At 71.2% G+C, this 42,240-nt stretch carries 31 protein-coding genes; 8 read left to right on the plus strand and 23 right to left on the minus strand.

Going from position 1 to position 42,240, the window contains the following annotated elements; translation table 11 throughout:
- The 12 genes from AADR41_RS23900 to AADR41_RS23955 all read right to left on the minus strand — a co-directional run.
- Positions 1 to 490: UbiA family prenyltransferase (locus tag AADR41_RS23900; protein ID WP_342283435.1), on the minus strand; the 490-nt coding region annotated here is incomplete at its 3' end.
- Complete coding sequence (locus AADR41_RS23905; protein WP_342283436.1) at positions 487 to 1,605, minus strand: inositol-3-phosphate synthase; 1,119 nt, start codon at positions 1,603 to 1,605, stop codon at positions 487 to 489. The genes AADR41_RS23900 and AADR41_RS23905, both read right to left, overlap by 4 nt.
- A 134-nt stretch (positions 1,606 to 1,739) precedes the next feature.
- Positions 1,740 to 5,468 carry a ThuA domain-containing protein gene (locus tag AADR41_RS23910; protein WP_342283437.1) on the minus strand — a complete coding sequence of 1,243 codons (3,729 nt, stop codon included), beginning with the start codon at positions 5,466 to 5,468 and terminating at the stop codon, positions 1,740 to 1,742.
- Positions 5,469 to 5,770: 302 nt separating this feature from the next.
- Positions 5,771 to 6,775 carry a sugar phosphate isomerase/epimerase family protein gene (locus AADR41_RS23915; RefSeq protein ID WP_342283438.1) on the minus strand — a complete coding sequence of 335 codons (1,005 nt, stop codon included), beginning with the start codon at positions 6,773 to 6,775 and terminating at the stop codon, positions 5,771 to 5,773.
- 12 nt (positions 6,776 to 6,787) lie between these two features.
- Positions 6,788 to 8,026, minus strand: coding sequence for a Gfo/Idh/MocA family protein (locus tag AADR41_RS23920; RefSeq protein ID WP_342283439.1), 1,239 nt, complete (start codon positions 8,024 to 8,026; stop codon positions 6,788 to 6,790).
- Positions 8,027 to 8,094: 68 nt separating this feature from the next.
- Positions 8,095 to 9,138, minus strand: a complete 1,044-nt coding sequence (locus AADR41_RS23925) for a substrate-binding domain-containing protein (RefSeq protein ID WP_342283440.1) — start codon at positions 9,136 to 9,138, stop codon at positions 8,095 to 8,097.
- 71 nt (positions 9,139 to 9,209) lie between these two features.
- Positions 9,210 to 10,256, minus strand: coding sequence for an ABC transporter permease (locus tag AADR41_RS23930; protein ID WP_342283441.1), 1,047 nt, complete (start codon positions 10,254 to 10,256; stop codon positions 9,210 to 9,212).
- On the minus strand, positions 10,253 to 11,779 hold the full coding sequence (locus tag AADR41_RS23935) for a sugar ABC transporter ATP-binding protein (RefSeq protein WP_342283442.1): 1,527 nt from the start codon (positions 11,777 to 11,779) through the stop codon (positions 10,253 to 10,255). Before AADR41_RS23935 ends, AADR41_RS23930 begins: the two co-directional genes overlap by 4 nt.
- A 156-nt stretch (positions 11,780 to 11,935) precedes the next feature.
- A complete protein-coding gene (locus AADR41_RS23940; protein ID WP_342283443.1) occupies positions 11,936 to 13,117 on the minus strand; it encodes an ROK family transcriptional regulator in 1,182 nt (393 codons plus the stop codon).
- Positions 13,118 to 13,285: 168 nt separating this feature from the next.
- Positions 13,286 to 14,713: a VWA domain-containing protein gene (locus AADR41_RS23945; protein WP_342283444.1), complete on the minus strand. Its 1,428-nt coding sequence runs from the start codon at positions 14,711 to 14,713 to the stop codon at positions 13,286 to 13,288.
- A gap of 49 nt (positions 14,714 to 14,762) precedes the next feature.
- On the minus strand, positions 14,763 to 15,440 hold the full coding sequence (locus AADR41_RS23950) for a GntR family transcriptional regulator (protein ID WP_342283445.1): 678 nt from the start codon (positions 15,438 to 15,440) through the stop codon (positions 14,763 to 14,765).
- A gap of 68 nt (positions 15,441 to 15,508) precedes the next feature.
- A complete protein-coding gene (locus AADR41_RS23955; protein ID WP_342283446.1) occupies positions 15,509 to 16,459 on the minus strand; it encodes a beta-ketoacyl-ACP synthase III in 951 nt (316 codons plus the stop codon).
- Positions 16,460 to 16,761: 302 nt separating this feature from the next.
- Between AADR41_RS23955 and fdhD the strand changes: the two genes are divergently transcribed.
- Positions 16,762 to 17,610 carry a formate dehydrogenase accessory sulfurtransferase FdhD gene (gene fdhD, locus AADR41_RS23960; RefSeq protein WP_342283447.1) on the plus strand — a complete coding sequence of 283 codons (849 nt, stop codon included), beginning with the start codon at positions 16,762 to 16,764 and terminating at the stop codon, positions 17,608 to 17,610.
- A gap of 21 nt (positions 17,611 to 17,631) precedes the next feature.
- Here fdhD and AADR41_RS23965 read toward each other — a convergent pair whose 3' ends face one another.
- On the minus strand, positions 17,632 to 18,660 hold the full coding sequence (locus tag AADR41_RS23965; RefSeq protein ID WP_342283448.1) for a bile acid:sodium symporter family protein: 1,029 nt from the start codon (positions 18,658 to 18,660) through the stop codon (positions 17,632 to 17,634).
- 120 nt (positions 18,661 to 18,780) lie between these two features.
- Between AADR41_RS23965 and AADR41_RS23970 the strand changes: the two genes are divergently transcribed.
- Together AADR41_RS23970 and AADR41_RS23975 are read left to right on the plus strand one after the other, a co-directional pair.
- Positions 18,781 to 19,683 carry a LysR family transcriptional regulator gene (locus AADR41_RS23970; RefSeq protein WP_446751105.1) on the plus strand — a complete coding sequence of 301 codons (903 nt, stop codon included), beginning with the start codon at positions 18,781 to 18,783 and terminating at the stop codon, positions 19,681 to 19,683.
- A 336-nt stretch (positions 19,684 to 20,019) separates the two neighbouring features.
- On the plus strand, positions 20,020 to 21,819 hold the full coding sequence (locus AADR41_RS23975) for an AMP-dependent synthetase/ligase (RefSeq protein ID WP_342283449.1): 1,800 nt from the start codon (positions 20,020 to 20,022) through the stop codon (positions 21,817 to 21,819).
- A 43-nt stretch (positions 21,820 to 21,862) separates the two neighbouring features.
- Here AADR41_RS23975 and AADR41_RS23980 read toward each other — a convergent pair whose 3' ends face one another.
- The 4 genes from AADR41_RS23980 to AADR41_RS23995 form a co-directional block, all read right to left on the minus strand.
- Positions 21,863 to 23,929: a PQQ-dependent sugar dehydrogenase gene (locus AADR41_RS23980; RefSeq protein ID WP_342283450.1), complete on the minus strand. Its 2,067-nt coding sequence runs from the start codon at positions 23,927 to 23,929 to the stop codon at positions 21,863 to 21,865.
- Between the two features lie 11 nt (positions 23,930 to 23,940).
- Positions 23,941 to 25,584 carry a glycosyl hydrolase family 8 gene (locus AADR41_RS23985; RefSeq protein ID WP_342283451.1) on the minus strand — a complete coding sequence of 548 codons (1,644 nt, stop codon included), beginning with the start codon at positions 25,582 to 25,584 and terminating at the stop codon, positions 23,941 to 23,943.
- Positions 25,585 to 25,593: 9 nt separating this feature from the next.
- Entirely contained in the window at positions 25,594 to 26,673 is a 1,080-nt protein-coding gene (locus AADR41_RS23990; protein WP_342283452.1) for a chitinase, read from the minus strand.
- Between the two features lie 218 nt (positions 26,674 to 26,891).
- Positions 26,892 to 27,677, minus strand: a complete 786-nt coding sequence (locus AADR41_RS23995; protein WP_342283453.1) for a Tat pathway signal sequence domain protein — start codon at positions 27,675 to 27,677, stop codon at positions 26,892 to 26,894.
- A gap of 334 nt (positions 27,678 to 28,011) precedes the next feature.
- Between AADR41_RS23995 and AADR41_RS24000 the strand changes: the two genes are divergently transcribed.
- Together AADR41_RS24000 and AADR41_RS24005 are read left to right on the plus strand one after the other, a co-directional pair.
- Positions 28,012 to 28,848, plus strand: coding sequence for an aldo/keto reductase (locus AADR41_RS24000; RefSeq protein ID WP_342283454.1), 837 nt, complete (start codon positions 28,012 to 28,014; stop codon positions 28,846 to 28,848).
- A gap of 86 nt (positions 28,849 to 28,934) precedes the next feature.
- Positions 28,935 to 29,417: an RICIN domain-containing protein gene (locus AADR41_RS24005; RefSeq protein WP_342283455.1), complete on the plus strand. Its 483-nt coding sequence runs from the start codon at positions 28,935 to 28,937 to the stop codon at positions 29,415 to 29,417.
- Between the two features lie 471 nt (positions 29,418 to 29,888).
- On the opposite strand, the gene AADR41_RS24010 is transcribed toward AADR41_RS24005, so the two are convergent.
- The 3 genes from AADR41_RS24010 to AADR41_RS24020 form a co-directional block, all read right to left on the minus strand.
- Positions 29,889 to 30,431 (minus strand): hypothetical protein, encoded by a 543-nt coding sequence (locus AADR41_RS24010; RefSeq protein ID WP_342283456.1) that lies wholly within the window; start codon positions 30,429 to 30,431, stop codon positions 29,889 to 29,891.
- Between the two features lie 305 nt (positions 30,432 to 30,736).
- Complete coding sequence (locus tag AADR41_RS24015) at positions 30,737 to 31,978, minus strand: CaiB/BaiF CoA transferase family protein (protein ID WP_342283457.1); 1,242 nt, start codon at positions 31,976 to 31,978, stop codon at positions 30,737 to 30,739.
- Between the two features lie 160 nt (positions 31,979 to 32,138).
- Positions 32,139 to 33,068, minus strand: a complete 930-nt coding sequence (locus AADR41_RS24020) for a class I SAM-dependent methyltransferase (protein WP_342283458.1) — start codon at positions 33,066 to 33,068, stop codon at positions 32,139 to 32,141.
- Between the two features lie 343 nt (positions 33,069 to 33,411).
- On the opposite strand from AADR41_RS24020, the gene AADR41_RS24025 reads away from it, so the two are divergent.
- Together AADR41_RS24025 and AADR41_RS24030 are read left to right on the plus strand one after the other, a co-directional pair.
- Positions 33,412 to 36,360, plus strand: coding sequence for a hypothetical protein (locus AADR41_RS24025; protein WP_342283459.1), 2,949 nt, complete (start codon positions 33,412 to 33,414; stop codon positions 36,358 to 36,360).
- A gap of 114 nt (positions 36,361 to 36,474) precedes the next feature.
- A complete protein-coding gene (locus AADR41_RS24030; RefSeq protein ID WP_342283460.1) occupies positions 36,475 to 37,437 on the plus strand; it encodes a LysR family transcriptional regulator in 963 nt (320 codons plus the stop codon).
- 48 nt (positions 37,438 to 37,485) lie between these two features.
- On the opposite strand, the gene AADR41_RS24035 is transcribed toward AADR41_RS24030, so the two are convergent.
- Complete coding sequence (locus AADR41_RS24035; protein ID WP_342283461.1) at positions 37,486 to 37,791, minus strand: 4a-hydroxytetrahydrobiopterin dehydratase; 306 nt, start codon at positions 37,789 to 37,791, stop codon at positions 37,486 to 37,488.
- A gap of 63 nt (positions 37,792 to 37,854) precedes the next feature.
- Here AADR41_RS24035 and AADR41_RS24040 point away from each other — a divergent pair, with 63 nt between their 5' ends.
- On the plus strand, positions 37,855 to 38,658 hold the full coding sequence (locus AADR41_RS24040) for a helix-turn-helix domain-containing protein (protein WP_342283462.1): 804 nt from the start codon (positions 37,855 to 37,857) through the stop codon (positions 38,656 to 38,658).
- On the opposite strand, the gene AADR41_RS24045 is transcribed toward AADR41_RS24040, so the two are convergent.
- Positions 38,648 to 39,391, minus strand: coding sequence for a YoaK family protein (locus AADR41_RS24045; RefSeq protein ID WP_342283465.1), 744 nt, complete (start codon positions 39,389 to 39,391; stop codon positions 38,648 to 38,650). The genes AADR41_RS24040 and AADR41_RS24045 overlap by 11 nt on opposite strands.
- 287 nt (positions 39,392 to 39,678) lie before the next feature.
- Positions 39,679 to 42,063, minus strand: coding sequence for a protein translocase subunit SecD (secD, locus tag AADR41_RS24050; protein ID WP_342283463.1), 2,385 nt, complete (start codon positions 42,061 to 42,063; stop codon positions 39,679 to 39,681).
- Between the last annotated feature and the right edge of the window lie 177 nt (positions 42,064 to 42,240).

Raw genomic sequence — 42,240 nt, forward strand, 5'->3', positions numbered from 1 at the left:
GGGCCGGATCCGGCCCCGCCCCGGGCACCGTCGTCCGACCCGCCGCCCCGGTGGCGGTGGCTCCGAGCAGCAGGTCGAGCCCGCGGGCGGCGGCCATCGCCGCGGGCCCCGCCGGTGTGTGCTTCAGCCGCAGGTCGTACGCCCACACGGTGGCCGCCAGTCCGGTGGCCACCGCGAGGGCAGGGCGGCCGGCCCGGGCCGCGAGCCCGAGCCCGGCGGCGGTCAACGCGCCCGCCGCCGCCAGGGCCGCTCCGGGTGCGATCCGCCCCGAGGGAATCGGCCGGTGCGGGCGGTCGACGGCGTCCTCCGCGCGGTCGGCCCAGTCGTTGAGCGCCATGCCCGCCTCGTACAGGCAGAGCGAGGCGCCGACGGCGAGCGCGGTCGAGCCGTTGGGGCGCCGGCCGCTCGCCGCCGCCCCGGCCAGCGCGTCGCCGGGGACCGTGAACAGCGCCGACACCCGCAGCAGTTCCGCCCAGGCACGTGCCGTCATCGTTCCCCCCGCAGCGTCCCGGCGAAGGCGAGCAGTTCCTGGTACTGCTCGAAGAGCGCGGCCGGGCCGCCGTCCGGATCCTTGAAGTAGAAGCCGAGCCCCGGCAGCGGGCCGCTCAGTCCCCGCTCGTGGGCGCGGGCCACCAGCCTCGCCAGATCCAGTACCAGCGGCGCGGCCAGTGCCGAATCGCAACCCTGCCAGGTGGTCTGGAGCACCATCCGCGCGCCGAGGAACCCGTCGAACGCGATGTGGTCCCAGGCGGTCTTCCAGTCGCCGAGGGCCGGAACGTCGTCGATGTGGACCTCGCCCTCGGGCGCGGTGCCCAGGGTGTCGGCCAGTACCCGTTCCTTGCCCGCGTTCTTGGCGGCCGCCGCGCCCGGGTCGGCGAGCGCCGCTCCGTCGCCGCCGCCCAGCAGGTTGGTGCCGGACCAGGCCCGTACGGGCAGGGCGCGTTGCACGAACATCGGGGCGAGTACGGAGCGGAGCAGGGTCTGGCCGGTCTTGCCGTCGCGGCCCGCGTGAGGAAGTCCGCAGTCCGCGACGGTGTTCTGGAGGGCGGGGGTGCGCAGCCCGGTGGAGGGGGTGAAGTTGACGTAGGGGCAGCCGGCCCGCAGTGCGGCCGCCGCGTAGAGCGAGCTGGCGGGCAGCCGCTCCTCGCCCGGGTCCGGGAGGGGTTCGGTGGACGCCACGTTGACGACGACCGTTCTGGCCAGTTCGTTGCGGTGCGTGAAGTCGGTGAGGTCGGCGGCGAAGGCGGCGATGAGTTCCTCGTCGCTGCGGGTGTCGCCGGGCAGTGGCCCGCCGGGCCGGATCCCGGCGTCCGCGGCGGCGAGTTCGGCGTGCACCGCCGAAGGCAGTCCGTGCGGCAGCACTCCCCCGGCGGCCAGTGCCTCGGCCCGTTTCGGCAGTGGGCAGCCGGTGGTGTCGTGTCCGCCGAAGACGAGTGAGGTGAGCGCGGGCAGCCCGCTGTCGGCGAAGGGCGGGGTCTCGGTGACCATGCCTGCCGCCGGGTGGAGCCCTGCCGCGACCGCCGCGCGCCCCGCGGTGGCGGTGGTGGCGACGGAGCCGCGTGCTCCGATGAACCAGACTCCGGTACGAACGGCGGGTGCTGACACGGGCTGCCTCCCTGACTGGGGGTGCTGGCTGGGCAGAGCGAGTGGCGCTGTGCGATGAGGGAGTGGGAACCGGTCCGGGACGGCGGGCGGGGCTGTGGTGATCTCTCCCGCCCGCCGTCGCCGGGGTGGGAGCCCTACGCCGAGGGCAGTTCCTTCAGCTGGATGTTGCGGAAGGACACATGGTCGTCGGCACCGTGGTTCTGGATGCCGATGTAGCCGCTCTTCAGGCTCCGTACCGGATCGGTGTTGGTGAAGTCGTTGATCTTCACTCCGTTGAGGAAGACCTGGAGGCGTTCGCCCCTGACCTTGATCTCGTAGCTGTTCCACTGGCCGGGCGGCCGCAGGACCTGGTCACGGGCCTTGGCGTCGGCCGCCTTGAAGGTGTAGATCGAGCCCGTGGTGCGGTCGGGCGCGTCGGAGGCGTCGATCTGGACCTCGTAGCCGTTGTTCACCGCGGACCAGGGGTCGTCGGACTCCGGGAAGCCGACGAAGACACCGGAGTTGTCGTCGCCCTGCATCTTCCAGTCGAGCTTGAGCGAGTACGACCCCAGCTCCTTGGCCTGGTAGGTGAGCAGGCCCATGCCGCCCTCGGAGCGGAGTTCACCGTCGACGACGTCGAACTTCCCGGGGCCCGCCTGCTTCCAGCCTTCGAGCGTCTTGCCGTTGAAGATCGACCGGTAGCCGGTGTCCGGCTTGCAGTCGGCCTTCACCTGACCGGCCGCGTACCGCATGCCGCCGAGGAGCAGCTTGCGGAAGTCCGCTTCGGCGTAGGACTCCTTGGTGTGGCCGAGGCCGGTGTAGAAGGAGCGGCCGCCCTGGTAGGTCTGACACCAGGTGATGGGGTGGTCGCCCTTCATGGTGCCGCCGGTGTAGGTGGTCTCGTCGAGGGTGGCGAGGACCTTGGCCTGACCTCGTGGATTCGTGCGGTAGTTGTACCACTCGTCGGTGCGGCTCCACTCGTCGCCGAGATGTGCGGTGGCCGGGTGGTCGTGGTCCTCGACGCGGACGGTGGCGGGCTGGATGGCGGGGTGCGAGGAGAAGTACGCCCCGACGAGTCCGCCGTAGAACGCCCAGTCGTACTCGGTGTCCGCCGCCGCGTGGACGCCCATGTAGCCGCCGCCGGTGGCCACGTAGTTCTCGAACGCCTTCTGCTGGTCGGCGTTGAGCACGTCGCCGGTGGTGGAGAGGAAGACGACGGCGTCGTAGCGGGCCAGGTTGCTGGTGGTGAACTGACCGGCCGTCTCCGTGGCGTCGACGGTGATGTTGCTGTCCTTGCCGAGTTCCTTCAGCGCCGCGATGCCGTCCGCAATCGCGTCGTGCCGGAAGCCGGCCGTCTTCGAGAAGACCAGGATCCGCTTGGCGGTCCTGTCCGGGGCGCTGTTGGAGAGCTCGAAGTCGTCGATGTCGTAGAGCGCTCCGGCGCCGCCCTTGAAGACCAGGAACAGTTCGGTGGACTTCTTCGGGACGCCGCGCAGCGGTACGTCGATGTCCTGGAAGTTGTCCCAGGCACCGGTCACCGGGACGGGTGCGGAGCCGAGGATTTTGCCGGTCGGGGAGCCGGTCCGGACTTCGAGGAAGCCGCCGGCGCCGCCGGAGGAGATCCGTGCGGTCAGCTTGGTGGATCCGGTCAGGAGGTACGGCTTGAAGGAGATCCAGTCGTCGTTGTGGATGTCGCCGACGGTCTTGCCGCCGTGCGCGGTGGCCTTGTTCTGCGGGGCGACGCCGTGCGAGTCGCCGTAGTGCTCGGCCTGCCGGTGGCGGGGCTGGAGCTCGGACTGGTCGTGGCCGGACAGCGGTGCCTGGCCGCCTCCGCCGCCGTCCGTGTACGAGGCGTCGATGACGCCGAAGATGTTGGCGTTGGGGTCGTGTCCGCCGTCCATCTCCGTCTTGATGGTGCCGGAGCAGCCGTGCGCCGAGGTGATGGGGTGGCCGTGGCTGTCGTGGCCGAGGATGAAGCGGACCTCGATCTTGGAGCAGTCGACGGTTCCGTCCTCGGGGTCGGTGACGGTCACCTTGAACGGGATCTCGTCGCCGAAGGTGAACAGCTGCCCGTCACCGGGGAGTTCCAGGTTCACCTTGGGGGCGGTGTTGCCGACCGTCACATGGACGTTGGCCGAGCCGGTGCGTCCTGTGGCGTCGGTCGCGGTGACGGTGGCGGTGTAGGTGCCGTTCTTCTTGTACGTGTACGTCGGGTCGGCGGCGGTCGATGTGCCTCCGTCGCCGAAGTCCCAGCTGTAGCTGAGGGTGTCCCCGTCGGCGTCGGAGGTTCCGGCCGAGGAGAAGGCGACCTTGAGGGGTGCGGTCCCGGAGGTCTTGTCGGCGGTCGCCTCGGCGATGGGCGATCGTCCGCCGGTGGCGTTCTCGATGCGGTAGAGCGCCGAGTTCTGGTCGCCGCCGAAGTAGCCGGTGCCGTAGTCCAGGACGTACAGCGCGCCGTCGGGGCCGAACGTCATGTCCATCACCTGGGTTCCCGACCACGGGAAGGCGTTGATGGACCTGACCGTGCCCTCGGTGTCCTGGTCGATGCGCTTGATCCAGCGCCGGCCGAACTCACCGGCGAAGAAGTTGCCGTCGTACGCCTCGGGGAACTTCACCGGCGAGTCGAGGGCGGCGTCGTAGTGGTAGACGGGTCCGCCCATCGGGGACTCGGAGCCGGTGCCGAACTCGGGCACGGACGCGCCGTCGTACGGGATCCAGGCGGGCTGGGCCGGCGGCAGATCGACCAGCCCGGTGTTGTACCGGGAGGTGTTCTTGGGCGCCGCGCAGTCGAAGGCCGCACCGGAGGTCTTGGTCGCGAAGTCGTAGTCGATGAACGGGTCGTTCTTCCCGGTGCAGAACGGCCAGCCGAAGTTGCCGGCCTTGGTGACACGGGCGAACTCGACCTGTCCGGCCGGTCCGCGCTTCGGGTCGGCGGCGCCGGCGTCGGGTCCGTAGTCACCGACGTACACGATGCCGGTGGGCTTGTCGACGGTGAAGCGGAAGGGGTTGCGGAAGCCCATCGCGTAGATCTCGGGCCGGGTCTTGTCGGTGCCCGGGGCGAAGAGGTTGCCGTCGGGGACGGTGTAGGTGCCGTCGTCGGCGACCTTGATGCGGAGGATCTTGCCGCGCAGGTCGTTGGTGTTCCCGGCGCTGCGACGGGCGTCGAACACGGGGTTGCGGTCCGGCCGGTCGTCGATCGGGGTGTAGCCGTCGGAGGCGAACGGGTTGGAGTCGTCGCCGGTCGACAGGTACAGGTTGCCCTGCGCGTCGAAGTCGATGTCACCGCCGACGTGGCAGCAGATGCCGCGCGAGGCCGGGATGTCGAGGACCTTCTTCTCGCTGGCGGTGTCGAGCGTGCCGTCCTCCTTGAGGACGAAGCGCGAGAGCCGGTTCACACCGTCGAACTTGGCGAAGTCGGCGGCGGTGCCGTTCTCGGGGGCGTCGCCGGACGGGGTGTCCAGCGGGGGCGCGTAGTAGAGATAGATCGCCCGGTTCTTGCTGAAGTCCGGGTCGACGCCCACGCCCTGGAGGCCCTCCTCGTCGTGGGAGTAGACGGGCAGGACGCCGGCGAGGGTGGTGTCGCCGCCGCTGTCGGTGAGCCAGAGTTCGCCGCCGCGCGCGGTGTGCAGGACGCTGCGGTCGGGAAGCACCGCCAGCGTCATGGGCTCGCCGGTCTCGGCGACTCCCTTGGCGAGGGTGACCTGCTGGAACTCCTCGGCCGCCGCATCGGTGGCGGCCGGCGAGGACGGTCCCGTCGCGGCTGCTCCGGGCGTGGCGCCCAGGGCCAGGGTGGCCGCGGCGAGCAGACCGCCGGTGAACAGCGCGAGGGATTTGCGGACGCGGAGCCGTGTTCTGCTCCTGTTTCGGCTGGTGGTTCGGTGCACGAGTGTCCTCCGGGGTGTGCCGGTTGTACGGGCGAGGTGCTGCCGTGCCGTGCTGCGCGGGGACTGCCGCGCGGGTCGTCCGGGGTGCGTGGGGGACACCGGCGACCCGAGTCATGTCGTGTACACGTTGTGGACCGTAGACCTGTTCGTCCGGGACGGAAAGGCCTTGCGCAGCGATCCGGTTGAACTTTTTCCTGCGCCAGGACAAAGCGCGACGAGGGCAGGGGTGGGCGCGGGACGGCCCCGGAGCTTCCTCCTGGCACGTCCCGGCCCCGGGAACCACCGCCCCCGGCGGGAGTCGGTCAGTCGCCGCCCCCGAAGGCCGCGTCGAACGACGCCGCCGGCGGGTCGAAGTCGTACCGCTTCAGCGTGGCCAGCGCTTCCGGCGCGCCGGCCAGCCGGTCCATCCCGGCGTCCTCCCACTCCACGGAGACCGGCCCGTCGTAGTCGATGGACCGGAGCATCCGGAAGACGTCCTCCCAGGGCACATCACCGTGCCCGGCCGAGACGAAGTCCCAGCCGCGCCGGGGATCGCCCCAGGGCAGATGCGAGCCGAGCCGGCCGTTGCGGCCGTCGAGGCGCTTGCGTGCCTCCTTGCAGTCCACGTGGTAGATCCGGTCCCGGAAGTCGTACAGGAAGCCGACCGGGTCCAGGTCCTGCCAGACGAAGTGGCTGGGGTCGAAGTTCAGCCCGAACGCCGCACGGTGGCCGACGGCCTCCAGGGCGCGGTGCGTTGTCCAGTAGTCGTAGGCGATCTCGCTGGGGTGCACCTCGTGGGCGAACCGCACACCCTCCGCGTCGAAGACGTCCAGGATCGGGTTCCAGCGCTCGGCGAAGTCCTCGTACCCCCGCTCGATCATGTGCGGCGGAACGGGCGGAAACATCGCGACCAGGTGCCAGATCGACGAGCCGGTGAAGCCCACGACGGTACGCACCCCGAAGGCGGCGGCCGCCCGCGCGGTGTCCTTGATCTCCTCGGCGGCCCGGCGGCGGACCCCTTCGGGCTCGCCGTCGCCCCAGATGCGTGCGGGCAGGATCCCCCGGTGGCGCTCGTCGATCGGGTCGTCGCAGACGGCCTGGCCGACCAGGTGGTTGGAGATCGCCCAGCACTTCAGTCCGTACTTGTCGAGCAGTTGGCGCCGGCCTTCCAGATAGCCGGGGTCGGACAGCGCCTTGTCGACCTCGAAGTGATCGCCCCAGCAGGCGAGTTCGAGGCCGTCGTAGCCGAAGTCGCGGGCGTGCCGGCAGACCTCCTCCAGCGGCAGGTCGGCCCACTGGCCGGTGAAGAGCGTGAAGGGACGGGGCATGGGCAGGGCCTCCTAGAGAACCACGGGGGTGTGTACGGAGTTCTTCTCGGCGCTCTCCTCCACCGCTGCGAGCACCCGCTGCACCTGGAGTCCGTCGGCGAACGACGGTGCCGGGTCGCTCCCTTCGGCGATCGTCCGCACCAGGTCGCGGGCCTGGTGGACGAAGGTGTGCTCGTAGCCGAGGGCGTGGCCCGGCGGCCACCACGCCTCCAGGTAGGGGTGCTGGGGTTCGGTGACCAGGACGCGCCGGAATCCCGCCGTGGCGGCGGGTTCGGTGTGGTCGTGGAAGGACAGTTCGTTGAGCCGTTCCAGATCGAAGGCGAGGGAGCCGCGCTCCCCGTTGATCTCCAGCCGCAGTGCGTTCTTCCGTCCGGCCGCCATCCGGGTCGCCTCGAACGAGGCCAGCGCCCCGGAGGCGAGCCGGCCGGTGAACAGTGCCGCGTCGTCGACGCTCACCGCCCCTCGCGCACCGGCCTCCGCCGCTCCGGACAGCCCGGCCGACGGGCCCGCGAGCCGCGGCCGTTCGCGCACGAAGGTCTCGCTGACCGCCGACACCCCGACCAGTGGCTCCCCCGCCAGATACTGGGCCAGGTCGACGAGGTGCGCGCCCAGGTCGCCGAGCGCGCCCGAGCCGGCGCGTTCGCGCTCCAGCCGCCAGGTGAGCGGCGCCTCGGGGTCGACGAGCCAGTCCTGGAGGTAGGCGGCGCGTACGTGCCGCAGGGTGCCGAGCCGTCCCTCGGCGATCAGCTGCCGGGCGTAGGTGATCGCGGGCACCCGGCGGTAGTTGAAGCCCACCATGGCGACCTGGCCGCGGGCCGCCGCGCGCGCCGCGGCCTCGGTCATCGCCTCGGCCTCGGCGACCGTGTTGGCGAGCGGCTTCTCGCACAGCACGTGCTTGCCCGCCTCCAGGGCGGCGATGGCGATCTCGGCATGGCTGTCGCCGGGGGTGCAGATGTCGACGAGTTGCACATCGTCCCGGGCGATGAGCGCGCGCCAGTCGGTCTCGGCCGCGGCCCAGCCGAGGCGGGCGGCGGCCGCGTCGACCGCGGCCCGGTCGCGGCCGCAGACCGCGGCGAGCGCCGGTTTCATCGGCAGGTCGAAGACGTGTCCCGCGGTGCGCCAGCCCTGTGAGTGGGCGGCGCCCATGAACGCGTATCCGACCATGCCGACTCCGAGCACCGGCACACTCGTCGCCGGCCGCTGCGTCGGCGGCGCTGCGGCCTCCTGATCCGTCTCTTCCCTACGGGCCATCGGGGCTTCCTCCTCGTCGGTCGTTCGATGGGTGCGGCAGGAGGGTCAGCACCCTCCTGCGGGGCGGATCAGCTGAAGCCCGTCGGCAGGTACTGCTCGATGTTCTCCTTGGTGACGACCGCCGAGTAGAGGGTCAGGCTGGTCGGGATCTCCAGCTCCGCCAGGCCGCCGACGCCCTTGCCCTGGGCCAGCGCACGGGCCAGGTCGATGGCGGACGCGGCCATCGTCGGCGGGTAGAGCACGGTGGCCTTCAGGACGCTGTTGTCGGCCTTGATGGCGTCCATCGCGGACTTGGCCCCGGCGCCGCCGACCATCAGGAACTCGTCCCGGCCCGCCTGCTGGATGGCCCGCAGCGCGCCCACGCCCTGGTCGTCGTCGTGGTTCCACAGCGCGTCGATCCTCTTCTGCGCCTGGAGGAGCTGGGCCATCTTCGCCTGGCCGGACTCGACGGTGAAGTCGGCGGCCTGACGGGCCACCAGTTTGATGTTGGGGTAGTTCTTCAGCGCGTCGGCGAAGCCCTGGCTGCGCTGCTTGGTGAGCTCCAGGTTGTCGATCCCCGCCAGCTCGACGACCTTGGCGTCCGCCTTGTCCTTGAGCTGTTCGCCGATGTACGTGCCGGCGTTGAGACCCATGCCGTAGTTGTCGCCGCCGACCCAGCAGCGGTAGGCCTGCGGGGAGGCGAAGATCCGGTCGAGGTTGACGACGGGGATGCCCGCCCGCATGGCTTCCAGGCCGACCTGGGTGAGCGCCTTGCCGTCGGCCGGGAGGACGACCAGGACGTCGACCTTCTTGTTGATGAGGGTCTTGACCTGGCCGATCTGGGCGGCGGTGTCGTTGGATCCCTCGGTGGACTCCAGTGTCACCTCGGAGTACTTGGCCGCCCGGGACTTGGCGTTCTCGTTGATCGCGTTGAGCCAGCCGTGGTCGGCCTGCGGACCCGCGAAGCCGATGGTGACGGGCTTGCCCGGCTTGTCGTCGGCGGCGGGGCCGGCGGTCTTGGCGGTGTCGGTGTCCTCGGGCTTGGGGTCGTTGCTGGTGCAGGCGGTGAGCAGGGCGCCCGCGGAGACGGCTGCGGTGCCGAAGAGCAGTCGTCTGCGGCTGGTTTCTGGCATGGCTGTCAAACCCTTCATCCGTTGCGTGGCATGTCGCGTGGGGCGGGAGGCGCGGTGGGTGAGGCGGTGGGTCAGGTCTCGCCGTGCGCCGATGTGCGGCGCTGGACCAGGACGGCGGCGACGATGATCGCGCCCTTGGCGATCTGCTGGACGTCGCTCTGCAGATTGTTGAGCGCGAAGATGTTGGTGATGGTGGTGAAGACCAGCACACCGAGCACGGAGCCGACGATGGTGCCGCGCCCGCCGCTGAGCAGGGTGCCGCCGATGATCACGGCCGCGATGGCGTCCAGCTCGTACAGATTGCCGTTGGTGTTCTGCCCCGAGCCGGACAGGATGATCAGCATGAAGGCGGCGATGCCGCAGCACAGTCCGGAGAGCAGGTAGAGGTACAGCCGCTGGCGCCGTACGTCGATGCCGGCCAGCCGGGCGGCCTCCGCGTTGCCGCCGACGGCGACCGTGCGCCGTCCGAAGGTCGTACGGTTCAGCACCAGCCAGCCGACGACGGTCACCGCGGCGAACATCATCACCAGCGGCGGGATGCCGAGGAAGTAGGAACCGGGCAGGCCCAGGTCGAGGACCGACTTGACGGTGACGATCTGGGTCCTGCCGTCGGTGATCTGGAGCGCGAGCCCACGGGCCGAGGCGAGCATGGCCAGCGTCGCGATGAACGGCACCATCCGCCCGTACGCGATGAGCAGCCCGTTCACCAGCCCGGCACCGACTCCGACGATCACCGCGGTGAACAGGATCCCCGCGAAGCCGTACTCCTGGGTGGCGACCGTGGTCGCCCATACCGAGGCGAGCGCGACCATCGCGCCGACCGACAGATCGATGCCGCCGCTGGTGATGACGAAGGTCATCCCGACGGTGACGACCCCGATGACGGACGACTGGGTGAGGATCAGCTGAAGGTTCCCGGTGTCCAGGAAGGCGTCGGGCTCGGTGAATCCGCCGACGACGACCAGCGCGGCGAGGACGCCGAGGAGCGACAGGTTGCGGACGTCCAGGCGCAGGCCGCCGCCGCGCGCGGGTCCGTCCTTCTTCCGGGGTCCGGGGACCGGGGCGGCGGCCCCCTTGTCCGGCCTGCCCTGCTGCGTCGGGGAAACGGGCTGCGTCATGACGTAGGGCTCCCTTCCATCACTAGGTCGAGTACGCGGTGCTCGTCGAGCTCCCGGGCGTCGGCCGTGTGCACGACGCGGCCCTCCCGGAGCACCAGCACCCGGTCGGCGAGGCCCAGCACTTCGGGCACCTCGCTGGAGACGAGCAGGACGGCGAGGCCTTCGTCGGCCAGCCGGCGGATCACGGCGTACAGCTCGGCGCGGGCTCCCACGTCGACGCCGCGGGTCGGTTCGTCGAGCAGCAGGACCCGGCAGCCGCGCAGCAGCCAGCGGGCCAGGACCGCCTTCTGCTGGTTGCCGCCGGAGAGCGTACGGACGGGGGTGTCCGGGTTGTCGGGGCGCAGCGAGAGCTCACGGGTGGCCTCGCGGGCCGCCCGGCGTTCGGCCCCGCGGTCGATCCAGCCCGCCCTGGCGAAGCGGGACATCGAGGAGACGGAGACATTGCGGGTGACGGATTCGAGCATCAGCAGGGCCTGCGCCTTGCGTTCCTCGGGGGCGAGGCCGATTCCGGCGGCGACGGCGGCGCGGACGCTGCCGGGCCGCAGCGGCTTCCCGGCCACGGTCACCCGCCCGGCGCTCGGCCTGCGGGCGCCGTAGACGGTCTCCAGGATCTCGGAGCGTCCCGAGCCGACGAGTCCGGCCAGGCCCACGATCTCGCCGGGCCTCAACTCCAGGTCCACCGGTTCGAATTCGCCCTTCCTGGCCAGTCCTTCGACCTTCAGGACGGGCTCCGTCCCGGCCTCTGCCGCGCGGTCGGCGGTGCGCGGCGGGAAGACGTACTCGACGTTGCGGCCGGTCATCATGGCAACGATGTCGTGTGTCGGGGTGGACTCGGCGGGCAGCCCGACGGCCACGGCGCGGCCGTCCTTGAGCACGGTCACCCGGTCGCCGATCCGGCGGATCTCCTCCAGGCGGTGCGAGATGTAGACGACGGCGACGCCGTCGGCGGTGAGCGAGGCGACGGTACGGAAGAGGTTGTCGACCTCGTCCGGGTCGAGTGCGGCGGACGGCTCGTCCATGACGATGAGCCGTACGTCGTGCGAGAGCGCCCTCGCCATGGAGACGATCTGCTGCTGGGCGGCGGACAGTCCGCCGACCGGTCGGGCGGGATCGATCTCCGGGTGGCCGAGCCGCTTCAGCAGCGCGGCGGCGGCCGTGCGGCCCTCACGGGTACGGACGACGAAGCGGGCGGTGGTGGGTTCATGGCCGAGAAAGACGTTCTCGGCGACGGACAGGCCCTCGACCAGGTCGAGTTCCTGGTAGATGGTGGCGATGCCCAGCCGCATGGCGGCGATGGGCGACTTCAGCGCGACCGGTTCGCCGCGCCAGCTGATCTCGCCGCCGTCGGGCTGGTGGGCCCCGGCGAGCACCTTGATGAGGGTGGATTTCCCGGCGCCGTTCTGCCCGAGGAGACAGTGGACTTCGCCGGCCTGGACCTCCAGGTCCACACCGTCGAGGGCGCGCACTCCGGGGAACGACTTGGTGATGCCGGACATGGTGAGCAGGGGTGGTTCTGGTGCCATGACGAATCCCCTCGGCAAATGGGGTCTCCCCTGCTCGAACGCAGCCGAGTGCTGGGGGAAGGCCGATGAGCGGGCAGGGCTGTACCAGGTGCGGTGGTGCGGGTGTTCCCGGCGCCCCCGGTGGTGCGGGCGCGCCCCTGTGCTGCCGGCCCGGGGTCAGGCCGGTGAGAAGAGGTGGTCGCTGATGAGCCGGGCGGCGCCGATGACTCCGGCGGCGGGCCCCAACTCGCCCAGCACGATGGGGAGGTTGCCGGTGGCCAGCGGCAGCGACTGCCGGTAGACCTGGGTCCGGACACTGGCGAGGAGGGTGTGGCCGAGGCCGGTCACACCGCCGCCGATCACCACCAGACCGGGGTTGAAGAAGCTGACGAGTCCCGCGATGACCTGGCCGACCCGGTTGCCGCCTTCGCGGATCAGGTCGAGCGAGGTGGCATCACCGGCGGCCGCGGCGGCCGCCACATCGGCGGCGGTGAGTCTCCCGGCCGCTTCGAGCCGGCCGGCCAGCTCCGCCGACCGCCCGGTGCGGGCCGCGTCCTCGGCGTCGCGGGCGAGCGCGGCACCACTGAAGTGGGCCTCCAGGCAGCCCCGGTTGCCGCAGGCGCAGGCGCGCCCCTCGGGTTCCACCTGGATGTGGCCGATGTCCCCGGCGCTGCCCGTCGTACCGCGGTGGACGTCGCCGCCGACGACGATGCCGCAGCCTATGCCGGTGCCTATCTTGACGCAGAGGAAGTCGCCCACGGAGCGGGCGACGCCCGCGTGCTGCTCCCCCATCGCCATCAGGTTCACATCGTTGTCGACCATGACGGGGCAGCCCAGCTCCTGGCTGAGCGCCTCGCGGACCGGGAAGCCGTCCCAGCCGGGCATGATCGGCGGTGCGACCGGTACGCCCTCGGGGAAGCGCACCGGACCGGGTACGCCGATGCCCGCGCCGTCGAAACCCTCGGCGAGACCCGAGGTCCGGAGCTTGGCCGCCATGGCCAGCACCTGTTCGAAGATGGCGACGGGCCCCTCACGCACGTCCATCGGGTGGTTGAGGTGGCCAAGTACCTCCAGCTCGGCGTTGGTGACGGCCACATCGATGGATGTGGCACCGATGTCGACGCCGAGGAAGCGCAGTTGCGGTGCGAGCCGGATGTTGTGCGAGCGGCGCCCGCCGCGGGATGCGGCGAGTCCGTCGGCGACGACGAGTCCGGTCTCCAGCAGTCTGTCGACCTCGACGGCGAGCTTGGAGCGGGAGAGATCCACCTGATCCCCCAGCTGTGCCCGGGAGTTGGGCCCGCCGTCGCGCAACAGCCGCAGCAGTCGCGCCTGATGCGCATTCGCGGGTCGTGCAGTCATACGTCTCACGCGCCCCTCCCCGCCACATCGGCCTGTACGTCGGGCTTTCGAGTGGAACGTAGCAGCGGTTGCCGGGAGTGGGAAGAAGTTGCGCAGGAATCCACCACAACTTTCTCCACACCGAGGACAAAGCCGGTCGGCGGGGCCGGGCCCCGCCGACCGGCCGGCTCAGCGCAGGATCCCGGCCTGCCGGGCGGCCCGCACCCAGGACGGGAACTCCGACAGGACCCTGTCGTACAGCTCCTGGTCGGAGACCCTCTCGATGTCGTCGACCGCGAAGAAGCCGACGTTGTCGACCCGGCGGCCCGGCATGGTGTCGAACCGTTCCAGCACGCCGTACTGGGAGCTGCCGAGCCCCACGAACTGCCAGAACACCGGTTCCTCGGCGGCCGCCCGCAGTTCCTGCTCGATCTCCCGGTTGCGGTGCACACCGCCGTCCGAGAAGAACAGCACCAGTGTCGGATCGGGCGCCGGGTGGGCCCGTACGAAGGCCCGCACCTCGGCGATGACCTTCTGTTCCTCGTTCTGGATCCCGACCGTGCGCATGTCGATCTGGCCGGGGACCAGCCCCTTGGGCGGCTTCCTGCGGCCGAAGCCGAAGATCTGGCCGACGCGTACGTGCAGGGCGAGCCACTGGGGCAGGTCGCCGACGGCGAGGTCGGGCAGCCGGGCGGGGTTGGTGGCGAACGTCCAGGCCTGCATCTCGCCGTCGTCGTCGAGCTGTGCCGCGACGGCGACCATCCGCTCGGCGACGCCCGCGACCGTGCCGCGCCGGTAGAGGGTGCTCATCGAACCCGAGGCGTCGAGTACGAGGACGACGCGGGCACGCAGCTCCGGTACGCCGTGCTTGCCCAGGCTGACCAGGACCTGTTGCTTGCGCAGCGACAGGCGTTTGCGCATGTCCACCGGCAGCCGCTCCTCGCCCTTGGTGGGCCGGGGGCCCGGACCGCCGCCCCCGGCGCGCTCCGGTGCGGGCCACGAAGGCGGCGCGGGCGGCACAGGAGGGGGGAACGACGGCGCGGGGACGGGAGCGGGGGCCGGAGTCGTCACGGGCTGCGGGCCGGGCCCGGCCGCGGGCGGTTCCTCGTCGACGCCGATTCCGAAGTCGGTCGCCAGCCCGGCCAGTCCGCTCGCGTATCCCTGGCCGACCGCGCGGAACTTCCAGCCGCCGTCACGGCGGTAGAGCTCGCCGCCGACCAGCGCCGTCTCCGTACCGGCGGCGATGTCGAAGCGCGCCAGTTCGGCGCCGGAGGCCGCGTCGAGCAGCCGCAGACACAGCCCCGGCACCTGACCGAACGTGCCGCCGTCGGCGGAGGCGCAGAGCGCGACGCGTTCGACGTCCGGCCCCAGCGCGCCCAGCCGGACGTCCAGCGATTCGCTGCCGGGCTGTTTGCCGAGGTGGCTCACGGTGCCCGAGGCGTGGAGCGGCTGGTTGTAGAAGACGAAGTCGTCGTCGGAGCGCACCCGCCCGCCGCGGGTCAGCAGCAGGGCCGAAGCATCCACGTCCGGGACTCCGGGCCCCGCCGACCAGTCGAGTACGGCCCGGACCGCGGAGGCCGGGACCGGCACGTTGGCGCCTTTGCTCAGTGTCGTCACACCGGCAAGTGTGCCTGCCGCCCGGCGCACACCCCCGAGGGGACCGCCCTCAGACCTCGTCGCGCCGGTGGTACGTCCGGCGGGTGTGTTCCGTGTGGGAGCGCATGATCTCCGCGGCCCGCTGTTCGTCGCGCGAGGAGATCGCCGCGACGAGCGAGCGGTGCTCGGTCCAGGACCCGGCGCCGCGCTGCCGCGCCGCCGGGGTGCAGTACCAGCGGACCCGGCGGTCCACCCGGCCCGCGAGTTCGGCGAGGACGACGTTGCCCGCCAGTTCCATGACCTTGGCGTGGAAGTCCGCGTCGGCGGCGACCGCGAGGTCGACGTCGTCGTCGGCGACGGCCTGCTCGCCCCTGGCGCAGAGCTCCTCCAGGGCCTCGGTGCCAGCCGGGGAGGAGTTGGCCGCGGCGAGGCGCGCGGCCTCGGCCTCCAGGAGGGTGCGGACCGAGAGCAGCTGGTCCGCCTCCGCCTTTGTGGGCTCGTGCACGAACGCGCCCTGGGCGGGCCGGAGATCGACCCAGCCCTCGGTGTTCAGCCGCTGCAGGGCCTCGCGCACCGGCTGGCGGGACACCCCGAGATGGCCCGCCAGCTCGCTCTCGACCAGGTGCCGGCCCGGGCTGAGGACTCGCGTCGTGATGAGTTCGAGCAGGGTCTCATACACGCGTTCGCGCAGCGGACCGGGCCGCTCCAGCTTCGGCACGGCCCCCTGCGGCAGCCCTGTGGACAACATGGCGGTCCCCCTCCGGCCCGACGAGCACCCGCTGCTTGTCGTCCACAGCCTACCGAGCAGTACGCCCCTCAGGGGCAGCGGATCACCTGACCCGCGTACGAGAGGTTCCCGCCGAAGCCGAAGAGCAGGACCGGGGCATCGCTGTGGACCTCGCCGCGCTCCACCAGCTTGGACAGGGCCATCGGGATCGAGGCCGCGGACGTGTTGCCGGAGTCCACCACGTCCCTGGCGACGACCGCGTTGACCGCGCCGATCTTCCTGGCGACCGGTTCGATGATCCTCAGGTTGGCCTGGTGCAGCACCACCGCGCCCAGGTCCTCAGGCGCCACGCCGGCCTTCTCGCACACCTTGCGGGCGATGGGCGGGAGCTGCGTGGTGGCCCAGCGGTAGACGGACTGCCCCTCCTGGGCGAACCTCGGCGGGGTGCCCTCGATCCGTACCGCATTCCCCATCTCCGGCACCGATCCCCACAGCACCGGACCGATCCCGGGCCGGCCGTCCCCGGCCGGCTCCGCGACGACGACCGCCGCACCGGCCCCGTCACCGAGCAGCACGCAGGTGCTCCGGTCGGTCCAGTCGGCGATGTCGGCCATCTTGTCGGCACCGATGACCAGGACGCGCTCGGCGGCCCCGGCCCGGATCGCGTGGTCGGCGGTGGCGAGGGCGTGGGTGAAGCCGGAGCAGACCACGTTGATGTCCATCACCGCGGGCGAGCCCATCCCGAGCCGTGCGGCGACGCGCGCCGACATGCTCGGCGAGCGGTCGATCGCGGTGGAGGTGGCGACCAGGACCAGATCGACCTCGGCCGGCTGGAGCCCCGCCGCGGCCAGCGCCTTGGCGCCCGCGTGCGCGGCCATCTCGTCCACCGGCTCGTCCGGGCCACCGACGTGACGGGTCTTGATGCCGACGCGACTGGTGATCCACTCGTCGCTGGTGTCGACCAGGGCCGCCAGATCGTCGTTGGTTAGCACCTTGGCGGGCTGATAGTGGCCGAGCGCCACGACACGTGAGCCGGTCATGTACGGGTTCCCCTCGCTACGGATGGCAGGAACCATCCAGTCTTGGTCGCTACCGCCCGGTACACGTGCACGTGTTCCCACAGGAATAGCGCCCGGCCGTTGGAGGCTTGACAACAGCCCCGGCCCTTCGAAAGGCATATTGCAGACAATATGCTGTCCGATGACGGTGCGGGCATGCAGCGGTTCCCCCCGCACATGCCGCGGCGCCGGCCGCGATGTCACACTCCAGGTGCAGGACCAGGGCCGGTTCGGCTTCCCGCGCGTTCCGGCCTCCACCACGTACAGAATCGGGTTCAACCGCCATGGGACGGGTCACCGAGCGTCGCCGCACCATCCGCATCCGGGACGGGGCCGTCTCCACCCGCCCCGACACCCTCGTCGCCGAGGAGCCCCTGGAGATCCGGCTGAACGGCAGACCGCTCGCCATCACGATGCGCACCCCGGGAGACGACTTCGCGCTGGCGGCGGGGTTCCTGGTGAGCGAGGGCGTCATCGGTGACGGCTCCGAGGTGCAGTCGATCGTCTACTGCGCCGGCGCGACGGCGGACGGCGTGAACACGTACAACGTGGTGGACGTGAAGCTCGCCCCCGGAGTCGCGGTCCCCGACATCACGCTCGAACGCAATGTGTACACCACCTCGTCCTGCGGGCTGTGCGGCAAGGCGAGCCTGGACGCGGTGCGCACCACCACCCGGCACCCGGTCGCCGACACTCCCCCGCTGCGGGTCGGGCCCGCCCTCCTCTCCGCCCTTCCCGACCGGCTGCGCGCCGCGCAGCGGGTCTTCGACCGGACCGGCGGGCTGCACGCGGCGGCGCTGTTCTCCGAGGCGGGCGAACTGCTCGACGTCCGGGAGGACGTCGGCCGGCACAACGCGGTCGACAAACTGGTCGGCCGGGCCCTGACCGACCACCGGCTGCCGCTGTCCCGGGCGATTCTGCTGGTGTCGGGGCGGGCCTCGTTCGAGCTGGCCCAGAAGGCGGTGATGGCCGGCATCCCCGTGCTCGCGGCGGTCTCGGCGCCGTCGTCGCTCGCCGTCGATCTGGCGGCCGAGACCGGACTGACCCTGGTCGGCTTCCTGCGGGGCCCGTCGATGAACGTGTACGCGGGCGAGCACCGCATCGCCCTGGACGCGGCGGCCGCCCGGGAGTGAGGCGGCCGGCCCGCCCCGTCCTCAGCTCGCGACGGCGGGCCGGGGCGACACCTGCCCGTTCACCGGCTGCTCCTCCCGAGCGTCGCGCGAGCGGCGTTTCGCGATCACCGCGCACACCATCAGCTGCATCTGGTGGAAGAGCATCAGCGGCAGCACGGCCAGGGACGCCTGCGCCCCGAACAGCACGCTCGCCATCGGCAGCCCCGAGGCCAGACTCTTCTTCGAACCGGCGAACTGGATCGCGATCCGGTCCTCCCGGTCGAAACCGAGCCGCTTCGCCCCGTACCAGGTGAGCGCGAGCATCAGCGCGAGCAGCAGCACCTCGGCGCCGAGCAGCGCCCCGAGGCGGGCCGGGGTGACCTGGTGCCAGATGCCCGCGACCATGCCCTCGCTGAAGGCCGTGTAGACGACGAGCAGGATCGAGCCGCGGTCGACGTGGCCGAGGACCTTCTTGTGGCGGGTGATGAAGCCCCCGATCCAGCGGCGCAGCAGCTGCCCGGCGACGAACGGCAGCAGCAGCTGGACCCCAATCCGCAGCAGCGCGTCCGCCGAGAACCCGCCGCCGTCGTTGCCGAGCAGGGCGGCCGCGAGCAGCGGGGTGAGGAAGATCCCGGCGATCGAGGAGAAGGAGCCCGCGCAGATCGCCGCGGGCACGTTGCCGCGGGCGATGGAGGTGAAGGCGATCGACGACTGGATGGTCGACGGGACGAGACAGAGGAAGAGGAAGCCGCTGTACAGCTGCGGCGTCAGGACGTACGGCACCAGTCCCCGGCCGGCCAGCCCGAGCAGCGGGAAGGCCACGAAGGTACAGATCAGCACGGTGAGGTGGAGCCGCCAGTGCCTGAGTCCGTCCAGTGCCTCGGCGGTGGAGAGCCGGGCTCCGTAGAGGAAGAAGAGGAAGGCGACGGCTCCGGTCGAGGCACCGCCCGCCGCCTTCGCGGCGCTCCCCGACGCGGGCAGTATCGCCGCGAGCACCACGGTGCCGATCAGCGCCAGGATGTACGGGTCGAGCGGCAGCCAGGACGGCGGCCTCAGGGTGCGGCGGCTCATGTGCTCCACGGGTTCTCTTGGTTCTGGTCGTGCCGTCCCCCATGCTGCTCCCGATCCAGGCGATCGGGAATCCCGCACACCGCTCTCACTGTCATCACGTTGCGCGATAGCCTGGGGCTCATGTACGAACCCGCGCAGCTCCGTACCTTCCTCGCCGTCGCCCAGACGCTGAGCTTCACCCGGGCCGCCCGCCGGCTGGGGGTACGGCAGTCCACGGTGAGCCAGCACGTGCGGCGCCTGGAGGACGCGACGGGGCGGCAGTTGTTCACCCGGGACACCCACCGGGTCGATCTCACCGTGGACGGCGAGGCGATGCTCGGCTTCGCCCGGACGATACTCGCGGCCCATGAGCGGGCCGCGGCCTTCTTCACCGGCACCCGGCTGCGCGGGCGGCTGCGGTTCGGGGCCTCCGAGGACTTCGTGCAGACCCGGCTGCCGGAGATCCTGGAGTCGTTCCGCCACGACCACCCGGAGGTCGAGCTGGAGCTGACGGTGGAGCTCTCCGGGACACTCCATCAGCGGCTCGCGGCCGGGCGGCTCGATCTGGTTCTCGCCAAACGGCGCGCCGGCGACACGCACGGCGAGCTGGTCTGGCAGGACGCGCTGACCTGGATCGGCGCCCCGCAGCTGCGGATCGACCCGGACGGCCCGGTTCCGCTGGTCCTCTTCCCGCCACCGGGCATCACCCGGGCCCGCGCCCTGGAGGTCCTGGAGGAGCACGGCCGGTCCTGGCGGATCGCCTGTACGAGCACCAGCCTGAGCGGGCTGGTCGCGGCCGCCCACGCGGGGCTGGGCGTGATGGCCCACAGCCGGGGGCTGATCCCCCCGGGCCTGGCGCCGGTGCCGTCCAGGGCGGGGCTGCCGGAGCTGGGCGGGGTGGACTTCGTACTGTCGCACGGCCGTCGTGCCGACGGTGCGCACGAGGCGGCGGACGCCCTGGCGGCGGCGATCCTGGCGGGCGGCGACCGGCTGATCCGGGGCGTCGGCCCGATGGGTCCGGTCAACGGCCGGGACGGCGCATGACCGCCCGCGCGCACGGGAAGGATTGAACGGCGGAGGCCGGGGAACCGACCCACCCGATCCAGGACGGACGGGGGCAGAACACCGCGCATGCGTCCGGAACGGGGGTGGCAGCGGCGTACAGATTCGGTGGAGATTCCGGCGCCGACCGCTCACTCTACGGTCCAGGCCACGCCCGAGCCTTGCCCATCTGGCCGGATTTCGGTGACTGACCTGTGCATATGCCCGGTTGCCCACCGACCCGGGGCCCTCCCGCCGCGCCGCCCGGTGGGGTAGCGTCACGGCGCTGTGCGGAGCGCCTCAAGGAGCAGGTCATTGCGCGAGTTCACCGTCCCACCCATGGCGGCCGCGCCCCTCGTGGGCGGCCTGGCCGATGTGGTGTTCGACCATGCCGAGGAGGACCCGGACCGGGTCGCGCTCGGTCGGAAAGACGCGAGCGGACAATGGCGGGATGTCACTGCTGCGGAGTTCCGCGACGAGGTGCTGGCGCTGGCCAAGGGGCTGATCGCGCACGGGGTCAGATTCGGCGACCGGGTGGCCCTGATGTCGCGCACGCGCTACGAGTGGACGCTCTTCGACCTCGCGCTGTGGGCGGTGGGCGCCCAGTCCGTACCGGTCTATCCGACGTCCTCGGCCGAGCAGGTGCTGTGGATGCTGCACGACGCCGAGGTGTCGGCAGTGATGGTCGAGCACGAGGACCACGCCATGACGATCGCCTCGGTGATCGACCGGCTGCCCGGTGTCAAGCGGCTCTGGCAGCTGGACGCCGGCGCGGTGTCCGAGCTGGTCGACGCGGGTGGCGATGTCGAGGACGAGGTGGTGCACCGGCACCGCCGCGCGGTGACGCCCGAGTCGGTGGCGACGGTCATCTACACCTCGGGGACGACGGGCCGGCCCAAGGGCTGTGTGCTCACGCACGCCAATTTCATGTTCGAGACGGACACCATGGTCGCCCGCTGGCGGTCGGTCTTCCGCTCCAAGCCGGGTGACGAGGCGGCGACCCTGCTCTTCCTTCCGCTGGCCCATGTCTTCGGCCGGATGGTCGAGATCGCGGCGATCCGGGGCCGGGTGAAGCTCGGCCACCAGCCGGAGCTGTCGGCCAGGGCGCTGATGCCGGACCTGGTGTCGTTCCGGCCGACGTTCATCCTGGCGGTTCCGTACATCTTCGAGAAGGTCTTCGACGCCGCCCGCCGCAGGGCCGAGGCGGAGGGCCGCATCGGGCCGTTCGACAAGGCCGTGGACATCGCGGTGAAGTACGCGGAGGCGCTGGAGGCGCGGGCGTTCGGGACCGGTCCGGGGCCGTCCGCCGGGCTGCGGATGCAGCACCAGTTCTTCGACAAGGTCGTGTACAAGAAGGTGCGCGACGCGATGGGCGGCCGGATCCGGCACGCCATGTCCGGCGGTTCGGGGATGGAGCGGCAGCTCGGACTGTTCTTCGGGGGCGCCGGTGTCACGGTGTACGAGGGCTACGGGCTGACCGAGTCGACCGCGGCGGCCACGGCCAACCCGCCGGAGCGCACCAGGTACGGCACGGTCGGGCTGCCGATCCCGGGGACGACCGTGCACATCGCCGAGGACGGCGAGGTGTGGGTGCACGGCGGCAATGTGTTCGGGGGCTATCTCGGCGATCCGAAGGCCACCGACGCGGTGCTGCGCGAGGGGTGGCTGGCCACCGGGGATCTCGGTTCGCTCGACGAGGACGGCTATCTGACGATCACCGGGCGGAAGAAGGAGATCCTGGTGACGTCGGGCGGCAAGAGCGTGTCGCCGACCGGTCTGGAGGAGCGGGTGCGGGCGCATCCGCTGGTCGCGCAGTGTCTCGTGGTCGGCAACGACCGGCCGTACATCGCGGCTCTGGTCACGGTCGACCAGGAGTCGGTGGACCACTGGCTCGCGATGCAGGGGCGGGCGCCGCTGAAGCCGGAGGAGCTGGTGCGCGATCCGGACCTGGAGATGGAGGTCCGGCGGGCCGTGGTGGCCGCCAACACGGCGGTCTCGCAGGCCGAGTCGATCCGTACGTTCCGGATCCTGGCGCATCCCTTCAGCGAGGAGCACGGTCTGCTCACCCCGTCGCTGAAGCTGAAGCGCAGGGCGATCGAGACGGCGTACGCGGCGGAGGTCGACGCGCTGTACCGCTGAGCCCCGACAGGCCCCGGCGGTACAGCGCGTACGGCGCCTGCCGCTAGCCGATCGAGACCCGGAACAGCTTGTCCGAGCCGTCGGGTTCGTTGCCCTTGTTGTCGCAGTTGGTGGTGGAGAGCCAGAGCTGGTCCTGGCCGGGCACCTTGGTGACGGTGCGCAGCCTGCCGTACGCACCGACGTAGTACGCGCTCGGTGTGCCCAGGTTCTCGGTGTCACCGGTGATCGGCACCCGCCACAGCCGTTCGCCCTTCAGGGCGGCCATGTAGATGACATTGCGGACGATGGCGATCCCGCTGGGCGAGGCCTCGGAGATGTTCCAGGTCTTCTTCGGGTTGGTCATGCCGGTGGTGGTGCAGCTGCCCTCGCAGACGGGCCAGCCGTAGTTCTTGCCCGGCTTGATGAGGTTGAGCTCGTCCTTCTTGCTGTCACCGAACTCCGCCTCCCACAGACGGCCGTTGCGGTCGAAGGCGAGCCCCTGCGGGTTGCGGTGTCCGTAGCTGTAGACGTAGTTGCCGAACGGGTTGCCGGGGGCGGCCTTGCCGTCCGTCGTCATCCGCAGGATCTTGCCGTTCAGCGAGTTCTTGTCCTGGGCCAGGTCGGGGGACTGCGCCTCGCCGGTCGACGCGTACAGATGGCCGTCGGGGCCGAAGGCGAGCCGCCCGCCGTTGTGGTAGCGGCTCTTCTTGATTCCCTGGAGCAGGACCTTGTACCCGCTGAGCGAGCTGCCGTCGTAGGTCATCCGGGCGATCCGGTTGCCCTCGGACGCGGTGTGCATGAAGTACACGTAGTGGTTGCTGGACCACTTCGGGTCGACGGCGACGCCGAGCAGGCCGCCCTCGCCGTCGGTCGTGACGGCGTCGGGTACCGTGCCGACCTGGGTGCGGGTGCCGTCGGGGGTGGCCCTGAGGACCTTGAAGCTGTCCCGTTCGGTCACCAGCGCGGTCTTGCCGTCGGGCATCCAGTAGGTGCCCCAGGGGATGGACCAGCCGCTGGAGACGGTGGCGATGCCGGAGGGCACTCCGCCGTCGGTGGCGCAGTCCGGGGTGGTGAAGGTGACCGCGTTGCTGGGCGGCGAGGCGTTGCCCGCCGCGTCCTCGGCGACGACGTCCAGGGTGTACGGGCTGGCGCAGGCGAGCCCGGTGAGTGTGGTCGTGGTGGCGGGCGGGGTGCCGGTCACGGTCTTGTAGACGGTGCTGCCGCTGCGCACCTCGTAGGCGGTCACGGCCTTGTCGTCCGTCGACGCCCCCCAGCTCAGGGCGACGCTGTTCGCGGTGAGGCCCGAGGTGGACAGGGTGCCGGGTGCCGTGGGTGCGGTGGTGTCGGAGCTGCGCAGGGTGGTGCAGTCCACGATGGGGCTGACCGATGACACGTTGCCGGCCGCGTCACGCGCGAACAGGGTGAGGTTGTACGTGGTACCGGGGGTGAGCCCGGTCAGGTTCTTCGTGGTGACGGTGCCCGGTGCCTCGCCGAACTTGTTGCCGTGTTCGTAGATGTCGTACGCGACGACGCCCACGTCGTCGGTGGCGGCGCCCCAGCTGAGTGTGAGGCTGTTCTCGGTGATGTCCGAGCAGCCGGGCGCCGTGGGTGCGGTGGGTGCCTGGGTGTCCGACGGGGCGGTGACGGTGACGTCGAGGTAGTCGAGGTTGGGCAGCCCGTTGGCCGTCGTGGACGTGAGCCGGATCTTGTTGCTGCCCGCCTTGACCGGGGTGGTCAGGGTGGAGGTGGCCCAGGTGTTCCAGTCGGTGGTGGCGTTGAAGGCGCGGGCGGCCGAGACGACCGTGCCGCCCACGGCGACGTCGGCGGGCCGGGCGTCGGCCGTGCCGTTGGAGTACCGGATGGCGATCTTCCCGGTGCCGGCGGCAGCCGCATCGACGGTGAACTCCACGTAGCTGCCAACGACGTTGTCACCGTTGACGAATCCGGTGCCCGAGTAGCCGGAGTGGTTGGACTCGGCGGCGCCCTCCACTATCGTCGCGGACTCCGCCTCGTACCGGGTGGCGGCTGCGGAGGCCGGCTGCGGGACCGCCTGCACCAGTGCGGTACAGAGCAGCACGGCCGTGAGGGCCGCCACCCTTCCTCGTACCGTGGTGAGTGTTCTGGCCTGCATCTGAACCTCCGTCAGGGAACCCAGTAGTTGCCGGATGCGACGATCATCGACTGGAGCTGGACGCTCCCGCCGTAGTAGAGATCCGGGTCGATCGACGTGGTGGCGAGCTTGTTCCAGAGCGCGTCGAGCCACGCCTGGGAGCCCGGGTCGGTCAGCGCGGTCACGACGAACGGGGCGGTGAACGCCATGTCGTTGCCGCTGTCGAACACCGAGCCGTTCAGGTGGTAGCCGCTGGCGATCTTGTCCGGGTCCCCGCCGGTCCTGCTCTTGATCCAGGTGTTGAGCTTGCGGGCCGAGGCGAGCGAGGCGCTGTCCCCGCTGGTGACGGCGTCGGCGCCGATGCGCCACGGGTCGCGGCAGGCGTTCCAGGAGTAGTCGCCGTCGTTGGGGCTCTCCAGCACTTCGCCCGGGGCGGGCTTGGCGGTGCCGTTGGTGTTGACGACGAAGTCCGCCAGCAGACCTGTCGCGGAGGCGTACTTGGACTGCTGGGAGGTGATCAGGTTCTGGTGCGCGGTGCGCACGGTGTCCCAGGTGCTGTCACCGGTGGCGGCCCTGAAGGCGCGGAAGTGGTCGATCATCCAGTCCGAGGAGCGGGTCATCCAGTAGTGGGATTCGCCGGAGTCCGACCAGTCGCCGAACAGCATCAGGTGCGTGGTCGGGTTGACCTCGCTCTTCTTGATGGCGTTGATGTGCTTGACCGCGAGGTCCTTGTAGTCGTACGTGCCGGTGGAGCCCCACTGCTTGTCGGCGAGGAGCAGCCCGAAGGCGACGTCGAGGTCCCCGTCGGTCGCCGAGTCGGAGCCGTCGACGCTCTTGCAGGAGGCGTCCTGTTCGGCGGCGAGCAGGTTGGAGTTGTTCACCGAGGGATGCGCGAGCATGTACTTGACCATGCCGTCGAAGACGGTCTTCGCGTCGGGGTCGGCCCCCGCCATGGTCGCGGTGACGACCATCCCGTAGCCCTGGGCCTCGGCGACGTAGGGGTGGTCGGCGTCCGGCGAGATCACCTCGTACCAGCCATTGCCGCAGTTCTTCCTGACGAACGCGGACTTCCAGGCGTTGTACGTCTTGATCACGGCCTGGTCGACTGCCGACTGGGTTCCCGAGGGCTTCAGCATCCCGGTGGCGTAGGGAAGTCGATGGCTACCGAAGGGCACCGCGGGGCCATCGGCCGCCGGGGCCGCGGTGTCGAGGCGGTCGAGGTTGGGGCCGCCGTTCGCCGTGGTGGCGGTGGCCCGGACGGTGTTGGTCCCAGCGGCGAGCTTCGCGCCGATGGTCTTCGTCTTCCAGGTGTCCCAGGATCCGGTCCCGGGGAAGGAGACGCCGGAGGCGACGACCGTTCCGTTCACACTGATGTCCAGCGGCCGGTCGGTGGTGGTGCCGTTGGCGTAGCGGACGGCCAGCGAGTCGCTGCCGGCCGCGGTGTCCACCGTGAACTCCACAAAGGACCCGGCCACGTTGGTGTAGTCGACGAAGCCGGTACCCGAGTAGCCGGTGTGGTTCGTCGCCACGGCCGCCTGGGCGAGTGCGGCGTTCTCCGCCTCGTAGCGGGTTTCCGCCGCCGCGGCGGCCGACGGCGCGCCGAGCAGGGGCAGCAGCAGCGCGGTGGCGGCGAGTGCCGCTCCGCCGAGGGGCAGTCTGCTCCGGGTGGTACGCATGGGATCTCCTCAGCCCTTGTACTGGACTACGATCTTGGTGAAGTCGTACGGGGACTGGGACACCCCGCTGCAGGCGTCCCCGTCGCTGCCGGAGCCGCAGGCGCGGTCCCGGTTGACGGACCAGAAGGCGAAGCGCGCGATGTGGTGCTGCTGCGCGTAGCCGAGGATCGTCCGGAAGTCGGTGGTGGTGACGGTCTCGCCCGGCTCGTCCGTCCTCCCGTTCATCGAGGAGACCCCGATGTGCCGGTGGGCGGCGTCGTCGTCGTAGCCGTAGGCGCTCTTCACGGCGGTCTTCAGTCCGTCGAGGGCGCCGACCGTGGCGGCGCCCATCGTGCCGCTGTGCCCGCCGAAGTCGAAGGGCATGACGACCCAGCCGTCGTTGTCGAGACCCGCGGCGGCGCCCCGCTTGACGAGGTCCTTGCCGGTGGCGTCGGGGCCGGTCGGGGTGGTCCCCATGGTCACGTACGTCACGATGCCCGGATTGGCGTTCTTGACGATCTTCAGGGCGTCGACCACCCGTTGCCGCACGGTGGCCCTGGAGAACTCGGTGTCCTCGATGTCGATGTCCAGCGCCTTGAGTCGGTAGGCGTCGATCACCTTCTGGTACGCCCCGGCCAGCGCGGTGGCACTGGTGCACTTCTCGCCGAGCTTGTCGCCGCTCCAGCCGCCCACCGAGACGACGACGTCGCCTCCGGCCGCCCGGATGGAGTCGATGGCCTTCTGGTCCGATCCGCCGGTCAGCGGCCGGTCCCCGTCCCACTTCGGGTTGCAGGTGCCGTCCGAGAGGACGAACGCGAGCGTGAACCACTTCACGCCGGTCGCCGCCATCACGTCGGTCGGCTTCTGCGGGCTTCCCCAGCCGAGGTACTCGTACGGTGCCGCGGCCATGGCGCCGGGGCCCGCGGCCCTGATGACGGAGGCCGGGGGGCCGGGGCGGCCGTCCGCCGTGGTGGCGGTGGAGTCGGTGCGGGCCCCGGACGCGTTCTCGGTGGCGGAGGCCTTCGGGAGGTGGCCCAGCAGGGGCAGGAACAGACAGCTGAGGCCCGCGACGACGGCCACCGAGCGGCGTGGGGGTGCGGCAGGGTGCACGGATGATCCCTTCCGGTTGCGGTGTTAGGAAAGGTTCCTAACCGACACTGCATAGGATTCCCTGCGGAGCCTTCTGTCAATGCCCCGCGTGGGCCCAAATCTCGTACGGGGCAGTCGGGTTGGCCGGCGTGCGGGCAGCCCTGCGGGGCGGCGGGGACTCACCCCGCCGCCCCGGGCGCGCCGGTTCGTGTCACCTCCTGCCGGACGGTTCGGGCCGGTCAGACCAGTTGGTGGCCACGCATGCCGGTGAGCAGGAGATGGGTGTCCCGCAGCGACCCCGAAGTGTCGCCGAGCGACCGGTAGATGCCCCACTTGGGCCGGACCCGGTCGGCGAGGAGCGTGTCGACACCGGACTTCGACCTGTCGACGACGGTGCTCGTCCCGTCCTTCAGGATCCAGCGGACCGAGCCGGACGTCCCGTCACCGATCGTGATCCGGAAGTCGACGTCGATCCACTTGTTCTGCAGCGGTTCGAGGTCGGTGCGGCCGACGAGGATGTCGGCGACGGGCAGCTTGAGTTCGATGGTCTGCACACCGCTCACCCGGCGCAGGGACTGGACGACGATCGGCGAGGTGCCGTTGCCCGGCTGCTTCATCTGCATGATGTGGGTGAAGCTGGTGGTCGCCCTCAGCGAGTCGGGGATGTACATGCGGTACGTGACCCGCCAGGTCTCCCCGGGCAGCCACTTGAGGTACGAGCCGCTGCCGGTGCGCAGCCCGGTCACCTCCTGGCGCTGACGGTCCGTCGCGGTGTCCCGGTCGACGGTGTGCATGTTGAACCGGAAGTTGTCGCTCTCCACGAAGATGTGCGGCCGGCCCGCCGGATGGGAGCCGGCCCGGTCGTCCTCGACGGTCTCGAAGGCGCCGAGCCCGTCGCCGCTCGCCGAGGGCGACCAGCGCAGTTTCCAGCTCGCCGCGTGGGCGGTGGCGGGGAGCCCGGCGGTTGCGGCGACGGCGCCGCCGACGGCCGCACCGAGCAGTGCTCGCCTGGAAGGGTTCGTCACTTCGACCTCGCTCGGAGTCGTTCGTTCGGGATATCGGGAGTCGTCGCGCCGCGCCACGGGAGTCCTCGCACCGTTTTCGCGCCGCCGCCGTGCCGTTGCTGCGCAGTTCCTGCCCGTGCGCGTTCACAAGGGTGTCCGTTGTTCAGTGACGTGCTCAAGCGTTGCGTGCTGACGTGTCTCGGTCAATGGCCCGGACGGAAGAGGCCGGAGCAATGACGGCACGTCCGGGGGCGACGGCGCGAGCTCCCGGAACATCGGGCGGCAGGGGAATGTCCGGCGGCCGGTGATCGTTCACCATGGGAGTACCAACCGACGACGTAAGGATCGACCGCTCGTGAGCCAGGTCCCCTCCATCACTCTCAACAATGGCGTCGAGATGCCGCAGCTCGGTTTCGGCGTCTGGCAGGTGCCGGACGACGAGGCCGCGAAGGCGGTCGCCACGGCCGTCGAGTCCGGGTACCGGAGCATCGACACCGCCGCGATATACGAGAACGAGCAGGGCACCGGCCGGGCGATCGCGGCCTCCGGCGTCCCGCGCGAAGAGCTGTTCGTCACCACGAAGCTGTGGAACAGCGAGCAGGGCTACGACTCGACGCTGCGCGCCTTCGACGCCTCGCTCGACAAGCTGGGCCTGGACTACGTGGACCTGTACCTGATCCACTGGCCGGTGCCGGCCAAGGGCGCGTACGTCGACACGTACAGGGCGTTCGAGAAGATCCACGCCGACGGCCGCGCGAAGGCCATCGGTGTGTCGAACTTCCTCCCCGAACACCTGGAGCGGCTGCTCGGGGAGACCTCCGTGGTCCCGGCGGTCAACCAGATCGAGCTCCACCCGCAGCTCCAGCAGGCCGAGTCGCGCGCCTTCCACGCCAAGCACGCCATCGCGACCGAGGCGTGGTCGCCGCTGGGCCAGGGCAAGGGCCTCCTGGAGGTCCCGACGGTCGTCGCGATCGCCCGCAAGCACGAACGCACGGCCGCCCAGGTGGTGCTCCGCTGGCACCTCCAGCTCGGCAATGTGGTGATCCCGAAGTCCGTGACACCGTCCCGGATCGCGGAGAACCTCGATGTGTTCGGCTTCGAGCTGGACACCGACGACCTGGCCGCGCTCGCCGCGCTGGACGAGGGCAAGCGCCTCGGCCCGGACCCGGCCGATTTCAACGTCGGCGCCTGAGTCACGACGAGACGGTCCGCCGCCCGGCTGTTCGAGCCGGGCGGCGGACCGCCGCTGGACAGCCCTGGGGCTGAAGGGACCGGACCATGAGCGGGGACACCGCACCCGTCGTCGCCGCGGGCTGCTATCAGCTGCGCAATGTGGCCAGCGGACTGCTGCTGGAGGTGTACGGCTCCGCCAAGGGCGGCGGCGCCCCGGTGCAGCAGGGCCCGGAGACCGGATCGGCCGCCCAGCACTGGCAGCTCTCGCCCGTGCACGAGGGTGCGGCGCTCCACTACCTGGTCAATGTCCACAGCGGGAAGCGCCTGGACGTCGCCAACGCCTCGACCGAGAACGGCGCCGTGATCCAGCAGTGGCGGGCCAACAACTTCGGCGCCCAGGAGTGGCTGATAGAGCGGCACCTGGAGACGCCGGGAGTGGTGACCCTGGTCAGCTTCATCAGCGGACTTGTCCTTGAGGTCGCCGACGGCAGCACGGCGGACGGCGCCCGTGTCCAGCAGTGGGAGGACACCGACTCCCCCGGCCAGTGGTGGCGGCTGGAACCGGTGCCGGACACCACCCGGGCATAGGCCGGGGACAGGCCCGCACGGGGAATGCGTGCGGATGTGCGGATGCTGCGGACCGGCATTCGGGGCGCCCCTTCGGGGCCGTCCCGCCCGGGCCGTCACCCGCCTGGGCCAAGACGGCCCACCGGCCTCCTGGCAGCCGGGACATGGGCGGCGTCTGCCGCGCCGACGCCACGTTCCGCCGCCCGGTCGCCGGGCCCCGCCGAGCGCCGCGTACCGAGAACGAATCCGGAAGCCGAATCCCCGAGCCGGAATGGAACCGGAACCGAACCCGGTAGCCGCGTGCGGCACAGCCGTTCCGGTCGGCTGGCAATAGCTCACCGCCCGGCCTTAGCATGGCCTGGCAGGTGTTGAACCTGTGATTCGTCATTCAGGTGCGGCTGTCCGACCGGGTTTCGCCCCCGGTCGGATAGCCTCAGTGGAGCCCCGGCCCGATTACGGCGGGCCGGGGTTCTATGTCACCCGACTGACTGGTCACCAGTTCCGGCCACCCTCGTCGTCGAAGTGGCGCTCGATGACACGGAAGCTGCCGACCACGCCGTTCTCGACGTGCACACCACCACGGACGTGGCCCGGACGCACCCCGTTGCTGGTGCTGTGCGGCCCGACGGTCGCGATGGGGGCGCCGTTGTCACAGGTGACCCCGCGGAAGACCTCGATGGTCCGGCGGCTGTCGTTACGGATGTTGAGGGTCCTGGAGCCGAGGCCGCTGACCACGGTCACACAGCCGCCCGCGTCATCCGTGTACGTCCGCTCGTTGATGTGGACGCGACCCTCGTAGTGGCCACGGCCGCCCTCGTCGTGGCCACCTCGCTCATTGCCGCCTCCCTTGCCGCCCTCATTGCCCTTGCCGACGTCGCCGCCACCGAGAGCCGAAGCAGGAGCGGCCTGCTGGATGGCCGGGGCCGCCGCGCTGGCCGGCTCGGAGGTGGCAGCCGAGGCGTAGGTGATGCCGGTGGCCGCCAGGGCCGCGGCAGCCGCGACGGCAGCCGTAACGATGGTGGAACGCGTAATCATTTCGCTTCTCCTGTCTGAGAGAGACCGACCGTGCGGTCGACCTGTGGATGAAATTACAGACAATCCGAATATGTGTCATATCAGACACATAAAAGTCCGACACGAGAGCTCCGATCGAGCTAACCGAAATACACTAAATGCTATTTACACACCATCACACGGGGGGTCAATTGCCTCTGTTCACTGGCGAATTGACTTGGCATTAGGCCGCCCAGGGGGCTTCTGACGCCCACTCACTCGGCTGGCAGCATGTCCGCCCTCGACACGGTCCCGGGTCGGGCGGCGAACGGTGCCATGACTAGCGGTCAGCCGTTCAGCCAGCGCCTGAGATCCTCGGTGTGCTCACCGAGGCGCGGCGGCCGCCGCTCGTACCGCGGCGGGGTACGGGACAGCCCGATGGGGTTGGCCACCAGGCGCATGGGGTCGCCGGGGCCCGCGTCGGCCGGCGTGACCCGCGGGGACAGGCCCAGGCGCTCGGCGAGATCGAAGGCGCCCGCGAGGTCGTTGACCGGGCCGCAGGGCACCCCGAGCGGGGTGAGCAGGTCGAACCACTCGGCCGCGGTGCGCGGGGCGAGCCGCGTGGAGATCTCCTCGGCCAGCGCGTCGACGTGCGCGACCCGGTCCGTGTTCGAAACGAACCGGGGGTCGACGGCCAGTTCCTCGGCGCCCAGGCCCCGGCACAGGGCGCGGAACTGCCGGTCGTTGCCGACGGCGACGACCAGCGGCCGGTCCGCCGCCCGGTAGACCTCGTACGGGGCGATGGAGGGGTGACGGTTGCCGAGGATGCCCGGCACCCGACCGGCCAGGGTGTAGCCACCCGCCTGGTTCACCATGCTCGACAGCAGCGAGGACAGCAGATCGACCTCGACGTGCTGGCCCTCACCGGTCGCTTCGCGGTGGCGCAGCGCCGCCATGACGCCCACGGCCGCGTGCAGTCCGGTGAGCACGTCGACGAGCGCCACACCCGTCTTGACCGGCTGCCCCGGTGCGGGCCCGGTGACACTCATCAGCCCGCCGACCGCTTGCAGCAGCAAGTCGTAGCCGGGCAGCGCGGCGCCCTCGCCGGATCCGAATCCGGTCACCGAGCAGTAGACGATGCCGGGGTTGAGCGCCTCGGCCTGCGCGTAGGAGAGTCCGTGCCGGTCCATCGTGCCGGGGCGGAAGTTCTCGAAGAGCACATCGGCCCGGCGCACCAGTTCATGGGCGTCGCGGCGCCCTTCCGGTGTGCCGAGATCCACGGCGAAGGACCGCTTGTTGCGGTTCACGGACAGGAAGTACGTCGACTCCCCATGGGCGTGCGGCGGCCCCCAGGCCCGGGTGTCGTCACCCGCGCCGGGCCGCTCCACCTTGATGACGTCGGCGCCCAGGTCCGCCAGGAGCATCGTGGCGTACGGCGCGGCCAGTACCCGTCCGAAGTCGGCGACCACGACACCCGAAAGAGGGCCGGGAACGGGGCTCTCTCCCGGACGCCCGTCGGCAATTCCCCGCCGCGGCGGGGAAGTCGACGCGCTCTGCCGGGCGGACGGGGTGGCTGGGGTGTGCTGCATTCGGCTCCCTCTCGGTGCGGCCTCTCGTGCGCCGGGCCACTGATGACCGCGCTCGCGAAGCCCCATCCTGGGCATGCCGCACACCCCGTGCCAGTGGACGGGATGTCCTGTTCGGACACCAGGTACCACTCCGATCCGTCGATGGGCCGCCGGGGCGGGCTCAGTCCCGGCGGCCCAGGTGCACGGTGCGCACCGACAGCAGGAAGAGATCCGGACGCCGGCGCAGTCCGGCCGGGTCCTCGGGGTCGAGCAGCCGGTCGAGTACGGCGACGTCCTCGGCCGAGAGGTCGTCGGTGAACATCTCACGGCGGCGGCTGAGCTCGGCGACGACATGGTCACGGGCCTGGTCGGGGAGCGGAGCCGGAAGGTCGAGCAGGAAGCTGCTGGTGCCCTGCGGCTCCAGCCCCACCGCGGTGAACAGGGCGCTCCAGTCCTCCGTCTCCCGCTTGGCGCCGGGCAGCGCGGCCCGCATGTTCTCGAACCGTTCCGCGTTGATCGCTTCGAGCCTGGCCTCCAGACCGGGCCGCCCCATGCCGATGTCGCGCGGGAGACGGCGCGGCTGCAGACCGCCCTCGGCCAGGGCCACCGTTCCGCCGGGGCGCAGCAGTGCGGCGAACCCGGCGAGGACGGCACGCTGGTCGCCCATGTGGTGCAGGGCGTTGCCCGCCCAGATGAGGTCCGCCTCCCCCAGCCCTTCGAGGCCGTCGGGGATGTCGGCGTGCCGGGTGCGGACCCGGTCGCCGAGGCCGAGCTTTTCGGCGCGGGCGCGGGTGCGCTCCAGCAGGGCCGGGGTGCCGTCGACGGCGACGACCTCCGCCTCGGGGAACACCTCGGCGAGCAGGCAGGAGATCACCCCCGGTCCGCTGCCGATGTCGAGGACCCTGCGCACCTTCGGTGCCGTGGGGAGCCCGGCGATCCAGCGGGCGGCTTCCTCGTACTGCGGCCGGCTGACTTCGGCCTCCTGCTCCAGCATCGGCCCCATGACGTCCCAGTCGAGGTCGCCGTCGTCGTGGTGATGCCCCTGGGGAGCGCCGTGGTGGTGGCCGTGGGAGGTCTGCCGGTGATGACCGTGGTCGGTTCGCTGACTCATGGAGCCAGCCTCACTGCGCACCGACCCCATGGCAAGTTTTGTTGCCGGTTCGGCAACCCGCGCACTTAATGCGTCTTGCCTCTTCATCCGGCGAGCCATTCACGCATCAAGCACTGCCGGATCAGGAACACCTCCGGGGCAGGGCGGCACACCCACCCCCGAGGCGTTTCCCCAGGTGGGTGAGGCAGGCAGGCGGCCGGCACCGGGAGCGCCACCCCCACACCACTCTTAACGCATCAACTCATCGCCCAACAAGCTTGTGCGGCAACACCGTTGACGCGTTATGGCCGAGCCCGTACGGTGCACTCGCCCGCCCCCATCGAACCGACGCCGGAGCGTACTCATGAAGCGCCGCACCTTCCTTGCCGGAACCGCCGCCGTGTCCGCGCCGGCCGTCGCCCTGTCCGCGGCGGCACCCGCCGTCGCCGCGCCCTCCCCCGGTGACGACGCCACCGCCGCCGCCGAGACCGTGCGCCTCGTCATCGACGGCACACCGCACGATCTGCCGCCGACCACACTGCACAACACCACCCTCGCGGCCACCGGCACCGCCGGACAGGCGCGGGTCACCATGACCGGGACGTACAGCGAGTTCTCGGTGGCCTTCCCGAGCCCGTACGTGCCCGGCCTCGCCCGGGTGTCGGTGTGGCTCACCGGCGTCACGCCGAAGAAGGGCAACCTCTGGCTGAAGCTCTTCGACGGGGACAGCGAGGAGTGGGGGACGCTCGCCAGCAGGGTCGACCCGGCCGGATTCGACGGGCGGACCCGGGTCACGTTCGAGCCGCAGCGGCTGGCCCGGATGACATGGAGCGGAAAGGGCGACGGCCGGCTCACCCACCCGCTGCGCCGGCTGGTGCTGGTGTTCTTCCCCGACGACAAGCAGTCGGCCGATCCGCTCGTGCTGGACGTGGACTCCGTGGAGGTGGTCGGAGACGGCGGGCCGGTGGCCGGCTGGAGCCGGGCCGGCGCGCTGGAACTGACCAGCGGCGCGGACCGGGTCCTCATCGACGATCGCGGCCGGCTGCTCGACTGGACGTCCGGCGGCCGGGTCCAGTCCCCCGGCGTACTGCCACTCTCCGTGTACTACGACAACGGCACCGGCGTCTTCTCCGACGAGGCCACGGTCGACGTCACCCGGGTCGCCGCCGACGAGGCCAGGGTCGGCCTCACCGTGCCCGGGTTCTTCGCCGCCGAACTGACGGTACGGCTCCGTGCGGGCCGTCTCGAACTGCGCCCCACCGCCGTCCGGAACCTCTGGTCCCGGCCCATCCTCAGGATCACCTGCCCCGAGGTGGCGTACCGGGTGATCCCCGCCGACGGCACCATGCTCGGCATCGCGCCGAAGTGGGGCGGGATCGCCCACACCCGGTCGGTGCTCGCCGGCGGCTTCTACGCGAATTACGGCATGCCCACCGCCACCCACGACCTGATCCTGTTCGAGGAGGACGACTCCGCGCTCGGCGTGTACTCCGTACAGCCCGCGAGCGCGAAGCCCTACCGCCCGACGCAGTTCGGCTTCGTGGGCGCCCGGGCCCGCGAGGAGTCCCTCACCGGGCTGATGCACCGGCTGGACGCCTGGATCGCACCCGGCGGGTCCGGGGGGCTGCCCGCGACCCGGCTGGTGGCCGGGGGCACCGCGTTCGACCTGTTCGCGGCCTACCGGGCGGACAACGGGATGGACTCCTGGCGCGGGCTGCCGGACAAGCTCGGCCCTCGACTGCGCGCGGGGCTGCCCGACGCGGTGCACCTCAAGGTGGACCTGTGGCAGCCGACCGGCGGCACCTGGGCGACTGGCCGGCCCGAGGCGGCCCTCGAATACCTGCGTGCCGTGCCCGGTGGGCCGTACAGCGTCGAGCTGGCCAGCTACTACTCCGACGGGCAGCACGACCACCACTACCCGGACTTCCTCACCTTCGACTACCTCGGCGGGCCCGCGGAGTTCCAGCGGCTCATCGACACCATCCACGACGGCGGGCACTACGCCAGCGCGTACACCAACCCGACGTGGTGGCACCCGGACAGCCGGGCAGTGGCGGAGCTCGGCGGCGTAGAGCGGATCGGGATACGCGACGGGCACGGCAAGCTGGTCACCAAGACCCACACCGACAACCTCGGATATCTCATCGGCGGCTGGCGCAAGGCACCCCGGGCACTGATCCTCGACCAGCTCCGCACGTTCCGCGACACCTACGGGCTGGACATGATGTTCCAGGACGAGATCGCGCGCCGGGAGTACGACTACTCGGCCGACTTCTGCGCACCGCCGTACGCGTACGGCGAAGAGCTGGTGGAGCAGACCGCACAGTCGGCCGCGATCCTGCCGATCGGCACCGAGGGGGTCGGCGGGGACCGGATCTTCCAGACCCTGGCATCGAGCCTCGGCTTCTACCTCAACACCATGCAGGGCGACCGGGCCAACACGTACGACGGCCCCAACCGCAACGGCACCGTGGTGCAGCAGTGGCCGTTGGGCACCGGCGTCATGCACGACAAGGTCGCGTTCTACCCGCACAACCTCGACCGGGGCGTCGACACCACCGAGAACCTGAGCTGGGCGCTGGCCTTCGGCCTCAATCTGCACTACCAGGCGCAGCACATGGAGAGGGACTTCAGGGCGGGGCGCGGATTCGAGATGCTCAAGGGCCTCTCGCTGGTCCAGCGGCGGGTCGCCGGCCGGTACTTCGGGCGGCGGATGACCGGGTTCCGGTACCTCACCGAGGACCTGAAGGTGTCGCGGACGGTGTTCGACGGGGGCGTGGAGATCGTCGCCAGTCACGACATCCGTCCCCGGGCGCTGCCGCTGCCCGGCACCCTGGGCACGGTGACCGTCGCGCCGCACGGCTTCGTCGCCTCCGAGCACGGAGCCCCCACGTACGCGCTGATCGACGACGCGCACCACCGGCCCGGCCACCTCGCGCGCTGGGCGGGCGGCCGGTTCGTTCCCGAGCTCGCGTGGTACCCGGCGGATCTGGCGGGCTACCGGACCGACACGATCACCGCCGACCTGCGGCTCACCGCCACGCCGGCCGAGCTCCCCGCCGCCGGCATCACCCGGGCGGCACTGGCCATCGCCGCCTGGGACGGTGCACCGGTCGACCTGAGCGGCGCGGACATCGAGTGGGAGGTCGAGGGCCGGCCGATCGCACATCTGGTCACCGACGCCGACGGCAGTGTGTGGCTCGCCCCGGACCCGGGCGGCGCCACGGGCTGGGTCACGGTCCGCGCCGTCGTCACCCGGGACGGGATACCGGCCTACAGCGGCGTCGAGTTGGTCAAGCTCATCGACGGGTGAGCGGACGCGGACGGGGTCCGGGGCGTTCGAAGGCACGTCGTCGTTCCGGACACACCGCAACCGATTGGACACCGGCATATTGCCGGTAGGCCTCCGGGCCCATAACTTGCGTTTATGGAGCTGGAGTTGCGCCATCTGCGAACCGTACGTGCCATCGCCGACACCGGGAGCCTGACCAAGGCGGCCGCGGCCCTCGGGCTTGCCCAGCCCGCCCTGAGCGCGCAGTTGCGGAGGATCGAGAAGGCGCTCGGCGGCCCGCTGTTCGACCGGGACCACACCGGAGCCCGGCCCACGCTCCTAGGCGAGCTGGTGCTGGAACGGGCCCGGGTGGTGCTGCCCGCCGTGAGCGAACTCCAGGAGGAGGCGGTGCGGTTCGCCAATGCCTGGGGGACCATGGAGCGCTTCCGGCTGGGCGGCACGCACGGGCCGCTGCTGGGCGGCCTGGTGGACCGGCTGGTCACCGCGCATCCGGCCGCTCCGGTGACCACGTACACCTCCTGGTCGGTCGGTGAGATCGCCGCCCAACTGGTCGACGGCAGACTCGACTTCGCGCTCATCGGCGCGTGCGGTCAGAGCCCGCCTCCCGCAAGCGACCGGTTGACCTGGCAGGTGATCGGCATCGACCCGGTCTTCGTGATGCTGCCGGATTCCCATCCGCTGGCCGGTGCGGAGGAGCTCAGCCTCTCCGCCCTGGCCGACGAGTGCTGGGCGGACGTGCCGGGCGAGGGCTGCTTCGCCGACTGCTTCGTCGGCGCCTGCGCACGGGCCGGGTTCAGCCCGGTCTCGGTGTACGAGACGGACACGGCGTCGGTCGTCCATCTCGTACAGGTGGGCCGGGCCGTCGGGCTGTGCCGGGCCACGTTCCCGCCGACACCCGGGGTGGTGACACGGCCGATCACCGGTGCACCGCTCAGCTGGCGCCATCTGCTGGGCTGGCATCCGCGGTCGGCGGCGGCCGGTGCGGCGGCGGGCGCGGTGAGCGGGCACGCCAGGGCCGCGTACGCGGAGGCGGCGGAGCGCAGCGAGACCTACACGCGCTGGCTCGCCGCGCATCCACGGTTCGGGGCGGCGATGTGACATGTGACGGGCAGGGCGTCACCGGCCGCGTACCGTGTGCGGCCCCGGCTACCGCACCCCGTGTCCGTCGGCGATCGCCGCCACCCGCGCGGCCAGCCTCAGGTCGTTCTCGGTGACCACGTCGCCCGCGTCGTGCGTGTTCACGGAGAGGGAGACGGTGTTGTAGCCGAGGGTCAGGTCGGAGTGGTGGTTCAGCTCGTCCTGGATCGCGGCGACGTGCGCGGTCAGCCCCAGGGCGGCGAAGTGGCTGTGAAGCCGGTAGGTGCAGGTGATCCGGTTCCCCTCCAGCGTCCAGCCGGGCAGATCGCCCAGACGGTCCTCGATCTCCTGCTGCGACAGCGGTGCGGCGGGCATACGGTGACTCCCTCATCGGCGAACGGTGCCGGTCGGCGGTGCCGGTGACGTTACGGTCTGGGTATGACGACTGCCGCGATTGACACGGGGGTAGGGCCGCTGCTGCGCAGCTGGCGGGAGCAGCGCCGGATCAGCCAGCTGGAACTGGCGCTCCGTGCCGATTCCTCGGCCCGGCACATCTCCTTCATCGAGACGGGCCGCTCCCGGCCCAGCGAGGAGATGATCCTGCGGCTGGCCGAGCACCTGGAGGTCCCGGTCAGGGAGCGCAACGCCCTTCTGGTGGTGGCAGGTTACGCCCCGCACTTCGCGCAGACCTCGCTCGACGACCCCGCGCTGGACGCACTGCGGGAGGGGGTGGAACGGCTGCTCCAGGCGTACGACCCGTATCCGGCGATCGTCGTCGACGGTACGTACGACGTGGTGGCGGCCAATCGGGGCATGGCGCTGCTGACGGACCAGGTGGCCGAGCACCTGCTCGCCCCGCCGCTGAACGCCATGCGGCTCACTCTGCACCCGGACGGCCTCGCCCCGCGCATCCGCAACCTGCGGGAGTGGCGGGCCGATCTGCTGGCCCAGATGGAGCGTCAGATCGCCCTGGCCCGTTCGGCGGAGCTGCGTGCGGTGTACGAGGAGGTCGCGGCCTATCCCGTACCGGAGAGCAGCGGATCCTGCGGCGCCGGGCCCGCTCCGTCGCTGCCTTTCGCGCTGCCGCTGCTGATCGAGCACGACGGAACGGTGCTCTCCTTCGTCTGCTCCATCGCCACGTTCAACACCCCGATGGATGTGACGGTGGCCGAGCTGGCGATCGAGACGTTCCTGCCCGCCGACCGGGCCACCGCCGACCATCTGCGTTCGCTCACTTCCTGACGACCGGAGCGGCCCACGGCGCCCGGGAGCGCGCCAGGGCCGCCGCCGCGACGGTCACACCGGCCAGCACGGCCACGGCGATCAGCAGCGGAAGCCTGGGATGCCCGTGCAGTACGGCCATGGCGCCGACGATCGCGCCCAGCATCATCGCGGCGGCCGAGAGCACCCGTCGTCCGGCCCGGCTGCCGCCTCCGCCGGCGAACCGGCTGTCGGAGAGGATGCCGGTGATGGTCAGGGTCAGCACGGTGGTGGTGAGATCGGGAACCGCCAGCGCCCGGGACACGGCGTTCTGCACACCGAGCCCCAGGCCGAGGAGCACGATGAGGGCGAAGCGGACCCCGCCGGTGAACGGGTGGCCGGAGGCCGCGGTGACGATCAGCGCGGCCAGGACGCAGGCGGTCTCCACGAGGAGCGCGTAGAGCAGCATCCGGCCGCGGTGGGCCGCGGTGCGGTGCACGATCAGGCCAGCGAGCAGCGCCCCGACCGCGAACGCGGCGAGCGCGACGAGTGACGCGGCGAGCGAGAACCCCGGGGCTCCGGCGACGGCGAAGCCGGAGAAGACCACGTTGCCGGTCATGTTCGCCACGAACACCCGGCCCAGTTCCAGATAGCTGACGGCGTCGACCAGCCCGGTGACGACGGTCAGGGCGAGCATCAGGGGCGGCAGCGGCCCATGACGGTCCGCCAGGTCCGGAACGACGGTGGACCAGGCCTCACGCAGCGGGACGGGCATGGGCACGGGCACACTCCGATCACGGGGGGCGACTGCTCGGAATTGTGCGCCCCGGACCCGCGGATCACCATGACCGACCCACGGTGCCCCTCCCGTCCCGCCACGCCGGGAGGAGCACCGGTCGCCGGCGCCCGTCCGGCGGATCAGGGCCGGCCCCCGCCCTGGGGCCTCTCGCCCGGATCACGCCGGGCTCGCGGGCCCCCGGCGCCTGATCCGGCGTGGTCAGCCCTGATCCGGCCCCGTCCGCCCTGATCCGTACCGATCTGTTCTGATCCGAATGAAGGACCCTAGACGCGTGCCCCGTTGTCGAGCGGGTCGCGGCGCGCCGTTCTCGTGCCGGAGCGGCGGCCGGGCGCCCGCTTGCGGGCAGGTGGCGGGGCCTTGCTGCTCCGTTCCAGGACGAGGGCGGCCGGGACCGCGGTCATCACCGAGGAGTACGTGCCGACACAGATGCCGATCAGCAGGGCCAGCGCGAAGTCCGCGAGCGAGTCACCCCCCAGCACGGCGAGTGCGGTGAGGATGAAGAGGGCTCCCATTCCGGTGTTGAGCGTTCTCGGGACGGTCTGCAGGACGGCCCGGTTGGCGACTTCGGCGACGGGCTGACGGCGGGCCTTCGCCCACAGTTCCCGCACCCGGTCGAAGACCACCACCGAGTCGTTGACGGAGTATCCGATGACGGTGAGGAGCGCGGCCAGGAAGATGCCGTCGACGGTGCGTCCCAGCCAGGCGAAGGCGCCGACCAGGACGATGACGTCGTGGACGAGCGCCCCGACCGAGGCCACCGCGAACGTCCAGCGGAACCTGACGGCCAGATAGGCCAGCTGGACGAGGACGGCGATGCCGAGCGCGATCAGGGCGTTGCGCCGCAGTTCGTCGCCGAGGCTGGGGCCGATGAGTTCGTCGCGGACCTTGGTGGTCTTGCCGCCCTCCTCCGCGAGGGCGGCGCGCAGGGCATGTTCGCCGTCGTTGTCGAGCTTCCCGGTCCGTACGGAGAGGTCGCCCGCGCCCGCCGTGGTGACCTCGGCGTCGCCGAAGCCCGCACCGGCCAGGGCGGTCCGGGCCCGTTCCACGTCGACGGGGCGGCTGGTCGAGTACTCGACGAGCCGGCCGCCGGTGAATTCGACTCCCAGGTTGACGCCGCGTACGAGGATGCCGAGGACGGCGACGGCGACCAGTGCCGAGGAGATCAGCAGCCAGCGGCGCGGGGACCGCATCAGCTGGGGGTTCCGGCGAGTCAGCCAGGTGCGTACCCGGCCCGGGCCGGAGATGCCGTTGATGCCCCGGTAGTCGCTGACGAACCGGGAGCCCGCGGCGATCTCGGTGAGTGCGCGGGCGATGACGAGCGCGGAGAACATGGAGGCCAGCACGCCGATGGCGAGGGTGACCCCGAAGCCCTTCACCGGTCCCGAACCGAGGAAGAAGAGCAGCCCGGCCGCGATCAGCGTCGTCACGTTGGAGTCGGCGACGGCGCTCCAGGCGCCGCGGAACCCGGCGGTCAGCGAGGAGCGCAGCGACCTGCCGGGATGCTGGGTGTGCTCCTCCCGGGCCCGTTCGAAGACCAGCACGTTGGCGTCGACCGCCATCCCGATGGCCAGGACGAATCCGGCGAGGCCCGGAAGGGTGAGGGTGACGCCGAGGGCGACCAGGGCCGCATAGGAGATCAGTCCGTAGGCGGCGAGCGCGACGGCGGCCAGTGCGCCGAAGAGCCGGTACACGACGGTGATGAAGAGCGCGGTGGCGGCGGCGCCGATGAGGGCGGCCCGGGCGCTGGCGTCGATGGCGGCGGCGCCGAGCGTCGGGCCGACGGTCCGCTGCTCGACGATCTCGACGGGGAGCGGCAGGGCGCCGCCCTTGATCAGCAGGGCCAGCTCGCGGGCCTCGTCCGCGCTGAAGGATCCGGTGATCTGGGTGGAACCGGAGGGCAGGCCGGCGTTGCAGCCGACGGAGGGCGAGACCTGCGGCGAGGAGATGATCTGCTGGTCGAGGACGATGGCGACGCGGCGCCGGTCGTCCTGGACCGGGTGGCAGGCGGCTTCCCCGGTCAGCCGGGTCCAGTCCCGGCCCGCCGCCTTGTGGAAGTCGAGGGAGACGGTCCAGCCGGCGCCCTGCTGGGCGTCGAACGCGGCGGTGGCGTCCTTGACGCCGGCGCCGGAGAGCCTGGCCGGGCCGAGGTCGAGGGCGCGGCCCTGTTCATCGGGGAGCGTCGGCCCGGCGCCGGAGCTTCGGCCGGGATCGGGTTCGGTGCCGGGCTCGGATCCGGGCTTGGATCCGGGCTTGGATCCGGACTTGGTGTCCGCTCCGTCGTCGTTCGGGGTGGCGGCGGGGCCCTGGACCGCGTGGAAGCTGAGCTGGGCGGTTCTGCCGATGACCTCGGCGGCCTTGCGCGGGTCCTGGACGTCCGGGAGTTCGACGATGATCCGGTCCTCGCCGGAGCGGGTCAGCGTGGGTTCGGCGACGCCGAGGGAGTCGATGCGCTGGCGGAGCACCTCCAGGGTGCGGTCGGTGCTGTCCCGGTCCGCCTTCGCGGTGTCCGAGTCCTTGGCCTGGAGCACCATTCTGGTGCCGCCCTGAAGATCGAGGCCGAGTCTGGGTGACATGGTCAGCGTGATGAGCACGGAGACGAGCAGCACGGCCGCAGCCAGAACCGCTCGCACCGTGGTGGCGCGAGTCATGGGTTTCCTCCGAGGGGGCGCCGGGCGCCCTCACCTCGGCGAGGACGGGACGGCGGTTCAGCGGGACGGGACCGGTGACAGGACCGGTGGCCGGTGAACGGCCGTCCACGGAGGCCCGCGTACGCCGGGGAGCATGACGCGGGAGCGGTCGGTGGCACGAGGGGGTGCGGCGGGGAC

Source organism: Streptomyces sp. CLV115, from assembly GCF_038448545.1.
Taxonomy (GTDB): domain Bacteria; phylum Actinomycetota; class Actinomycetes; order Streptomycetales; family Streptomycetaceae; genus Streptomyces; species Streptomyces sanglieri.

Bases quoted from the DNA above. Each gene is read 5' to 3' on its own strand.
- AADR41_RS23915 (WP_342283438.1), bottom strand. From the start codon at position 6,775: ATGCCCCGTCCCTTCACGCTCTTCACCGGCCAGTGGGCCGACCTGCCG.
- AADR41_RS23920 (WP_342283439.1), bottom strand. From the start codon at position 8,026: ATGGCCCGTAGGGAAGAGACGGATCAGGAGGCCGCAGCGCCGCCGACG.
- AADR41_RS23925 (WP_342283440.1), bottom strand. From the start codon at position 9,138: ATGCCAGAAACCAGCCGCAGACGACTGCTCTTCGGCACCGCAGCCGTC.
- AADR41_RS23930 (WP_342283441.1), bottom strand. From the start codon at position 10,256: ATGACGCAGCCCGTTTCCCCGACGCAGCAGGGCAGGCCGGACAAGGGG.
- AADR41_RS23935 (WP_342283442.1), bottom strand. From the start codon at position 11,779: ATGGCACCAGAACCACCCCTGCTCACCATGTCCGGCATCACCAAGTCG.
- AADR41_RS23940 (WP_342283443.1), bottom strand. From the start codon at position 13,117: ATGACTGCACGACCCGCGAATGCGCATCAGGCGCGACTGCTGCGGCTG.
- AADR41_RS23950 (WP_342283445.1), bottom strand. From the start codon at position 15,440: ATGTTGTCCACAGGGCTGCCGCAGGGGGCCGTGCCGAAGCTGGAGCGG.
- AADR41_RS23955 (WP_342283446.1), bottom strand. From the start codon at position 16,459: ATGACCGGCTCACGTGTCGTGGCGCTCGGCCACTATCAGCCCGCCAAG.
- fdhD (WP_342283447.1), top strand. From the start codon at position 16,762: ATGGGACGGGTCACCGAGCGTCGCCGCACCATCCGCATCCGGGACGGG.
- AADR41_RS23965 (WP_342283448.1), bottom strand. From the start codon at position 18,660: ATGAGCCGCCGCACCCTGAGGCCGCCGTCCTGGCTGCCGCTCGACCCG.
- AADR41_RS23970 (WP_446751105.1), top strand. From the start codon at position 18,781: ATGTACGAACCCGCGCAGCTCCGTACCTTCCTCGCCGTCGCCCAGACG.
- AADR41_RS23975 (WP_342283449.1), top strand. From the start codon at position 20,020: ATGGCGGCCGCGCCCCTCGTGGGCGGCCTGGCCGATGTGGTGTTCGAC.
- AADR41_RS23980 (WP_342283450.1), bottom strand. From the start codon at position 23,929: ATGCAGGCCAGAACACTCACCACGGTACGAGGAAGGGTGGCGGCCCTC.
- AADR41_RS23985 (WP_342283451.1), bottom strand. From the start codon at position 25,584: ATGCGTACCACCCGGAGCAGACTGCCCCTCGGCGGAGCGGCACTCGCC.
- AADR41_RS24005 (WP_342283455.1), top strand. From the start codon at position 28,935: ATGAGCGGGGACACCGCACCCGTCGTCGCCGCGGGCTGCTATCAGCTG.
- AADR41_RS24010 (WP_342283456.1), bottom strand. From the start codon at position 30,431: ATGATTACGCGTTCCACCATCGTTACGGCTGCCGTCGCGGCTGCCGCG.
- AADR41_RS24015 (WP_342283457.1), bottom strand. From the start codon at position 31,978: ATGCAGCACACCCCAGCCACCCCGTCCGCCCGGCAGAGCGCGTCGACT.
- AADR41_RS24020 (WP_342283458.1), bottom strand. From the start codon at position 33,068: ATGAGTCAGCGAACCGACCACGGTCATCACCGGCAGACCTCCCACGGC.
- AADR41_RS24025 (WP_342283459.1), top strand. From the start codon at position 33,412: ATGAAGCGCCGCACCTTCCTTGCCGGAACCGCCGCCGTGTCCGCGCCG.
- AADR41_RS24030 (WP_342283460.1), top strand. From the start codon at position 36,475: ATGGAGCTGGAGTTGCGCCATCTGCGAACCGTACGTGCCATCGCCGAC.
- AADR41_RS24035 (WP_342283461.1), bottom strand. From the start codon at position 37,791: ATGCCCGCCGCACCGCTGTCGCAGCAGGAGATCGAGGACCGTCTGGGC.
- AADR41_RS24040 (WP_342283462.1), top strand. From the start codon at position 37,855: ATGACGACTGCCGCGATTGACACGGGGGTAGGGCCGCTGCTGCGCAGC.
- AADR41_RS24045 (WP_342283465.1), bottom strand. From the start codon at position 39,391: ATGCCCGTCCCGCTGCGTGAGGCCTGGTCCACCGTCGTTCCGGACCTG.
- secD (WP_342283463.1), bottom strand. From the start codon at position 42,063: ATGACTCGCGCCACCACGGTGCGAGCGGTTCTGGCTGCGGCCGTGCTG.